Source organism: Pseudonocardia sp. N23 (assembly GCF_002583555.1).
Taxonomy (GTDB): Bacteria; Actinomycetota; Actinomycetes; order Mycobacteriales; family Pseudonocardiaceae; genus Pseudonocardia.
In genome coordinates this window covers 228,665-286,335 of sequence record NZ_BEGX01000004.1, presented here as the reverse complement: position 1 = coordinate 286,335, position 57,671 = coordinate 228,665, and the positions used below count along the sequence as shown (strand labels likewise).

Below are 57,671 nucleotides of genomic sequence, written 5' to 3'. Positions count from 1 at the left end.
GGCGACGCGGCGCGCGTCATCAAGCTGGCGCTCAACCTCATGGTCGCCGGTACGGCCGAGCTCCTCGCGGAGTGCATCGCCCTGGCCGAGTCCCACGACGTACGCCGTGACACGCTCCTCGAGATCGTCGGTGCCTCGGCGGTGGCGTCGCCTTTGGTGAAGTACAAGATCGGACCGCTGTTGGCCGACGACTACGAGTCGACGTTCAGCTCGCGGCTGATGCGTAAGGACCTGGACCTGGTGCTCGAGTCGGCCGCCGCCGGCGGCGTCCCGCTGCCGATCACCGCTGTCGTCCACCAGCTGCTGCAGGCCTGCATCTCGACCGGCTTGGGGGAGCTGGACTTCATGTCCCTGCTCATCCGCCTGCAGCGTGAGGCCGGCCAGGCCACCACCTGAGGGCTACCGGCCCCGGGCACTCGCGCACGGAGAGCCGATCAGGACACCATCGAGGCCGGCCGGGCAGTCGCGCGGCCGGCCTCTCCTGGATCGTGGGATCAGAGCAGAGCTGCGACGGGCTCGGGCGCTCCCGGCATGTCCAGGTCGAACAGCATGACGCGGTGGAAGCGGGACAACGCGTTCCAGACGCTGATGGACATGACCAGCTCGACCAGCTCGGCCGGCTCGAACAGGCGGTGCGCCTCGTCGCGGAGGCCGGGGGTGACCCCGGTGAGGCTGCTGTCGGTGGAGAGCAGGGGGACCGACAGCGTGATCTCCTCGGCGAGCACGAGGGCGATCCGCTCGCGCTCGGTGAAGCCGTCGAGCTCACCGCCGGCCACGGCCGCCAGCTCGGCGAGGCTGACGCCCTTGGCCAGCGCCGACGTGCAGCGGTGGCTCGCCGTGTAGCGGCAGTGGTTGAGCACCGCGACGCGGACGGCTGCCAGCTCCTTCACCCGGACCTCGAGCGCGCCCGGGCCGTTGACCTGCTTGAGGAACGGCAGGTAGGCCGCGAACAGACCGGGACTGTTCCCGATGGCGGCCCAGGTGTTCAGGACCTGGCCGTACGCGTCGACCCCGGCGGTCAGCGTGGGTCGGTCGACCGTGGAGAACTCGTCTGCTGTCAGCAACGGCACCAGTGGCATGGGATCACCTTTCGATCGGTTCGGGTGCGTTCGGCGCGAAACCGGATGTCCCGCGGCCATAGCTCAGGTCACGATCCGCAGGGGGCTTTCGAGGAGGGCGACGAACTCCTGCATCCACTGCGCCGCGACCGCACCGTCGATGGGCCGGTGGTCCACCGAGAGCGTGACGCGCATCGTGCGGGCCACGACGCACTGGCTCTCCTCGACCACGACGGACTCGCGGGCCGCTCCGACGGCCAGGATCGAGGACTGCGGCGGGTTGATGATCGCCGCGAAGTCCTCGGTCCCGTACATCCCGAGGTTCGTCACGGTGATGCTGCCGCCCTCGAGCTCATCGGGCCGCAACTTGCTGTCGCGGGCCCGTGCGGCGAAGTCGCGGGTAGCTGTGGCCAGCGCGGAGACGTTCATGGTCTCGACTGAGCGCACCACCGGGGTGACGAGGCCGTCGGCGGTCGCCACGGCGACGGCGATGTCGACCGAGTCGAACTGCCGGACCGAATCCGGCGTCCAGATCACGTTCATCCGCGGCATCGCCTGGTGTGCCTTGGCCACGGCCATCACGACCAGGTCGTTGACCGAGATCCGCGACGTCGCGTGCTCGTTGATCTGCTCACGCAGCGCGAGCAGCGCGTCGACGCGCGCGGAGGCACGGACGTAGAAGTGCGGCGCCGTCTGCTTGCTCTCGGTCAGCCGGCTCGCGATCGCGCGACGCAGGCGCGTGTGCGGGATGTCGTGGCCGGTCGCGGTCGGCTCTGTGCTCGCCGGAGCGGTCGGTCGCACCGGAGGCGCGGCGGGGGCGGCCGCGGCCCGCTTCGCCACGGCGGCGGTGACGTCCCGGCGCACGATCCGTCCGCCCGGTCCGGTCCCCCGGAGCTCGGACAGGTCCAGCCCTTCGTCGCGAACGAGCTTGCGGGCGAGCGGACTCGCGAAGATGCGCCCGCCGATCTGCCGGCCGGGCGCGTTCGTCGGTTCCGGTCGAGCAGGGATGCCAGGGACGTCAGGGGCCGGCCCGGGCGCCTGGAGGGACGGTGCGGCGCCCGTGGCGGGCCCGTCGGGGCCGTCGGCGCCGAGGTCGAGGCCGGCGAGGCTCTCGCCCTCGGCGCCGATGACGGCGAGAGGTGCGCCGACCGCGACGTCGCTGCCCGGTGTGGCGACGAGCCGCAGGATGTGACCGCCGATCTCGGCCTCGATGTCCACAGTGGCCTTGGCCGTCTCGGCCGAGGCGATCGCGTCACCCGCGGCGACGCTCGCGCCCTCGGCGACGAGCCATTCGACGAGCGTGGCCTCCGGAGTGTTCGCGGCCAGCTCGGGCATCCGCATCACGGCGGCCATCAGAAGGCCACCTCCGTGAGCCGCGCGGCGACCTCCTCGGTGCGCGCGATCGCCGCGCGCTCGAGGACCTTGGAGATGCTGGGGGAGGCGACGCCGCCGGTCACGCGCTGCACCGGCTGGTCGAGCCAGTCGAAGAAACGGCGCTGGATCTCGTCGGCGAGCCATCCGCCGTACGACGTCCCGAGGGCCCCTTGTTCGGCGATGAGGACGTTGTTCGTCTTGCGGATGCTCTCGCCGATGGTGTCCCAGTCGATGCTCGCCCGGTCCAGCCAGCGCAGGTCGATCACCTCCGCGTCGGGGGCGCCGTCGGCCGACACGGCTTCCAGGACGTACCGGGTCATGGCGAGGTAGGTGAGCACGGTGATCTCGCTGCCCTCCCTGCGTACGGCGGCCGCGCCCACCGGCAGGTGGTAGTCGAGGTCGTCGACCGGCACGTCACCGGTCGTCTCGTAGAGGTCGACGTGCTCCAGGACCACGACGGGGTCCTTGCACCGCAAGGCCGAGTTCATCAGCCCGATGTAGTCGAACGGGGTGGAGGGCGCGACGATCCGCCACCCCGCGGAGGTGGCGAAGATGCCCGCCGGGTCCATGGAGTGCTGCGAGCCGTACCCGGTTCCCATCGCCACCTTGGACCGCAGCACGAACGGCACCGCGCTCTCCCCACCGAACATGTGACGTGCCTTGCCGATCTGGTTGAACAGCTGGTCGGCCGCTACCCACATGAAGTCGGCGTACATGAACTCGACGACCGGCTTGTACCGGCCGTCCAGGGCCATCCCGCCGCCGAGGCCCGCGAACGCGTTCTCGCTGATGGGGGTGCCGAGGACGCGGTCGGGGTACTTCTCCTTCAGGCCGCGGGTGGCGCCGTTGGTACCGCCGTTGAGCCGGTGGACGTCCTCGCCGAGGACCACCACGCCGGGATCGGTCGCCATCCGGCGGTCCATCACGTCGGCCACGACCTCGATGAGGCGGGCCTCGCGGAACTCACCGCGGACGTCGGCCCGATCGGCCACCCGGACCTCGTCGAACTCGCTCAGGTCGCCCCGCACCCCCACGTCGACGAACGTCGGGTCGGGCCATTCACCGCGCTTGATGCGACGGACGCCGGCCTTGGCGGTGGGGTCGTCCTCCAGCAGCTCCGCGCCGACCTCGTCCATCAGCGCCTGGGCGCGCTTGACCACGTCGTCGACCTCCTGCTGGGAGAGGATCGAGCGGCGGGTCAGCCAGGATGCCGTCAATGCGACGGGGTCGCGACGGCGCCACTCCGCCTCCTCCTCCTTGCTCCGGTAGCGGAAGGCGCTCCCGGGGTAGGGCCCGTTCTGGTGGAAGTACCGGTAGACCTCGGCCTCGATCATGGTTGGGCCGCGACCTGCTCGCATGTGCTCGGTCGCCTCACGCATCGCCAGGTGGACGGCGAGTGGATCCATTCCGTCGACCTTCCAGCTCGGGATCCCGAAGCCCGGGCCGCGGGCGGACAGCCTCGGCTCGCCGGTGACCTCGGCGATGTGGGTGGACACGGCGTAGAGGTTGTTCTCGACGAAGAAGCACAGCGGCAGCGACCACGCCGCGGCCAGGTTGAACGTCTCCAGAGTCGAGCCGATGTTGGTGGCTCCGTCGCCGAAGTAGGTGACCGAGACCGCGTCGGACCCCGACATCCGGTGCGCCATCGCCGATCCGGCGGCGAGCGGGACGCCCCCGCCCACGATGGCGTTGGTGCCGATGGCGCCCGCCTCCTTCCACAGCAGGTGCATCGACCCGCCGCGCCCGTGCGAGAAGCCCCGGTCGAGCCCGCAGATCTCGCCCAGGGTGCGGAGCGCGAGGGCACGCACGTCCGGTGAGAACTCGGCAGTGGCGTCGATGCCGTCGGGGTGGAGGTGCCGCAGCGCCTTGGCCAGGAACTGGTGGTGTCCCCGGTGCGAGCCGTTGACGGTGTCGCCGGAGCCGAGTGCCAGTGCCGACCCGACCGCGCCGCCTTCCTGGCCGATGCTCGAGTGGGCCGGCCCGTGGATCAGGCCCTTGCCGGCGAGTTCCAGGACGTACTCTTCGAACACCCGGATCAGCACGAGCTGGGCGTACATGTCCGTCAGAAGCCCGGGATCGGCGCTGAGCCAGTCGGGTTCGCCGGCGCGCAGTTCGATCCAAGGTGCGTCATAGGTCATCTTGTGGTGCCGAGTCATGGGAGCTCCTGAGTCCAGCTCTGGTCAATCCCGCCAGAATGGATCCATTTTTACTACGTTGCTAGGCCAAGGGCAAATGGCGGCGGCTGGATTCGATGCGCCGGACCGGTGCCTACACTTCGTCGGGGACGCCCGGCGTGGAGCTGCCGGGCGTCGACGAACAGGGAGGTGCTCCTCGTGGGCGACACCGCGCCTCGCGGCGAGGCGGCCAGCGAGCGCGTGGCGGCGCATCTGCGGCAGGCCATCCTCAGTGGGGAGATACGGCCCGGCAGTCGGATCCGGCAGGAGGAGATCGCCGAGCAGCTCGGCGCGAGCCGGCTGCCGGTCCGTGAGGCCCTCCGGATGCTCGAGGCCGAGGGGCTCACTCAGCTCGAGGTCAACAAGGGTGCCCGGGTACCCGCATTCGACCGGGCTCAGCTCGACGTCATCTACGAGATGCGCGAGCGCATCGAGACGCTCGCGCTGCGGCTGAGCCTGCCTCACCTGACCTCGGCGCACGAGGCCGAGCTGTACCGCCTGCAGGACCGGATCGAGGCGACCACCGACGTCGCCACCTTCCTCGACCTGGATCGGCAGTTCCATCTCCTGAGCTATGTCGGCTGCCCCAGCGGCGAGCTCCTCGCCTCCGTGACGCGACTGTGGAACTCCACCCAGCACTACCGTCGGGCCTTCATGCTGCACAAGGCGGAGGAGCGGTGGATGATCGTCAACGCCGAGCACCGCCTCCTGCTCGACGCGATCGCCCGGCGCGACGAGGTCGACTGCGAGCGCTTCCTGTCCGGTCACATCCGCCGGACCCGCATCCAGCTCGTCGATCACCCGGAGATCTTCGACGACTAGCTCGGGCTCGCTGCCACGTGAGATGGATCCAAAAATGAACCGCTGACGGTTGACTTTGTCAGGGGGCCGCTCCACGATGGCCAAATGGATCCATTACTGGGCATGACGACTGTCGACACCGCACCTCGGGGGGAGCTGTTCGTCGGGGGGAACCGGGTGGACACCGCCGACCGGTTGCCGGTGGTGGACCCCGCAACCGGGAAGGAGTTCGCCTCGGTCTCGGTGGCCGGGGCGGCGGAATGCGGGGCCGCGGTCGACGCGGCTGCTGAGAGCCTCCCGGGTTGGGCGCGGACCAGCCCGCGAGACCGTGCCGAGGTCCTCCGGCGCGCGTTCGAGATCATGACCGCGCACGGTGAGCAGCTCGCGCGCATCATCACTCTCGAGAACGGCAAGGTGCTCGCCGACTCGCGGGCCGAGGTCGCCTACGCGGCCGAGTTCTTCCGGTGGTTCTCCGAGGAGGCCGTGCGTGTCCCGGGCGACTTCCGGACGGCGCCGGCGGGCGACAAGCGCATCGTCGTGACACATCAGCCGGTCGGGGTGTCCCTGCTCGTCACGCCCTGGAACTTCCCGGCTGCGATGGCGACCAGGAAGCTGGCGCCTGCGCTCGCCGCCGGCTGCAGCGTCGTGCTCAAGCCCGCGTCGGAGACGCCGCTGACCGCACTCGCGATCGCCGAGGTCCTCGAGCTCGCCGGCGTCCCTGCCGGCGTCGTCAACGTCGTGGTCGCTGCTCCGACCCCGGTCCGGGTCCGGGAGATGCTGCACGACCCACGGGTCCGGAACCTGTCCTTCACCGGATCCACCGAGGTGGGGGTGAAGCTACTGCACGAATCCGCCGACCAGGTCGTCCGGACCTCGATGGAGCTCGGCGGCAACGCCCCGTTCCTCGTGCTCGAGGACGCCGACGTCGAGGCCGCGGTCGCCGGTGCACTCATCGCCAAGCTCCGCAACGGCGGCGCGGCGTGTACCGCGGCGAACCGCTTCTACGTGCACGCCGCCGTGGCCCGGGAGTTCACGGCGCAGCTGAGCCATGCGATGCAGCGACTCCGCGTGGGCCCAGGGATCGACGCCGCCAGCGACATCGGATCGCTCGTGTCCGTCGTGGAGCGGGCCAAGGTCGAGCAGATCGTCGACGCCGCGACGTCGGCGGGCGCCCGCGCCGTCGTGGGCGGCACGAGCGTCGCCGGCGCCGGCGCGTTCTACCCGCCGACGATCCTGACGGGAGTCGACCCCGACGCCGACATCCTCGGCGTCGAGATCTTCGGCCCGGTGGCGCCGGTCGTCACGTTCGAGTCCGAGGACGACGCGGTCCGGATGGCCAACGCCACCCCCTACGGGCTGATCAGCTACGTGTACTCGCGCGACGTCCAGCGGGCCTTCGCGGTCGCCGATCGGCTCGATGCCGGAATGGTCGCGCTCAACCGCGGAGCGCTGTCCGATCCCGCCGCCCCGTTCGGGGGCATGAAGGAGAGTGGCATCGGCCGGGAGGGTGGCTTCGCCGGCATCCACGAGTTCCTGGAGACGAAGTACATCGCCGCCGGGCTCTAGGTGCGCCGCCCGCACTCCGTTCCGACCACCGCACACCCGACACTCACGATGGGAACACCAGCATGTCTCACCACGACGTCGACCTCGTGGTCCTCGGCGGAGGGAGCGGTGGCTACGCCGCCGCACTGCGCGCGGCGGAGCTCGGGCGCTCGGTCGTCCTGATCGAGAAGGACCGGCTGGGCGGAACCTGCCTGCACCGCGGGTGCATCCCCACCAAGGCGTTGCTGCACGCGGGCGACGTCGCCGACGTCACGCGCGAGGGGCACCGCTTCGGTGTGGACAGCCGCCTCGCCGGAATCGACATGTCCGGTGTGCACGAGTACATGCGTGAGGTCATCGACAAGAACTGGAACGGCCTCGCCGGTCTGATCCGCAGCCGCGGGATCACGGTCGTCGAGGAGCACGGCACGCTCGTCGCGGCCCGCACGGTGCGGGCGGGGGAGGACACCTACACCGGATCGGCGCTCGTCCTCGCCACCGGCTCCCGCTCCCGGTCCCTGCCGGGCATCGTCCCCGACGGCGGGACCGTCCTGTTCAGCGAGGACGCCCTCGCCCGAGCGTCGGTGCCCGAGTCGGCGATAGTCCTGGGCGGCGGGGTCATCGGCTGCGAGTTCGCCTCGGCCTGGACCTCGTTGGGCGCCGAGGTCACCATCGTCGAGGCGCGGGACCACCTGGTCCCGCTGGAGGACGAGTCCAGCTCGAAGCTGCTGGAGCGGGCGTTCCGCCGGCGCGGCATCGCCCACCATCTGGGTTCGGCGGTCGCCGGGACGGCCAAGGGTCCCGACGGCGTGCAGGTGCGTCTGGAGAACGGCACCTCGCTCGACGCGCAGGTCCTCCTGGTGGCCGTGGGCCGGAGCCCGGTCACGGAAGGGCTCGGATTCGCCGAGCACGGGATCGTGATGGACGGCAACGGTTTCGTCGTCGTCGACGAGTCCGGCCGGACCACCGCACCCGGTGTCTACGCGGTGGGAGACCTGGTCCCGACCCTGCAGCTCGCCCACGTCGGCTTCGCCGAGGGCATCCTGGCGGCCGAGCACCTCGCCGGCCTGAACCCCGACCCGATCTCTTACGACGGGGTGCCACGGGTGACGTACTCGTCGCCGGAGATCGCGTCCGTGGGGCTCACCGAAGCCCGGGCGCGGGAGCGGTACGGCGACGACGCGGTCCGGGTGGTCACCTACGACCTGTCCGGCAACGGTCGCAGCGCCATCCTGCGCACCGGCGGCGCGGTGAAGCTGGTCGCCCTGACCGCGGACGGGACCGTGGTCGGCGTCCACATGGTGGGTGACCGCGTCAGCGAGCTCGTCGCCGAGTCGCAGCTGATCGTCAACTGGGAGGCGACGGCGGCCGATGTCGCCGGTCTGATCCACCCCCACCCGACCCAGTCGGAGGCGCTGGGCGAGGCACACCTGCTGCTCGCGGGGAAACCGCTGCACGTCCACTGACCGGTGAGACGTCTTCGGCCCCGCGGTGGCGAGGCCGAAGAGGTGGAGCAGGTCTCGCGTCAGGGGCCCGCCGGAACGTCGCGGCAGCCGGCGCGGGAGCCCGCCTCGGTGTTCAGGTGCGACTGGGAGTCGCGCTCCGTGGGCAGGGGACCGGCCACGGTGAAGTACCGCTGCCCGGCGACGAGGAGGTCCTCGGCGGGGAACTTCGTGATCACCTCACAGCCGTCGGCGGTGACCACGAGCTCCTCCTCGATCCGGGCGGCGCCCCAGCCGTCCTTGGACGGCCAGTAGGTCTCCAGCGCGAACACCATGCCCTCCTCGATCACCTCGGGGTGTTCGAGGGAGACGAGGCGGGAGAACACCGGCTTCTCCCAGATGGAAAGGCCGACGCCGTGGCCGTACTGAAGGGCGAAGGCCGCTTCCTCGTCTGGGAACCCGAACTCCTGGGCCGTCGGCCATACGGAGACGATGTCGGCGGTCGTCGCACCGGGGCGGACGAGGCTGATGGCCTCGTCCATGTACTCACGGCACTGCGTGTAGGCGTCACGTTGGGCCGACGACGCACTCCCCACGGCGAAGGTGCGGTAGTAGCAGGTGCGGTAGCCGTTGTAGCTGTGCAGGATGTCGAAGAACGCCGGGTCGCCGGGCCGCACGATCCGGTCCGAGAAGACGTGGGGGTGCGGCGCGCAGCGTTCCCCGGAGATCGCGTTGACGCCCTCGACGAATTCGGAGCCGAGATCGTAGAGGGTCTTGGCCACCACGCCGACGCACTCGTTCTCGCGCACTCCCGGCCGGAGGAACTCGTAGAGGTTCTCGTAGGCGGCGTCGACCATCGAGCACGCATGGGTGAGCAGGTGGATCTCGTCGCGGGTCTTGATCCGCCTGGCCTCGAGGAACACCTGCTGTCCGTCGACGACGGTGACGCCGGCGTTCTGCAGCGCCGTCAGGACCGGGAGCTCGATGACGTCGACACCGAGGGGCTCGTCGAGGAGCCCGTAGAGCTCCAGCTCGCGCTTGATCTTCTGCGCGACGGAGTCGCCCATGCCGACGAGGGGGTTGATGGCGCCGCGCAACGTCGAGATCCCGGCGCGGGCGCCGCTCGGGTTGCGGCGGTCGGCACCGTGGTGGGCGCCGTGGGGGTCGCCGTCGGAGTGCGCGGCCGAGTAGTCCAGCCAGGGGTTGTAGAGCTGGTGGTGCTTCGCGGCCGACCCGAAGTCCCACACGATCGGCTCACCGCCCCGCACCAGCAGCGAGAACCGGATCATCTTGTCGACGGCCCAGGTACCGATGTGGGTCGAGGTCATGTACCGGATGTTGGCGAAATCGAAGGCCAGGATCGCTCCGAGATCGGACTTCTCCAGCGTGGCGCGGAGCCGGGCGAGCCGCTCGTCACGGAGCCGGCCCATGTCGACGCGGGTCTCCCAGTCCACCGCGTTCGGCCCGAACGTCGGGATTGCCATCACAGCTCCTTTGCTCAGTGGACACCGCAGGTGGTGAGACGCACGCGCGCCGCCGACTCGGGTGTGGCGCGCGTGCGTTAAGTATTACTTAACACCGGATCGGTGTGATGCGTCAACACCCGCCGGCCGGAGCCGGGCCTTGGAGTGGTCTAGGAGGACTGCTGGAGCGGAGCACCCACGGGCCGCCACTCGGCGGCGGGGTCGGCCGCCGCCGGCGCGCTGGTCACAACGTGCCACAGCCCCCTCGCGGGCTCGTCGCCCTCGTTCAGGTACAGGTGCGGCACCGTGGAGTCGAAGCTGATCGACGAGCCCGGCTCCAGGTGGAGGGTGTCGAAGCCGAGACGCACGGTCAGGCGCCCGGACAACAGGAAGGCGTACTCATGGCCCTGGTGTCGCATCAGACCGCCGTTGACCGAGGAGCTGCTGTCCGGCGGGTAGGTCACGAGCAGGGCGGCGACCATCGGGTCGGAGTCGTGGGTCAGCCGCTCCCATGTGACCCCACTCTCCATCACGAGTACGGCGCGACGGTCGGGGGTGACCAGGGGGGACGGCGTCACGGGGGCCCGCGGGCCGCGCTCGGCGCCGGGACCGGCCAGGAGCTGGTCGAGCGAGATCTCGAGCTCGGAGACCAGTGAGTACAAGGTGGCGACCGACGGTTCGGAGTGCCCGTTCTCGATCTGGGACAGCATGCTGGGCGAGATGCCGACGCGACGACTCAGCTCACGGACGCTCAGCTGCGCGTCCGTGCGGGCGGTACGCAGGCGGGTTCGTGCTTCGGGTTCCACGGGCGGACGCCTTCCTCGAGTCGGCCTGCACGAGCATGGCAGAGTGATGATCAGTGCTACTGCAGAGCCTATCGCCCGGTGTACAGTAATACTAAACGTCAGGAGGCGAGTGTGAGTGACGGTGGCATGCCGGGTCTCCGCGGAGGCGACCATATCGGGATCACGGTGCCCGACCTCGAGGCCGCGACCCGGTTCTTCGTCGACGTACTGGGCGCCGAGCAGTTCTACGACCTCGGTCCCATCGAGTCCGAGGGTGACTGGATGCGAACCCACCTCGGCGTCGCGCGCGATGCCAGGGTCGATCGCCTTCGCTTCCTGCGGCTGGGCTTCGGCCTCAACATCGAGCTCTTCGAGTACACCGCTGCCGACCAGGTCCGGACCCAGCCCCGCAACAGCGACGTCGGCGGGTTCCACCTCGCCCTCTACGTCGACGACTTCGACGCGGCGCTCGCCCATCTCCGGGCCCGGCGCGTGCAGGTCATGGGCGAGCCGACCGTGCGCACGTCCGGCCCCAGTGCCGGCCAGAGCTGGGTCTACTTCCTCGCCCCGTGGGGTCTCCAACTGGAGCTGGTCAGCTATCCCGGCGGGAAGGCTTACGAGCGGTACACATCCGGCCGGCTGTGGGACCCGAGGAACCCTGCCTGCTGAGCGATGGACCCGCGAGCAGCGCGGCCTACGAGGCCTGCTCCACGAACGTCACCGTCACCCGGGTGCCGGTCCGGGGAGTCCCGGGGACCTCGACCCTCAGGTCTTCACGCACCCGAAGAATGCAGCGGTGGCAGTCGACGTGTCCGAGGTAGAGCCCGGGTGCGGGGCGGGCGAACTCAGCTGCCACGGACAGCCGGCCGTCCTCGTCCACGAGCGCCGGGAGGCTGAGCGGGGCGCCGAGCAGATCGGCTGCGGCCTCGACCCGCCCTTCGAGGACGAGCCGGCGGATGCGTGTCGACGAGATCGGCTCCCCGGCCGGGCCGCAGGTGACGGTCGGGACGACCCGGGTGCGCAGCGTCGGATAGCGACCGAACGTCGAGGTGGTGCCGGCGCCGTGCGCGCCGAACCGGAAGCCCTCGCCGACGCTGACGAACCCGGCGTCGAGCCCGTCGAGGATGACGTCCTCGACGAAGTCGTCGGCCGATACGCGCGACCAGGCCACGTCGAACGGGACGATGACCGCGCGCCGGATTCCCAATGCCGCGAGCTTCCGGAGTTTCAGCCGGCCATCACTCAGCAGGCTCGGTGCGTTTCCCGGCTTCAGCACATGGATCGGATGGGGATCGAACGTGAGCACGGTGTCGCACTCGCGAAGGACCTGCCGATGCCCCAGGTGCACCCCGTCGAAAGTGCCGATCGCGACCCTGGCGGATCGAATTCCGCCGGTTCGGTGCCGGCGGTCTCGCGGTCGCGGATCCGGGCCGGGTAGCGCCAGGCGCAGTACCTCGATCACGAATCCCTCCTTCACTCCTGGCCGGGGTCACCACGACCAGTCTGCACCGCGATCGTTAGCGCTCCGAAAACGTGTGAATGGGTGCACGGACTGTTCTGTGAAACCGCCGTTAGTCGCGGTTGCAACGACGTCGGTGCCCGGTCCAGTGTCCGGGGAGCATCTTATTCCCAACGGGAGGAGCAGACCGTGAGCGCAGGTTGGAATCTGGACGGCCGGACGGCATTCGTGACCGGCGGCAGCCGGGGGATCGGCTTCGCCATCGCGCAGGCGTTGCTGCAGCGGGGGGCGAAGGTCGTTATCGCGGCGCGCGACGACGCGGCGCTCAAGGACGCGGCCGAGCGACTCGGCGCCGAGTCCGGCGCGGACGCCGTGCTTCCCGTCGTCGCCGACGTCTCCGAGGCGGAGTCGGTCAACGGTGCCCTGGCCCGGGCGCACGCCTGGCAGGGTGGTCTCGACGTCGTCGTGAACAACGCCGGTCCGGGGCTCACGCCGAAGCCCCTCTCCGAGGTCGAGGAGCAGGTCCTGGCCTCGGTCTTCGACACGAAGCTGATCGGTTTCCTCCGCGTCACCCAGGCCGCGCTGCCGTTCCTGAGTCGGGACGGGAAGGGCGCCATCGTCAACGTCTGCGGCGTGACGGCCCACGCGCTGATCCCCAACGCGTCGGTGACGGGCATCGTGAACGCGGGTGTGGTGGCGCTCACGAGCTACCTGGCGACCGAGGCGGCCCCCAGCAACATCCGGGTCAACGCGATCTCTCCGGGGATGACGACGACCGAGGGCTGGCTCACGAAGAGCGCGGCCATCGGTGGGCAGCAGGGCAAGACCGCGGAGGAGGTGCGGGCCGGGATGGTGCAGTCGCTGGGTATCCGGCTGGGGCGCTGGGCCGAGCCGGCCGAGATCGGTGCCGCTGCGGCGTTCCTGGCGTCCGACGATGCGTCGTACGTGACCGGCCAGGTCCTCTGCGTCGACGGGGGGATGTCCAAGCCCGTCGCGTGATCGTGGTTGCGGGCGTCATCCGGGGCCGCGTCCGGCTCGAGTGCCACCCGTGCCGCGCCGTGGAGACGGCGGACGAGAGAGTAGGAGAGTGGCGATGCTGATCGGAACAGTGCGCGAGGCCCGCCCCGGCGAGACGCGGGTCGCGATGGCGATGGACGCCGTGCCGCGCATCTCACGGGCGCAGTCGTTGGACGTGCTGTCCTCGATCGCGAGCATCGCCGGCTACCCTGCCGTGGTGGAGGCGGCGCACGCGTTCGCCGGTTCTTCGCCGGTCAGGTGACGGCGGCGGGCAAGGTCCCGCCCGCGAAGGTGCTGGTGGTGGGGGCAGGTGTGGCGGGGCTGGCCGCGATCGGCGCGGCGGGGTCGCTGGGGGCGATCGTGCGGGCCACGGATCCGCGGTCCGAGGTGGGCGACCAGGTGCGTTGTCCAATACGGCCGCCTGCCTCCGAGGGGTCAGAATGGAGCGCGCCGTCAGGTCGACGACCGCTGCCGGCCGGAGCCTCGCGGCGGCGCCCGACCCCATTGCGCGCACGCTAGGGACGGCCCGTGTCGCGGGTCAACCGCGGTTTCGCCGGCATTAGCCGTTCTGTCGGACAACCTGCCTGGTCAGCAGGGCCGCGCGTGACCGCGGTCGCATCCGGGAATGGTGCGAACCGCCCAGATCGGGACCGTTCGTGGCGGGTTGAAATGTGGCGTTAGTCCGTCTTCCGCGCGGATTTCGGGACGGTCAGGATGTCTGTGATCGCCGCCATTTCGGGCGGCGGCGGCGTGGTCCCGCCGTCCGAGCACGCTCGAGTCCCCGTTCGGCGAGCCCGGGCGCCGATCGGCGTCATGGTCCAGGAGGGGGTTCCGTGAGTCGGACGCGCATGGATGTCGCCGAGTTGATCGATCGGGCACCGGTGTCGCTGGTGATCGCCTTCCTCGTCGCGATCGTCGGCGTCATCGGGATCACCGCGTCGACCACGCTGGTGCCGCTGTTGCTCGTCTCGGTCGTGCTTGCCGGCGTCGGAGTCGTCGGCGGTCAGACCGGGATCAGCGTGCTCGCGTCGGCGATGTACCCCACGAGGACCCGGGCCGCAGGTGTCGGCTGGGCGTACGGGGTCGGCCGGCTCGGTTCGATCGTCGGACCCGGGGTCAGCGGCCTCCTCCTCGCCGCGGGTCTGGGTCCGACGGCGATCGTGGCGCTGGCAGCGGCTCCGACGGCGCTCGCCACCTGCGGCATCGGCGTCCTGGCCCGATACGGGAACCGGCCGGATCCCGACTCCGACGGGCTCCCGGCCACCGGCGATCCCTCTGCGGTCGATCCCGCGGTGATCCGCGAGACCGGCTGACGCGCGCGCGTCACAGCGGCGCATCGGAAGCGCGTCCTGCCTGTGCAGCGTGACGCAGCACAGGCAGGACGCGGGACTCGGCGGGTGGCGTCGACGGCCATCGCTCCGGATCACGAGATCCTCGATCCTCCGGTGCACCCACCCGAGGGGCGGAGTCCTGCTCTAGGCCCAGGCCGTGTGCGCGATGTCGGACACGAGCTGCAGCTTCTGCCGCTGCTCCTCGGCGTTGATGTTGTTCCCCGGACCCGCGGACGAGAAGCCGCACTGGGTCGAGATGGCGAGCTGCTCCCGAGGGAAGTAGTTGCTCGCCTCCTCGATCCGGCTCAGGAGGAGGTCGGACGACTCACGAGCGGCGACCTTCGTCGACACCAGGCCCAGGACCGCGACCTTGTCGTCGGGAAGGTCCTTGAGCGGCTCGAACGACCCGGAGCGCGAGTCGTCGTACTCGAGCATGAAGACGTCGTAGTTCGAGGCCCGCTTGAACACCTGCTTCGAGATGCTCTCGTAGCCACCCGCGCTGATCCAGTTGCTCGCGTGGTTGCCCTTGCAGAGGTGGAGGCCGAATGTGACTCCGGGGACGGTGGCCAGGTTGTTGAGCATGTCGACGCCCTCGGTGAGGACCCGTTCCACGGAGATTCCGGCCGCCTCCCACATCTGGCGCTGTTCCTCGTCGACGAGCTGTGCGATGTCGGGCGCGTCGACCTGAACGTACTCACAGCCGAGTCGTGCCAGCTCGAGAACCTCGTCCTTGAGCAGTTCCATGCCGTCGGCGAACATGTCGAACGGATCGTTGTAAGCCGCCGTGGAGTGGGTGGGCGACCAGAGCAGCACCAGCAGCAGCGGGCTCGGGATCGTGACCTTGACCTGGCGACGTGCCCTCGCGCGGGAATAGGAGAACTCTTCGACTGTCACCATCCGCCGGCGCTTCAGCTTACCGGTGACCGACATCGGGATGTTGAAGTTGCTCGTCGTCGCCCCGGAATCATCGTGGAACGGCACCGGCATGTGATCGCTCTCGGCGTCGAGGGTGACACCTTCCACCGCGCCGACGATGTGATCGACGAACGACAGCCGCCTGACCTCGCCGTCGGTGACGACGTCCAGCCCCACGCCCTCCTGCATGGCGATGACCTCGTCCACGACGCGGTCTTCGATCCGCTTGAACTCGGCGGCGGAAATCGTGCCCTGCTCGAGGTTCTCGCGGGCCCGGAGTAGGTGTGCCGGACGCAACAGCGATCCGACCACGTCAGATCGATTGATCTCCATTGATCAAATTCCTCTCGTGAAAGGGGTCACGGCGAACCCTCAGCAGGCGTGGCCGTGGATCCGGTCGGTCGCGCCGGCTCCGGATCTTCTGGTTCCGTTCCGACTGCGGTCGACAGACCCTGCCCGCGGGAAGGACATGTCGCATCGCGTGAACGCGTGATATCGCGGGAGCCCGGCGGTCCGACTCGCGGACGCCGGGCGACCGGCTCTAGGCGACGTCACCGGTTCGGAACTGGTACAGCGGGACGTCCGTCACGAGCAGGGTCGGCAGCTTCCCGAGGACGTACATGTCGCCCTCGATGTGGAGGAGGCCGCGGCGGCGGAGAAGATGTTCGTCAAGGATGCCCTTGGCGAAGAGGACGAGGTCGGCCGCACCGATCGTGACCCGGCCGCTCGGGGTGCCGGGAGCGGGGCCGTCGACGATGCGGAGCTCACCCTGGTCGATGTCCAGATGGATGACGGACTCCTGCCCGTCGTCGTCGGTGAGGACGAACTCCATCGTGCCCGAGAAACCCTTCCAGGCCTCGGGGTCCTGGTCGAACCGACGCTTCGCCGCGGCGAAGCAGTCGTCGGGCGTGAGAAGAGTCGTGGTGCCGATCATTGGTGCTCCTGCCTCGGATGTTCCTGTCAGCTCTTGTTGACGGCGTCGAGGTGCGATCCCCAGGGACGCTCGATCTGGCCGAGCTCGACCTGGGCCTTCTGCGGGTCCACGCCCGCGAGCTTGAGGGCCAGCATCTTCTCCCGCTGACGGTCGTAGCGGTCGAACAGCTGGGTCCGTGTGACGAACCACGGGGCCGAGTTGAACCGCTCGTAGATGTGTGAGCGGGCGCTCGTCTCGGTCGCGGTCATGTCCCAGACGAGCCGGAAGATCCGGCTCCGCTCCTCGGCCGTGAACCCGACGCCCTCGTGGACGCGGTTCAGCCACGGGCTGATCTCCTCGTTGGCGTAGTCCGCCGGTGTCGGCTGCATCAGCAGACCGCTGCCGCACAGGTCCTGCAGCAGTTCGTGCATGTGCTGCCAGTTCTGTGCCGCATAGGTTCGGCCCGCGGTGATCTGCAGGCTGTTGGGCCGGTAGGTGCCCGTCCAGCTGCTCGGGACGGCGAGGGTCTCGGCCGCTGTCAGGAACGCCCGGATCGTCTCGAGGAACCGGATCAGCTCGGCGAGGTGGTCCTTGACCGCCGGGATCTGGCCGGTCCCGAGCGAGTCGACCACGTTGGACGCCGCGCCGAGGATGTACTCCGCCCGCACCCCCTGTCGGATCAGGACGTCCCAGTGCAGGAACTGCGAGAGGCGGTGGAAGAGCCGGACCGTCGCAGCCGGGGGAATCCCCTGGGCGATGACGTTCTCCCAGGGGATGAACGAGTCGTCGAACACGAGCATCGAGTCGAGCTCGTCACCCCGGCCGGCGAGCGGGTTGTTCTCCCGATCATGCTTCGAATGCGAAGGGCGGCACACGATCTTCATGCCGGGGTGGTTCGCCGGAACCGCGAAGTACATGATCTGGTCCGGGCTCAGGCCGGGCCGCGGGAACGTCCCGACCAGAATGGTATTGGCGTAGGCGCCCTGGGTGGCGATCGACTTGACGCCGCGGACGACGATCCCCTTGCCGTTCTTCTCGACCACCCGGATGAGATCCGTCTGCGCCGCGGGTTTGCGCCGGTCGTACTGGGGATCGATCCACCCCTGGACGAACGCGGTGTCCTCGGAGGAGCAACGTCGCCAGATCTCGTCGAAGGCGTCGAGCCGGTCCTGGTCGCCGTTGGCGAAGTCGTGACGGAGCTCGTGCATGCCGAGCAGCGAGATCGCGCCGTGTTCGGGGCTACGGGTGATCGTGGTGCCGGTCTCGCGGGCCAGGATCTCGGTGACCTGTCGCCGCTGGATCAGCTCGTCGAGCGACTTCGGGATCATCCACCCGCTGCCCTGGACCTCACCGTCGTCGGTCGTGATCGTGAGGATGTGCCTCAGGTCGGGCCGGTGCTGCAGATCGAACACCGAGGCCATCGTTTCGGCTATCGCCCGGGTCTCCGGATGGGCCGTGACGTCCTTGACCAGATCTCCGTCCAGGAACACCTTCCGATCGTCACGGATGCTGTCGAGGTATTCGACACCAGTTCTGACTGCCATTCTTCCTGCCGTTTCTTGAGTGGGCACCGTTTTCGGTCGCCGGCCCGCGTCGCGGCATGCGTGTACTGTGCGCCGGCGGCACGTGCGGCCTGGGATGTCAGCCGGTCCGGGTCTTTCCGCCCGGTATCGGATGGCGGTGAATGTGACTCAGGCAACCATCGGCCGGTGCACCGGTCAACGAAATCTAACCTCGTTCTAACAAGGTCCGTCCGGCGCGATCCACGCCCCTCCGAGAATGGACGCGGAGATCGAGTTCGTGCCCGATCGGCCCGTGCCTGCCGACGGCGATCTCCGGATTCGTACGTGCCGTTCGCTCAGCGGCGCAGGTTGGCGACGAGGCGCTGGACCTCCGCCTTCGGTGGCACACCGAGCTCGCGCATCGTGGCGGTGTACCGGCGGAAGATGGTGAGGACGTCGTCGTCGCTCCCGGCTGCGTGAGCCACCGAGATCGCCAGCTGCCACGCGCGCTCGCGGTAGGGGTGCTCCCGCAGCACCTCCTGGAGCAGGGAGCGGGCGAGCGCGTACCGGCTGGAGTGGTAGGCGATCCGGGCGGCGTCGATGCGCGCACTCGCGACGCGGTCGGCCAACCGCGCCCGGCGTGCGGTGACCCATTCGGTCGAGATCGTCGACAGGTAGGGTCCGCGCGCGGGGTGCTCGAGTGCGGACTCCAGGGTGTTGAGGCGTTCGAGGTCGGGTTGACGTGCCGCGAGTCCCAGCAGGTCCAGCATCGTTCGCGCCGTGCCGACGACGGCGTCGCCCACGGGGATGAAGAACAGCTCGCCGTCCTGGATCGGTGCAAGCTCCGCGGGGAGGGCGGCCCTCAGCTTGAACAGCGCCTGTCGCAGGTAGCTGCGGCTCGCGGCGTCGTTGCGCCCCTCGAACACCGCGTCGAGGATCTGACGACGGGTCGCGGAGTTCTGGGGTGAGCCGAGCAGGAAGCTCATCAGCTCGATGCTCTTGGTGAGACCGGGCTGGAGTACCACCCCGTCGACGCTCAGCGACGGCTCGCCGAACTCCTCGAGGATCACCCGAGGTCGCCGGGCCGGGACCCGCAACACCTCCGTTGTCGCCAGCGACGACACGATCTCCCACCAGGGCGACATGTGGGCGGGCGAGGCGTCGGCCGCCCGGGTCGCGACGTCCGGTACGTCCGTGAGTGCGGCGAGGAGCACGTGCTGTAGGCCGTGGGCGGTCGACACCTCCAGCGCGAGCCTGGCGGCCTCGTCGGACAGGGCTTCCTCCCCGACCCGCCAGTGCGCCTCGGCCAGGTAGACGGCCGCCGTCGCGAGTTCGAGCATCCGGTCGCCGGCCTGCATGCTCGCCACGCACCTCAGCAGGGTGTGCTGGGCCTCGACGTTGCGGTCGCGCATCAACAGGCACAGCCCCCGCCACACCTGCGCCGTCTCGCGGGCGAAGGCGTACGTCGCCGGCCCGGCCGTCTCGGCGGCGTCGAGTGCCCGCTCGGCCTTCTCGACGTCGTGGTGGAGCCGGAGCCAGAGCTTGGCCTCCATGATCGGACTCCACGTCCGGTACACACATGACCCCGATTCGGCGATCAGCTGCCGGCCCTTGCGCAGCGACTCCCACGCCTCGTCACCGCGGCCGAGATCGAGCATGAGGTCGACGGCGTCGAACGCGTGCAGCCGCAGCGGCTGGTCGGACGCCCTCCGCTGCTCGTACATCGACATCGCGGCGTCGATCATGCCGGTGGCACGCAGACCCGCCAGCACCCACGGCGCGCCGATCACGTCCCGCCACGGGTCGCCCGACTCGGGTTCGCCGAGACCTGACTGCCGTCCACGCAGGTGCCGGCACCGGACGAGGATGCCGTCGAGGGGGCCCGACGGCGTCGCGGTGAGCTCGGGGAGGTCCGGTGCCTCCTCCTTGGCCAGACCGATCACCGCCAGCGCGATGCTCCTGGCCCGGCCGGGCGGCAGGTGCGACGCCAGGTCCTCCGCGTCCTCGATGCGTCCGAGGTGGAAGAGGCACCACGAGGCGAGAACGAGAGACTCCTCGAAGTCGGGCGATGTCGGGTCGAGAAGCCACTGGTAGCCGAACCGGTCGAACATCTCGGCCGCTCGATGGAAACTCTCCAGCGCGAAGACGACCCGCAGCACCACTGCCCCGACCTGGGGTGTCGGACAACGCGACGACAACCGGAGCCGATCGAGCCAGCGAGCCGCCGTCACGAAGTCCCTCCGCGCGACTACCTCGGGAAGCAGCTTCGCCGCCCGGTCCCACGCGTTGTCGATGTCGCCGATCTCCAGGAGCGTGTCGACGGCCTCCTCGTGCTCCCCCTGGTCGAGCAGGAAGGTCGCGTGCCGGCGGCGCAGCATCGCGTGGAGGTCGGGGTCGTCCCGGCTCATGACGTCAAGCAGGAACTCGCGGAACACCCCGTGCGGTGTCATCCGGGTGCCGTCCGGGGACCAGGTCACCGGGAGGTGCACGGCCCGCAGCCGGCGCATCGTTCTCCAGGCGTTCTTCTCGCCCAGCGCGATGGCCCCCGACACCGTCACCTCGTCGAGGATGCTGGTGTGGAGCAGGAAGTTCCGCCTGGTCTGGTCCAGCACGTCGAGGACGCTGCTGGTCAGGAAGTCGTGGAGGCCGGTCGTCGGCGGGTCGTCGCCGCCGGTCCAGGGCCCGAGCAGCACCCCCGTGACCCAGCCGTTCGTCGCGGCGAGCGCCTCTCGCACGTCGACGGCCGTACGGCCCGCCAGGCACAGAGCCGCGGTGGCCTCGTCGACGTCGAAGGCCAGGTCCTCGTCGCCGAGGCGCGCGATCCGTGACCGGGGGACGGCCTGGGCCTTCAGGGCGACGTCGATTCCTGAGACGAGGACGAGGTCGACGCCGTCGGGCAGGTACCGGGCGAAGGCCGTGAGCACCGTCTCCGCGTCCGCGTCCCCGGACACCTGCTCGACGTTGTCGCACACGACCACCAGCCGGCTGCCCTCCAGGCTCTCGGCCAGCAGACCGGCGGCCTCGGCGATGTGCAGCCCGCGGCTGAGCGCATCCCGGGTGACACTGGTCGCGGCGGCGGCGTGCTGACCGACCGCGGCCTCGAGGTAGACCAGGAGCCGCGCCGCAGGCGTCTCGCTGCCGTCGAGCGAGAGCCAGGCGATCGGTCGGTCGAGCCCGTCGAGGGCATCGGCCACCGCGGTCGTCTTGCCGGATCCCGGGGACGCGCAGACCGTCACGATCCGTCGCCCGTCCAGGAGCACGCGCAGTGTCCGGTCGACCCGCGGGCGGCGCAGTCGTCGTGCGCAGCGCTCCGGTGCCAGGATCTTGCTCCGGATGATCACGTCGTTCGCGGGCGCTGTCGACGCACTCATGGCTGCACCGCCCCTCGGACACCCTTGCTGAGCAGCGCCGACACAGTTCCGTCGTACCCGCAGCGGTGGCGTCTGCTCGGTCGCCGATGCGCCTTCGCAGCGCGGCCGTCCCAGAGTTCATGACCGGGGTCGCTACGTCAACGGACACTCTCGGGTCACTAACGGCCCGGTGGTCACCCGGGTCGGTCGCCGTCGACGTCCCGGGCGTGCAGCAGGGTCATCCGGGTCAGCTCGACGCGCGTGTTGATGCCGAGCTTGGTGAAGACGTGGCGGATGTGAGTACCCACGGTATGCACCGAGACGTGGAGCTGCTCGGCGATGGCCCGGTTGGTGCGACCTTCGGCGACGAGCCCGGCGACGCGCAGTTCCGACACCGTCAGGCTGTCCCAGCCCGAGGTGGCGCGGTCCGCGCCCCTGGGCGGGTGTGGCACGGACGTCCGGCCCACCGACCGTGCCGCCGCCACGGCGGAGACGATGACGCGCTGGTCGTGTGCGACGCGTCCGGCCTCGTCGAGGAGATCCCGGACCCGTCGGCAGGTGCTGTCGGGAACGATCAGGCTCGGCCACACCCCGGGTGGCAAGGACATCACCCGGGCGAGATTGGCGTGGTGGTCGAGCCACCGGTGGGCTTCGTCGGCCTCGCCAGGTGCCAGTCGCACCAGCGCCGCAGCCGTCCAGATGTCGTACGCGCGGGGGCGGCGGGGGAGCGTCGCACCGCCGAGGAGGCGTCGTGCCTGCGCCGCCCGCCCGCGGTCGGTCTCGACGATCGCCAGGACCGAGCGGGTCAGCTGTACGGGCCGCACGAGGTCGAGACGGTCCGCGGCGTCCAGCGCGGTCTCCGCCTCGGCGGCTGCATCGTCGAGCTCGCCGGCCATCCACCGCTCGACCGCCCGGGTCGTGTGCCAGTAGGGCGCTGACCATCCCAGGCCGCGCCGCTCGTAGTCGCGCTGCCCGTGCAGGAGCAGCTCCGAGGCCTCCTCGACGCGGTCGGAGGACAGCAGCACCGTCGCGAGCCAGAGCTCCGGGATCCGGGGCGCGTGCAGTGGCCGGGTCGCCGAGACCTCGACGCCCGACGCGGCCTGCTCGGCCAACCGCAGCGCCGCCGTGACCTGCGCCTGGCTGAACGCCAGCTGCGAGGCGAACAGGTCCGCGCTGACCCGGGTGGCCGGGTCCGGGCTGCTGCGCGCGGCGCTCAGGATGGGACGTGACACCTCGATCGCGGCCTCGATCTCGCCCAGGTTGACGTGCCCGGCGGACCGGATCTTGAGGAGGGCGAGCTCGACGTGGGCGTCGATCGTCGGGAGGGCCAGCGCGCGCGTCACATGGTCCATCGCCTCGTTGTCGTCGCCGGCGGCCTGGTGCAGCTGAGCGGACACGAGACGCATCCGGGCCTCCTCACGGTTGCTCAGGCCACTGACGGCCAGGTTGTTGAGGATCGAGAGTGCCTCCCCGACCCGGCTCGTCCGGCCGAGGTGCGCCGCGGCGGTGATGACGAACTCGACGTGGTGGGAGTCCGGCGATGCGAACAGCTCGCTGACGCGGAGGGCGAGCTCGGCGGCGTCCTCCGGGGAGACGGTCGCCAACCGCCCGATCGCGCCGCGGACGACCCCGAGATCACCCTCGGTCAGGCGTCCGGTCGACCGGGCCAGGTGCCAGACGGCCTCGGCCTCCCCGCCCGGCCACGCCATCCTCTGCCGGGCGACGTCGTGGTGGAGTGCACGCCGCACCGAGGGAGGAAGGGCGTCGTAGAGGGTGTCGCGGAACCGGGCGTCGGCGAACCGCAGGGTCGCTCCGCCGTCGAGGAGGACTCCCGCCGCGAGAGCTCCGTCGATCTCGCCGAGAAGGCTGCCCACCGGGCGTCCGAGCACTCCGGCCGCGACGCCCACATCGAACTCGAGGCCGATCACGGCACCCACCTGCAACAACGGGACCGGGACCGTCGCCGTGTCCCGGTTGCCCGGCGCCGCCGCCGGGATCGACGCTACGCCGAGGGCCCGCAGCGCGGCCACGACGCGGTCCGCGCGCGAGGGCCCCGGAACCACCCCCACCGTCCACAGGATCGGAAGGTGACCGAGCAGGCCCGGCAACGTCTTGAGCGCGATCAGCGTCGCAGGGTCGCTCCAGCCCGCGTCCTCGACGACGACGACGACCGGCGCGTCCTGGGCCATCGCGTCGAGCACCTCGGCGATGCGGCTGACGATCGCGCCACCGTCGCCGACGTCCCCGGACCCGGACCCGGACCCGGACCCGGACCCGGACCCGGCGAGCGTCTCCAGGAGGCGCGACCGCGACGACAGCTGGTCGCTCTCGGCGGCCGGGACCGTGACGACGACGTGCCCCGCCGCCCGTGCGGCCTCCCGTAGCTGCGCGAACACCTCCGAGGTACGGGTCCCCGGGTCCAGCTCGACCAGGAGCGCTGCCGACCCACCCCCGTGGAGGTCGCTCAGCAGCGCCGCGATCTGTGGGCCGGCTGGGGGCATGGAACCAGCATGCTGCTCCGGGCCCATCTGTGCACGCGACCGCCGTCGCCATTCACCCGGGTGAAACGGCGCCATCCGATCATCCCTCACCCCGGCCCCACCGACACTTCCGGCACCCACAGCCGACCGGCAAAGGAACTCCCATGCGAACTGGCAAGCAGTACCTGGAAGCGCTCGACGACGGCCGCCGCGTCTGGGTGGGCGACGAGCTCATCGACAACGTCGCGACGCACCCCAAGACCCGTGCCTTCGCCCAGCTGACCGCCGACTTCTACGACCTGCACCACCGCCCGGACCTCGAGGACGTGATGACCTTCGTCGACGAGGACGGAACCCGGCGCTCGATGATGTGGTTCAAGAACATCGACAAGGAGACGCTGCGGCGCAAGCGGCACTACCACGAGACCGTCATCCGCCTGCTCGGCGCGGGCTCGGCGCCGCGGTCACCCGACGTGAACAACTCGGTACTGCGCACCTACGTCGACGACCCGGCACCGTGGAGCGAGCAGTCGATCGGCACCGACGGACGCGACCTCACCGTCGGGATCATGGAGTTCTTCGAGGAGGCCAAGGCCGGCGACCTCAACGCGGCGATCGCCTTCGTCGATCCTCAGACCGACCGGTCCCGCGAGTCCGCGCAGGCCGAGTCGCCCGCCCTGCGCGTGGTGTCCCGCTCCGACGAGGGCATCGTCGTGACCGGGGTCAAGGCGATCGCGACCGGTGCGGTCTTCTGCGACGTCCTCAACGTCGGCGTCTTCTTCAGGCCCGGCATCACCGAGGAGCAGATCATCTTCGCCGCGGTGCCCGCGAACGCCCCGGGCGTCACGATGGTCTCGCGGGAGAGCAACGTGCGGGACGGCGAGACGATCGAGCACCCCATGTCGTCGCAGGGCGACGAGCTCGACACCACCGTCATCTTCGAGAACGTCTTCATCCCGTGGAACCGGGTCTTCCACCTCGGCAACCCGGCGCACGCGTCGTACTACCCGCAGCGCGTGTTCGACTGGGTCCACTACCAGGGTCTCGTCCGGGAGATGGTCCGCGCCGAGCTGATGCTGGGCCTGGCCCTGCTGATCACCGAGCACACCGGTGTGGGCCAGCTCCCGCCGGTCACCGCCCGGCTGGCCCAGTTCGCGGGGTTCCACCAGACACTCAAGGCCCACGTCATCGGCTGCGAGGACGAGGGCTTCCTCACCCCGGGCGGGACCTACAAGCCCAACGTGCTGATGTTCGACTTCGGTCGCGCGTACTACCTCGAGAACATCGCCAGGCTGAGCGCCGAGCTGGTGGACCTCGCCGGGCGGGCGGCGCTCGTGTTCCCGACCGAGGGCCAGTGGCAGGAGCCCGCGCTGCGGCCGTGGCTCGAGGCCCTCCACACCGGCCCGGTGGGCCGGCCCTACGACCGGCTCAGGATCAGCCGCGTCATCCGTGACCTGTTCCAGTCGGACTGGGGGGACCGCATGGCGACGTTCGAGAACTTCAACGGCACGCCCCTGCTGACGATCCGGACCTTCACCATGCGGCGGGCGGAGCTGTCGGCCGCCGGCCCGATCGCGGACCTCGCGCGGCAGATCTGCGGCATCGAGACGACCCGCGACGACGGCGGCACCGAGTACCTCACCCAGGCCGCCTACGCCCGCCGCCAGGACAGCGCCGCCGCGGTCTGACGTCAGCGCTCGACCATGCTCCACGATCGGGCCGCCGCGGCCGCGGCGGCCCGATCGTGCACACCGAGCTTGCGGAAGATCGACCTGACCTGGCTCTTGACCGTGTTGTGCGAGACGTAGAGCTCGTCGGCGATCTCCCTCAGGGTCAGGGGGCCGCACAGGGCGCGCAGGACGCGTCGTTCGCGCCCGGACAGGTCGCTCCCGCCCGGCCGGCGGGGCTCGGCGGGGGGCGCGATCGGCCGCAGTAGTTCCGCGGCGCGGGCGCGGGTCCGCTGTTCCAGTGGATGCGGGAAGTCGCTGAGCAGCTGCAATGCATCGTTCGCGGCGCCCGTCGCGGCGAGTGTCGTCCCGCCCGACCGGTGCACGGTGGCGAGCGCGAGATGGGCGTGGGCCACGACCCACCGGCACAGCGGCGAGAGCCGGTCGGCGGCGGCGATCGCCTCGTCGGCGCACGGCATCGCGTCGCCACCGCCGAGAGCGGCGGCGAGCGCGAGACCGGACAGTGCGTGGACCAGGGCGAGCTGGTCGCCGGCGATCCGGGACGCCACCTCCGCGCGCCGGAAATGCGCCGTCGCCGCGGTGTGGTCCCCCGCCCACAGCCGGGAGAGCCCGTCGGCGACCTCCGAGATCGCGGCCCACAGCCCCGTGAGGGGGTAGCCGACCGTGTCGTGGGGGGTTGTCCCGCTCGTCACCGCTGCGGCGAGCCGGCGCGAGACCGCGACCGCCACCCCGACCGGAAGACCCGGCTCCATCTCGACGTCCTCGTGCACCTCGGCGACATCGGCCCACCGCTGCCAGGCGCGGTGGTCGCCGGCGGCGAGGTTGACCATCGCCATGACGACGCACAGCTGCGGGTCCCTCGCGACGAGCTCCGGAGGCAGGTGCCCGAGCGCGTCGCGGACCACCTCCGGGTGGCCCGACAGCACCGGGTGCTGCCAGTGGGCGAGCAGGGTGTCGCATGCCGTTGCCACCTCGCCCAGCTCGACGTACAGCCGGGTCGACAGGTCCAGCTGTCCCTCCTCGACGAGCCAGTCCGCATACCGTCGGCGGACGTCGACGTAGGACTCCCATCGTTCGGTCGCGAACTCGTCGCGCAGGTGGCGGGCGAGCACCGGATGCAGCGCGAAGACCGGGCCCTCGGACACCGTCGCGAACTGGGTGACTTCTGCGAACTGCGCGAGCAGCTGCCCTGCGGCCGGGTTCCCGGTCAGCCGGATGGCCAGTGCCGGGCAGACCGCGCCGGCGACCGACACGGCGTGCAGCAGCTGCCGGACCTCGGTGGTGACCCGCCTGGTCACCTCGGCACGGAGGAAGTCCCGGATCGCCTCGTCGGCGCCCGCGGGCCCCAGTGCAGCCAGGAGGCCGACACCCATGGCCCAGCCGTCGAGCTCGGGGACGTCCGCGCCCAGCAGCGACGCCACGTCGGCCGGGCGGAGCCGCAGCTCCGGCGCCGTGATGGTCGTCGCGGCCCCGCACGCGCGGCTGCGGACGAGCCAGCTCGGGTTGCGGTGGCGGGTCGTGACGAGCAGCCGGAGCGGCGGCGGGCGGTGTTCGACCAGCTCACGCAACAGGAGCTCGGCGTCCGGATCGGTCACGGAGTCCACGCCGTCGAGGACCAGCCGGCACGGCCGGTCCGCGGTGAAGGGCCCGGCATCGACCGTGCGGCCGACCAGTACGGCCCCGGCGCTCGGTTCGGTGGCGTCGACCAGGTCCGCCGCCCCGCCGAGCACCGCCAGGATTCCCGACAGGAGCGATTCGGCCGTGTTGTGGTGTCGCGAGATCCTCAGGATCCGGACATCGCTCTCGGCGCGCGCCCACTCCTCGACGAGGGCCGTCTTCCCCGCCCCGGCGGGCCCGCTGACGACGACGGTGTCGGTGTCCGCCCGCAGCCGCTCGAGCAGGCGCTGCCGGGCCCGGCCGGCCACACGCCGCGGTGCCGGAACGGACCCCGGGCCAGGCGCCATGTCTCAGACGATCCGGCCGAACTCGCCGCGGAAGTGCACGAGTGGGCGTCCGGCGCTGTTGTGCTCGAAACGCCGGGCGGTGCCGACGAAGATCGTGTGGTCGCCACCGGGGAGCTCGGTGGCGACCTCGCAGACGACGGTCGCGATGGCCGCCCGCAGCATCGGGACGCCGTGCTCCTCGACGTAGTCGACCCCGGCGAAGCGGTCACCCTTCGACGCGAACTGGCGCGCGAGATCCTGCGAGCCCTCGCCCAGGATGTTGACCCCGAAGAGGCCGTGCCCGGCGATCGCCTTCCTGGTGAAGAGCTGGTTTCCGACGCAGACCAGCAGCTGGAGCGGGTCGAGGGAGAGCGCCGTGACCGAGCTTGCGGTCATGCCGACCGGCGTGTCCCCGGTACGGGTCGTGATCACCGAGACACCCGAGGGCAGGTGGGACATCGTGGCCCGGAAGGCCACGGCCTGGTCGACGACGGTGGGAGCGGTCACGGCAACCTCCGGCAGGTGGGCGGGACCGGCGGGCGGTCCTGCCACCCGGATCCGCTGGTTCTGGTACCGACAGCGGGAAACCTTGCCCGGGTTGACGTCCACGTCACATCGCGTGAACGCGCGATATCGGGAGGCCGACGGGCGTCCTACGGTGGAGGCACCTCTCGGAGCCCGGCAGCCGGGGTCGCCGGGCCCCTCGGGTATCGGCGCGCGGCACCCGGCACTCCCATCGCGGGCTCCGCCGCGGGTACGACGTCGACGCAGTTCAGCGAGGTGACGGTGGACCGGTCAGGGAAGGCCACGACGGGCCTCGCGCAGCGCCCGTCGATCATCCGGCGCAAGCTCGAGATCCCGCTGCCCGGTGCCGCGACCGTCCACCGGCCACGTGTCTCCGACCGCCTCCGGTGTCTCCTGGCGAGTCACCGGATCGTCACGGTGTGTGCCTCTGCGGGCGCCGGAAAGACGACCGCCGTCGCGGGCGTGGTCAGGTCCCTGGACCGCCCTGCGGCCTGGGTCTCGCTCGACGGGACCGAACAGCCCGCCCGCCTGCTCGTCTACCTCGAGGAGTCGGCGGCGCTGTCCGTGCCGGCCGCACGCCGTGCCGCGAGCGATGCGCTGTGCGCCGGCCTTCACCCCGGCGAGGCGGCCGGTCTGCTGGCGGAGAGCCTGGAGGGCAGCGGGCTCGTGATCGTCTGTGACGACGTCGAGCGGGGTCTCGCCGCGGACGAGGCCTCGGCGACGGTCCTCGACGCGTTCGCCCGGTACCTGCCGGACGGGACCACCCTCGTGCTCGTGTCCAGCACTGACGTCCGTTTGCCGTCGCAGTCGGCGGCCGCGCCGACGACCGGAACGCTCGGGGAGGCGGACCTCGCCTTCACCGTCGACGAGGCGGCGGAGGCGCTGCGCCGGATCGACCGCCCGGGCGTCGACGCACGCGAGGCCGTCGCTCGCACCGGAGGCTGGGTCACCGGCGTCCTGTTCGGATGGTGGGGCGGGGACGCGACGCCGCCCGCGTCCGGCCTGCACGAGTATCTCGCCACCAACGTGATCGGCCCACTCGATCCCGTCGAGCGGGCCTTCCTGCTGCACACGAGCCTGCTCGACGAAGTGACGGTCCCGGGCGCGCGGGCGTTGGGACATGCCGGCGCCCCGCGCATCATGGCGCGGCTGCGCTCCATCCACCTGCCGGTGTCCTGGTCGCGCGACGGCACCCGGATGACCCCGCACGGTCAGTTCCGTGACTTCCTCCAGGGCCGGCTGTGTACCGAGGAGCCGGAGACCCACGAGCTCCTGCAGCGGCGGCACGCGGACTTCCTCCTGGACCAGGGGGCCCACGAGGAGGCGGTCGACGCCCTGCTGCGGATCGGCGACATCGACAGAGCCTGGGACCGGGTGGCGACGATCCTCCCGGACCTGGTCGCCAGGATGGACTTCGCGCCGGCCGCGCGGTGGCTGGACCAGCTGGGGGCGTCGAGCCGATGTCCCAGCCCCCAGGTGGGTGCCGTTGTCCTGCGGGTCGCGTTCGCCCTGGAGCATTTCGACCCTGCCGCGGAGATGCTCGAGCGGTTCGGCGACCGCTGGCTGCCCGGCCCCGGGGTGGCCGGGCACGAGGAGGCGACGGTCCTCGCGGCGTGGTGTCTCTGGCATCTGGGGCGCGTCGCGGACGCGGTGGAGCTGGTGTCCCGTCTCCCCGACGGTCGTCCGCGGACGATCGCGATGGTGCTCATGGGCCTGGCGACCGGCGAGGACCCGGAGCTGCCCGCCGTGTCGGGCGCACCGCCGGGGCCGCTCGACGGAATCCTCGTCAGGTGCGCCTACCTGCGTGGACGGGTCGCTGGACTCGACGTGCCCGCGGCAGCCGACCCGTGGCACGCCGTGCTGGGCGCACCATGGGTGGTGGCCGGGCTTCGGGCGACCGGGCGGATCGACGAGGCCATGTCGATGTACGAGCTGCGGCGGGCGTCGGATCAGCCCCTGTGGCTGCACGCCTTCGATGCCGTGGAACTGATGCTTGACGTCGGACGTGGTTCCGACGCCTGGGAGTCGCTGCGGTCCGGGCGCACTCTCGCGGTCGCGTCGGGATCGCGGATATACCCGGTCCTGAGCCAGCTGATGGAGGCCAAGCTCTGGCTGCGGCTCCACCACGACCCCGGGCAGGCCGAGCGGGCGCTCGATGCGGCTGAGGCGGCGGGCATGCGCAACTACGCCTTCGCCCACGAGGTCGGCCAGATGTGGCGGGGGCTGTCGCTGTTGCTGCGCAACCGCAATGCCGAAGCGCAGCGAGTCCTCGAGAAGGCCACCGAGAGCATGCGGATCGGTGACAGGCGGCTCGAGCTCGCCACGGCGTCGGCCTATCTGGCGGAGGCGCACTGGCGGATGGGGGACGAGAGCGGCTCGGACGCCGCGGCCCACCGGGCTCTGGAGGTCTCGTCCGCGCAGGGGGTGCAGCACCTGCTGCTGGCAGCTCTCACCGACGTACCGGAGGTGGCGACCCGTTCGGCGGACGCCTCACCGACCAGGATGTCACGCTGGCACGAGATCACAGAGCTGTTGTCATCACAGGAGGCCATCCGGGTCCGGGCCCGGCCACCGCGGATGGTGCTGGAGGAGTTCGGTCCACCGAGCGTCACGGTGGACGGTGAGGTCGTGCCGTTGACCCTCACGAAGAGTCTCGAGCTCTTGTGCTTCCTCGTCGGTCGCCCCGAGCAGCGGGCTACCCGGCAGCAGATCCTCGACGCCGTGTTCGACGGGAGGAACGATGCCTCGAGCCGCAGCTACCTGCGCCAGGCGCTGTTCCGGCTCAGGGCGGTGCTTCCCGCGGATCTCGCGCCCCAACAGGACGGGGCGGTGTACTCACTTCCGGCATCCGGCGGAGTCGTGGGCACGGCGCGTTCGGCACTGGACCTCTTCGCACTCGCCGCCCGCCAGCCCGACGAGGAGCGGCTCTCCACGCTGCAGGACGGAATCGGCTGCACGACGCCGGGTCCGTACCTGATGACACTGACGAACGAGTGGGTCACGTCGCGGCGGGTGGACATCGGCGAACGGATCGCGAACGCCCGTGTCGACGCCGCCCGGATAGCGTTCCGTCTCAGCCGGCACGCCCTCGCCCGCCGCCTGCTCGACGAGGTCCTCCGCGACCACCCGCATCGGGAGCAGGCGTGGCAGCTGGCCATCTCCGTGGCGCATGCCACCGGCAGCGACGACGCCGTCCTCACGACGTTCCGCCGCTACGGCACGGCCATGCGCGAGTTCGGTGTCGGCCCTTCCGCCGAGGTCCGCCGCCTGGTGGCCAGGCTTCGACGGTAGGTGCCGGGGTACGGCGTCGCACCCCGGTAATGCATCTCCGGCCGCGGCGGGACCTTTTGCCGTAATGGCATCGGCACAGTCCTGATTCACTGATCGGCTGCATTGTCGAGCGGGCGGCGTTAAGGCGGTGTTAACCGCACTTGACCACGGCCTGGCGTAGGTGGTGTCGTCGCATCGTGCTCGGTCGTCCGCATTTCGGCGCGCCTAGGTTGACATGCCGGCGGACCGGACGATGCAGCTCGTGCATTTCGCAGTGAGAGGAATTCTAATGAGTAATGAGCACATGCAGGCCAGGCCGGATGAGCGGCACTCCGGTGCCCAGGTGGTCGTCTTCCTCTGCTTCACCGAGCCGGCGGAGGGGATCTCGTCCGAGGCGGACCTGAGGCCGCACCTCGACGCCCACAAGGCCTGGCTCGCCGAGATCGAGGAGTCGTCCGAACTTCTGTTCGCGGGGCCGATGCTCGACGACGAGTACCGGTTCTCGGGCTCCGGGCTGTTCGTCCTCAGGGCGACGTCCGTCGCCGAGGCGAAGGAGATCGCCGACCGCGACCCCTTCCACGCGAGGGGACTGCGGACGTACAAGATCGTTCCGTGGCAGCTCAACGAGGGTCGGCTCGAGGTCCGTCTATCGCTGTCGGGCGGGCGGTTCCGGATCGTGTGAGGCCGCGGAGAGCCGGTGCCGCCGGCCGGGGGCGGCGGCACCGGAGCGTCGGCCCAGCCGTCACCACGTCTGGGGCTAACGGTCGTGGGGCTGGTGGGAGTCCGCCGACTCGAACATCGCGGTGAAGGAGAGCAGGGCGTCGTCGAGCGCATCCTGGTAGGAGAGGTCGCAGTAGCGGTAGAACGACCTGCGGCCCGCGGCCAGTGCTGCGCCTGCCCCTGATGCGGCGACCGCCAGTTCACGTGCCTCTCGACCGAGCTCCGACGCGTCGACGATGCGGTTGATCGCCCCGAACCGCAGTGCCTCGTCCGCCGTGAACGGAACCCCGGTGATGATGTTCTGCAGCGCATGCCGAGGCAGGAGCCGCTGGAGGGGTGGTACCTGGGCGATCATCGGCCAGATACCGACGCTCGCCTCGAACGTTCCGAGCCGGGCCTGCGGGGTCGCCACCACGAGGTCGCACGCGCACACGATCGAGAAGCCCGAGGCGAGCGCGTCGCCGTTCACCGCCGCCACGGTGGCCGTACCGACCTCCGGGATCAGCTTCAGGAGCGTCACGAGTGCGGTCGCGAACTCGACCGGGTTGCCGTCGTTCTGCATCTGCGCGACGTCGAGGCCGCCGCAGAACACGTCGGCCGTCCCGGTCAGCACGACGGCACGGATGTCCGGGTCGTCGTCCGCCCGCGATATCGCATCATGCAGGTCGGCCATCACGGCCGGATCCAGGAGGTTCCGATCGGCGTTCGCCAGCGTGATCGTGGCGATCTGGCCCTCGCGGTCGGTACGCACGGCCTGTACGGCCGCCGGCTCCCACAGTGACATCGGTCCCTCACATCCTCATCATGCTGTTCGCGAACTCGAGCGTGCCCTCGTGGCTCCCGAGGCATCCGAAAGAGCTCTGGAAGAAGAGCAGCGGCCGGCGTGCGGCGTTCCGCCGGCACGACACCACGCGACCGATGAAGATGGAATGGTCGCCACCCGGGTATCGCTCCACGACGTCGCAGGCGAACCAGGCCATTGCGTCGGAGAGTATGGGGACGCCGTGTTCGGAGTGCGTCTCCAGATCGGCGAACTTGTCCGCGGACGGGCGGGCGAAATGCATCGCCAGGTTCTCCTGGTTCTCGTCCAGGACGTTGACCGCGAAGCGTCCGGAACCGGTCAGGGCTGCGTGCATCGGCAGGTGGCCGCTCACGCACACGAGCAGTTGCGGGGCGGGACTGAGGGAGAGCGAGGTGACCGCATTCGCCGTCATCCCGCAGCGTTTCCCGTCCTCGTCCACGGTGGTGATCACCGTGACGCCGGTGGCGAGATCGGAGATGACGCGGCGGTATGAGGATCCGTCCAGCTGATCCGGTGTCGGCATCGCCGATTCTCCCTTTGCCGCGAAGATGACCTGGATATGGGTTGAGCGTGGATTCTGGGACGGACCGGTGGGTCGGTGCGAAAAGCGCCCTATTTCACGGAACCACCACCTCGACCCGTCGTCAATGAGGGTTAACGCGGCTCTAACGAGATGCGCGACGTCACGGTCAGCGTTGTCCTCCGCCGCAGCCGGCCGGTCCGGAATCGATGTTCGGCACCTGGGATCCACCGGCACCGGGTGCCGGTGCGTGACCTCGACGCCGAACGTGGAGGTATTGCGATGAGCAGGGACGTCGGCGCCGATCCCGAGCGTCCTCTCACGCGCCCTGGAGACGGTCCGGCCCGAGCAGGGGCTCGCACGACGGCGAGCCCCTGCTCGGTTACATCCAGCGCGGTGACGTCGGTGTACACGCTGACCCGGTGCGCGGCGTCGATCATGCGACCACGACGGTGGCCATCATCCCGGCGTCCTCGTGGTCGAGGATGTGGCAGTGGTAGACGCTGCGCCCGGGCAGGGTGGTGAACGGGATCCGCAGCCGGACCCAACCGCGGGGTGGGATGAGTACGACGTCCTGCGGGGTGCCGGTGGTGGCGCGGCCGTCGCTGGCGGCGAGCACGGTGAACGGCCATACGTGCATGTGGAAGGGGTGGGCCAGGGGGCTGGTGTTGGTGACGGTCCATTCCTCGGTGCTGCCGAAGGCGACGGTCTGGTCGTCGCGGGCCGGGTCGAAGGTGCGTCCGTCGATCGACACCGTCATTCCTCCGCCGCCCATGCCGCCGCCCATGCCCATCCGGAAGTCGGTCTGTCGGGTCCGGGTGACGGGTGCGACGGTCGGGGCCTCGGACGGGAGGACGGCCGGTAGTGCCACAGCGGGGCGGGAAGCACCGGAGACGACCAGAGTGGCGAGCATCGTGGTTCCGGAGCTGCCGGAGCTGCCGGAGCTGCCGCCCATCATGGAACCGCGGTCGTACGGGCCGGCGACCAGTGCGAATCGTCCGGTGTCGGTGGGCTGCACAAGGATGTCCGCGCGGTTGCCCGGAGCCATGACGAGCGTGTCTCGGCGTGTCGGCCGGTTGAGGAAGGAACCGTCCTGAGCCACCTGGTCGATCTGCCGGCCTTCGAGGCGCAGCGCGAGGACTCGGGACGTGCAGGCGTTGACGATCCGCCAGCGCTCGGTGCTGCCCGGTGCGGCGGTGAGGGTGGGCTGGTGCTGTCCGTTGACCAGCAGCAGTCGGCCCTCCCGGCCCATCGTCCGGTCGGTGGCGCTCGCCGGGACGACGGCTCCGGCGTCGTCGAGGGTGATGTCGGTGATCAGCAGTATCCGGTCGGTGCTCGCCGGGACGTCGGGGCCGCGGTCGACGATCAGTGCGCCGACGAGACCGCCGTAGAGCTGGTCGGCGACCATGCCGTGATGGTGGGGGTGGTACCAGTGGGTGCCGGGCGGGTGGTCGGCGGGAATCCGGTAGAGGTAGTCGAACGATGCCCCGGGATCGATGCGCACGAAGGGGTTGTCGCTGTTGCCCTGAGGGGAGACCCGCAGGCCGTGGGTGTGCAGGTTGGTCGGCTGCTGGAGTCGGTTGGTGAGCCGTACGGCGAGTTCGTCACCGGGGTGTACGCGCAGGGTCGGGCCGGGGGAGCCGCCGTTGAAGCCCAGTGCGGAGGTGTGTCTGCCGGCCAGCCGGACACCGGCTGCCGCCGTGAGCTCGACCGAGAGCCGGTCGTCGCGGCTGTCGAGTACGGGGGGCTGGAGCAGCTCCGCGCCGCTTGCGCCAGGCTGGAAGGTCCCGGTCCCGGTGTTGGCGGTGGCGATCCACCCGGTGGTGCCGCCGACCAGCGCGACCGCGCCCAGGCCTCCCAGGGTCAGGGCACGACGGCGGCTGATCGGGGCCGGTGTCACAGGAGGTCGACTCGGCGGCGGTAGTCGTCGGCGTCGATCTCTCCGCGTGCGAGGCGCTCGTCGAGGATCCGGCGGGCCGATGGACGTCCGGGCTCCCGGCTCTGGGCCATCCGGTAGGCCACGTAGCCCAGCAGTGCGAGCCCGATGACGGCTAGGGTCGGCCAGATCCAGAACCAGCTCGCCGCGGTTGTGGCCATCATGGTGGTGCGCTCCTTGTCCGTCTGTCGGGGTCGAGGATCGTCCACTCCCGTGAGGAGGACGAGGGGCGGTGGCCCTCCTTCCGGGTCAGACGTCCGTGATCCTCAGCTGGTGGTCAGGGAGTCGAGTGCGGCGCGTAGCCGCGCGGAGGCGTCCTCGGCGACGGCGGCGAGCTGGGCCGGTTGCGGGCCACCGTCACCGGCCATGGCGAGCAGCTCGGCGGGGTCGACGGCCTGGACGAGGGTGTGGCCGCCGGTCTGGCGGACGGTGACGTTGCAGGGCAGGAGCAGGCCGATCTCGGGGTCGGTGGACAGGGCCTGGTGGGCGAGGGCGGGGTTGCAGGCGCCGAGGATGGTGTAGTCCTCGACGTCCTCGCCGAGCTTGGTCTTGAGCGTGGCGCGGACGTCGATGGTGGTGAGGACGCCGAAGCCCTGGGTGGCCAGCGCCGCGGTGACGGCGTCGACGGCCTCGGCCTGGGAGAGGTCGAGGGTGATGGTGTGTGCGGACATGGTGGTCTCCTCAATGCGGTGAGGGGGGGTCAGGCGAGGGAGAGGAACAGCTTCTCCATCTGGGCGCGGTCGAGCTCACCCTCCTCGCCCGCTGCGATGCACTGGACGAGGCCGGAGGCGATGACGGCGAACCCGGCCTTGTCGAGAGCTCGTGAGACGGCGGCGAGCTGGGTGACCACGTCCTTGCAGTCGCGGCCCTCCTGCAGCATGCGGATGACGCCGCCGAGCTGTCCCTCGGCCCGGCGGAGCCGGTTGACCACGCCGCCGACGACATCGTCCTCGATCTTCATTCCGACTCCTTCGGTGATACCCCTGGGCGTATGTAGGTCCACGGTACGCCGACCACTCACGTGTGTCCGAAGGTGCGTAACGGGCATCGTGCGGAGATCAGCGCGCAGCCCCCCGCCGCGATGGCGAGGGCTCCCACTGCGGCACCGGCAGGCAGGACCGCGGCCGCGGGCAGCTGCTGGAGCAGAACGAACGCGCCCATCGCGAGGACGAACCAGCCGAACCCCTGACGTAGTGCGGCGGCGGACACCCGTGCCGCGTAGTGCGCTCCGATCAGGGCGCCGAGTACGGCCGCAGCGGTCACGGCGAGGGTCAGGAGCCAGTCGAGGTCCGTTGCGCCCAGGTGCCCGGTGAACCCTGCTGCCGACTGCAGGGCGATGACCAGCAGGGAGGTTCCGACCGCGGCAGGCATGGTCAGCCCGCCCAGCAGCGCGAGCGCGGGCACGACCAGGAACCCGCCGCCCGCCCCGACCAGCCCGGCCACGGCACCCACGGCCACACCGGTGAGCAGCGTGCGGGCCGAAGGACGGGCGTGGACCGCTGCCGTGCCGGCTCGGCGGCCGCGGAGCATCGCGATGGCGGTGGCGATCATCATCACCGCGAAGCCGCCCAGCAGTACCGGACCCGGCAGGTGGCCGCCGATCAGGCCACCGGCGAAAGCACCGGCCATGGCTGCACCGCCGAACACCAGCCCGGTGCGCCACTGCACCGTGCCCCGCCGCAGATGAGGGAGCAGTGCGGCGAGGGAGGTGACGCCGACGACGAACAGCGATGTCGTGATCGCACTGCTGGTGGGGACGCCGGCGACGTAGACCAGCAGCGGGACCAGCAGGATCGAGCCGCCCCCGCCGAGCAGGCCGAGGGTGACCCCGACCAGCACGGCGAGCAGGGCGATCGCGGCGAGGGTCATGACGCTCACACCGTGGCCCGGTCGGTGGTCGCCGTGAGCCCGGAGGCGACAGCCTGTGCGACGTCGTCGTCGATGGCGACGACGTCGTGGCCGCGGGCGTGCAGCAGGGAGGCGGCGACGCCCGCACGGTAGCCGCCGGCGCAGTGCACCCACACGGGTCCTGCGGGGACCTCGTCGAGCCGGGCGAGGATCTCGTGGATCGGGATGTGCACCGATCCACTGATCGCGGTCGTGGCCCGTTCGGAGGTGCGGCGGACGTCGAGCACGGCCGGGCCGTCGCCGGAGGCGAGCACGGCGGCGAGATCGGCGAACGTGGCGCGGCGGAACGACACCGGCGTACCGGTCCAGTCCTCAGGGTTTCCGGTGGCCATGACGGCGGGCCGGTCGATGCCGATGCGGACCATCTCACGCTGGGCGTCGGCGACCTGGGTGGCCGTGGCACCGAGCAGTGTGACCGGAGTGCCCCAGGGGATCAGCCAGCCGAGGTAGGTGACGAACTGCCCGGTGAGACCGATGTTGATGCTGCCGGCGACGTGCCCGGCGGCGAACGCCGTACCGTCGCGCAGGTCCACGACCCACTCGCCGGCGTCGATGCGTCGGCGCAGGTCGCCCGCGTCGGCCACGGCCGGTGGGGTGAGGTCCGGGGCGTCGGGGCCGGCGCTGTTGGCGGGGGCCATGTGGGCGTAGTAGGCGGGGAAGGCGTCGAGCCCGGCGAGCAGGTCGCGAACGTAGTGTTCCTCGTCCAGGGTGAGTGCGGGATTGGTGCGGGTCTCGTCGGCGACGGTGCCTGTTGTGCCGCTCGCCGACGCGCTCGCGGAGCAGAAGCTGCCGAACCCGTGGGTCGGGTGCAGGGTGGCGGCGCCGGGCAGCGCGGTGGCGAGGCGGCGGGCAGAGTGCCACTGGGCGTGCACGAGGGCGTCGGTGTGGTCGGGTCCGAGGAGATCCGGGCGTCCGGTGGCACCGAACAGCAGGGAGCCCCCGCTGAACACGGCGACCGGATCGCCGGCCGCATCCAGCAACGCGTAGGACAGGTGGGTATGGGTGTGGCCGGGCGTGTGCAGCGCCCGCACGGCCATCTCCGCGCTGATCGTCACGACCTCCCCGTCGTGCAGGCCGGTGCGCTCGAACGCGACGTCGTCGTCGGCGTTGAGGAGGTAGACGGCACCGGTGGCGCGGGCGAGGGCGAGCCCGCCGGTGACGTAGTCGTTGTGGACATGGGTCTCGAACACGTGGGTGATCGTCACGCCGGCCTCGGCGGCGACGGCCAGCACACGGTCGATGTCACGCTGGGGGTCGACCACCATCGAGACCCGTCCGTCGTGGGCCAGGTAGCTGCGGTCGCCCAGTCCGATGGTCTCGATCGGCAGGATCTCGATCATCGTGCGCCGGGCACATGGCCACGGCGGTACTCGTCCGCCTCGCGCACGTCCACCACCATCACCTCGGCGGCCGCACGCACCTCCGCCAACTGCTGTTGATCGATCTCAGGCAACATCTCTGACCTTTCTGTGTCCGATTCACCCCCTGGGGTGTCTGCGCCAACGCAGACATTCCTTCTCTCATGCCCCAGGGGGTATCTGCGTGGCAGATCCCACAATACCCCGTGGGGTATAGTGCAGTCACCGAGCGATGGAGGTTCACATGTGTCAACGGGTGACGTGCCGGACGTGCAAGAAGGCCACCTACCGCGGATGCGGTCAGCACGTCGAGCAGGTCCTGGCCGGGGTGCCGGCGTCGCAACGGTGCAGCTGTGCACCGGCGCCGAGCCCGGGGGGTCTGTGGGGGCGGTTGTTTCGCCGGTCCTGAGGGGACTGCCCAGGGTCCGGTCGGCCCCACCTGACCCGGGCCATGCGGCCCTGCGGACAAGGTATGGCGCCACTACCGCCGTTGACCCCGCTCGGATGACGCTCGACGCACGTCACCTGGAGGTTGCATGAACGTGCAGGACGTCGGACGGTCGATCGTGGTCGGGGTCGACGGGTCCGAATCCTCACTCGGAGCGGTTCGTCGGGCCGCGGCGGAGGCTCGGAGACGTGGATCGGGGCCACGCCTCGTGGACGTCCTGGGTTGGGACCCCACCCCGCGTGTCGGCTCCATCGTGCCCGACCAGCACGCTTTCCACGAAAGCCTGGTCCGCCTGGCTGATCGCCACCTCGACGCAGCGGTCGAGGTCGCCCGGGTCGTCGCCCCTGACGTCGGGATCGACCGTGCAAACAGGGACGGTTGTCCTGGACCGGTCCTCGCCGACGAGTCGACCCGTGCGGAAATGCTCGTGCTGGGCAATCGTGGCCACGGTGGGTTCGTCGGTCTGCCGGCGGTCCCGTCGCGGTGACGTCGGCCGCAGTCGCGGCCTGCCCGGTCGTCGTGGTTCGTGGGGCGGTCGAACCGGCTCGCTCGGACGCCCCGGTGGTCGTCGGGATCGACGAGTCGCCGAGCAGCAACGCCGCACTTGCCTTCGCCTTCGACGAGGCGCACCTTCGTCGGTCTCCTCTCGTGGCGGTGCACGCATGGATCGACCAGGGGATCGACCGCTCCTCGAGCGCGTTCGTCGACAGGTCCGCCGCGAAGGAGGACCAGTGCCCCCACCTGGCGGACCGGATCCGTCCCTGGTCGGAGAAGTACCCCGATGTGGCCGTCACGCGGGTCGTCGCTCGCGACGGCCCGGCGGAGGTGCTGGTGGCGCAGTCGCGAGGAGCAGCTCTGGTCGTCGTCGGCTCGCGCGGCCGCGGTGGCGTCGTCGGACTGCTCCTCGGATCGGTCGGGCAGCCCATGATCCACCACGCCGACTGCACAGTCGCCGTCGTCCGCACTGGAGAGACAGCATGAGCACCACCATCACGATCGTCCTCGTCGCCGCCCTGGTGCTCGTCGCCCTCGGGCTGGCGGTGCGGATCGTCAAGCAGTACGAGCAAGGGGTGCTGTTCAGGTTCGGCCGGGTGGTCGGTGCCCGCGAGCCCGGGCTGCGGCTGATCGTCCCGATCGCCGACGTGATGCACCGGGTGTCCCTGCGGATCATCACGATGCCCATCCAGTCCCAGGGCATCATCACCCGCGACAATGTCAGCGTCGACGTCTCCGCGGTGGCCTATTTTCGCGTCGTCGACGCGGTGAAGTCCGTGGTCGCCATCGAGAATGTGCGGGTGGCGATCGACCAGATCGCCCAGACCACGCTGCGCAAGGTCGTCGGCCAGCACACTCTCGACGAGACTCTCTCGGAGACCGACCGGATCAACAAGGACATCCGCGAGATCCTCGACGTGGCCACCCTGGACTGGGGTGTCGAGGTCACCCTCGTGGAGCTCAAGGACATCCAGCTGCCGGACAGCATGAAGCGCGCCATGGCCCGGCAGGCCGAGGCCGAACGGGAGAAGCGAGCGAAGATCATCAATGCACAGGGCGAGTCACTTGCCGCCACCGCCCTCGGGGAGGCGTCGGACATCATGATGGAGCACCCGCTGGCGCTGCAGCTGCGCAACCTGCAGAGCCTGGTCGAGATCGGCGTGGACAAGAACACCACCGTCGTCTTCCCCGCCCCGTTGATGAGCACGATCGGTGAGCTCGGCTCCTTCCTCGCCCGGGAGAGCGCGGCCGCGACGCCGGCGCCTCCTGCGCCGCTGGCGGCCAACGGCGTCGTGCCGACAGACTCCTGACCGGAGCGAGCGGCGCTGGGGCGGGCCGGCAGAATGCCTCCCGCCTGATCGCCGCGCACTGCCCACCTCGGATCAGCGCCCCGGAAGCAGCCTCGGCGACCATCCCGAGGAGGTCGACGACCGGGAGCTCGCCGAGCTGCAGGTGCGCCTCGCCGCCCACAGCGATCGTCGCCGCGACGAGACCCCTCGCCGATCCCCCTGGACGCGACCTCGGTCCGGCTGGAAGCTCGTGTCGGCGCATCGACCGGGGCGGTTCGCGACCGCCTCCACACGTCGCCGACCGAAGGACGTGCCCCACGCCGGCACGGAGGAGATGCAGATCGGCCATTCTGCGGGCGCGGCTCTGATGCTCACGATGCCTGCTCGCCGCAGCCCGCGGGCCGAGCAGGGGGCACGCCGCGCCTCCGATCCGAGCCTGGGCGTGGGCGCCGGGTCAGTCGGCCATGACCCGCGCCGCCGAACGTTCCGAGAGAGCGAAGTAGAGCCTCGCGATCTCCTCGATCGGCAGTTGGCGGGCGGGTGCGGCGACCTCGACGACGTCGAGCAGGCCGTGGGCCGCGGCGAGCGCCGCCACCCGGTCGGCCAGCGCGAGGGGGACGCCCGGGCCCGAGAGGGCGGCGGCGCGGCTCGCCATCGCCGTGGACTCGCCACCCCGCAGCAGCGTTCCCAGGTCCGGCAGCAGGTGGTGCACCGCTCCTGCGAACCGCTCGATCTCGGTGGGGACGTCGAGCGGGCGCGGGCGGTACGCGAGCAGCCAGCGTGCGGCGACGTCGACGAGCCGCCGCGTCGCGACCGCGATCGCGTCGAGCGCGGCGGTCGGCACCGTCGGCGGGAGCGCGGCGACCTGCGCCCACAGCTCCCGCAGGTCGAACACGGTGACCGCGACGCGGAACGCGCGCACCGCGTCGCCGGCACCCCCGCCCGCGTCCCCGTCCAGCCGGTGGGCGAACGTGATCCCGGCCCGGTCGACCAGCTCGTTGACCAGCATCGTCGCGACGATCTCGCGCCGCAGTGGATGGGCCGCGACGGCGGCGGGGAAGCGTTCGCGCAGCGGGCGGGGGAAGTATCCGGGCAGCCGGTCGGCGAACTCCGGCCGATCGGGAAGGTCGGTCGCGAGGACGGCCGCCTTGATGTCGAGCTTCGTGTGGGCGAGCAGGACCGCGAGCTCGGGTGAGGTGAGCCCGTGACCGGCGGCGGTCCGCTCGTCGATCTCCGCGGGGTGGGGGAGTGCCTCGAGGTCGCGGTCGAGCCCGGTGCGGGCGGCGAGCCCGTCGATCATCCGGGCGTGCACCCCGACGGTGTCCGCGGCCCCGGTACGGGCGACGCCGAGAGCGGCGTTCTGGTCGGTGTTGTCGGCCAGGACCAGCTCGGCGACCTCGTCGGTCATCTCCGCCAGCAGGGCGTCGCGCCCGGGCCGGTCCAGCTCTCCGGCCGTCACCAACCGGTCCAGCAGGATCTTGATGTTGACCTCGTGGTCGGAGCAGTCCACCCCGGCCGAGTTGTCGATCGCGTCGGTGTTGATCCGCCCGCCCGCGCGGGCGAACTCGATCCGGCCCAGCTGGGTCAGCCCCAGGTTGCCGCCCTCCCCGACCACCCGCACCCGCAGCGCCCGACCGTCGACACGGACCGCGTCGTTGGCCTTGTCCCCGGCGTCGGCGTGCGATTCCGTCGAGGCCTTGACGTAGGTGCCGATCCCGCCGTTCCACAGGAGATCGACCGGCGCCAACAGGATCGCCCGCACGAGCTCGGGCGGGCTCAACCGCTCGATGTCCGGGGCCAGTCCGAGGGCCGCGCGCAGCTGCGGGCCGACGGGGACCGACTTGGTGGTGCGCGACCACACCCCGCCACCCGGGCTGAGCGCCGCCCGGTCGTAGTCGTCCCACGACGAGCGCGCCAGCGCGAACAGCCGGGCCCGCTCGGCCCACCCCACCGCCGGATCGGGATCCGGGTCGACGAACACGTGACGATGGTCGAAGGCGGCCACCAGGCGGATGTGCGGGGACAACAGCATCCCGTTGCCGAACACGTCCCCGGACATGTCGCCGATCCCGACCACGGTGACGTCCTGCGACTGCGTGTCGGTCCCCAGCTCGCGGAAGTGGCGTCGCACCGACTCCCACGCGCCGCGCGCGGTGATGCCCATCGCCTTGTGGTCGTATCCCACCGAGCCGCCCGAGGCGAACGCATCGCCGAGCCAGAACCCGTACCCGGCGGCCACCTCGTTGGCCACGTCGGAGAACCGGGCCGTGCCCTTGTCCGCGGCCACCACCAGGTAGGAGTCGTCCCCGTCGTGGCGCACCACCCCGGGCGGCGCCACCGTCGCCCCGTCGACCCGGTTGTCGGTCACGTCCAGCAGGCCTGAGATGAAGATCCGGTAGCAGGCCTCCACCTCGCCCGGGTCAGGCGCCGGCGCTGCCACCACGAACCCGCCCTTGGCCCCCACCGGCACGATCACCGCGTTCTTGACCATCTGTGCCTTGACCAGGCCCAGAATCTCGGTCCGGTAGTCCTGTGGACGGTCCGACCAGCGCAACCCGCCCCGGGCGACGGGCCCGAACCGCAGGTGCACCCCCTCCACCCGCGGCGAGTACACGAAGATCTCGAACCGTGGTCGCGGTGACGGCATGTCCGGAACCGCTCCCGGATCGATCTTGAACGAGAAGTACGGCCGATCCCGGAACCAGTTCGTCCGCAACGTCGCCATCAGCATCGACAGGTGTCCCCGCAGGATCCGGTCGGCGTCCAGGCCGGCGACGTCGTCGATCAGGGCCGTCGCGGTGGTGAGCGCCTCGGCGCACCGTTGCTCCCGGGTGGCCCCAGGCGGCGTCGGATCGAACCGGGCCCGGAACAGCGCGACCAGGGCGCGTGTCGCGTCCGGGTGTGCGATCAGGATGTCGGCCACGTACCGCCGCCCGAACGGCCCGCCCAGCAGGGACGCGTAGCGCGCGTAGGCGCGCAGCACCGCGACCTCGCGCCATCCGAGGCCGGCGTGCAGCACCAGTGCGTTGAAACGGTCGGTCTCCGCGGCCCCCGACCAGGCCGCACGGAACGCCGCACAGAACCGGTCGCGGGCGGCCTGCCCGCCGCGGCCCGACAGGGCCGGCCGGGTCGCGGCGTCGGCCGCGAGCCCGAAGTCGTAGAGCCGGCAGCCGACCCCGTCGGGGCGGACGATCTCGTAGGGGCGTTCGTCGAGGACGTCGACGCCGAGGCTCTGCAGGACCGGCAGCACCGCCGACAACGACACCGGGGCACCCGCGACGACGAGCCGGAAGTGCAGGTCGTCGGGCTCGCCGGCCAGCTCCAGGTGGGGCTCCTCGTCCAGGTCCCGCAGCCGGCGCAGATCGGCGACGGCGCGCACCGGGTCGACGTCGTCGCGGTAGCCCTGGGGCAGCCCCGGCAGGTACTCCGCGATCTCCTCGGCGTCCCCGCCCGCGGCGTCGACGACCCAGTCGTCCCAGGTCAGGATGGCTGCGGCGAGCTGGGCGCGCAGCCGTTCCCGGTCGGGTGGGGGTGCGGCGGCGTCGACGTGCACGGTGAAGTGGACCTGCACCGGACCGGTCTCCCCGACGGTGACGCTGTGGTCGACGCGCCACCCGTCGAGCTCGCGCAGCAGCACCCGCTGCATCGACGACCGTGCCTGCGGCGAGTAGCGGTCGTGGGGGAGGTGGACCAGGCAGGACAGGAAGCGGCCGTAGGGCTCCGGGTGTACCGACAGCAGCAGCCGCCGGTCGTGCGCCAGCGACAGCACCCCGACGGCGGTCTCGTGCAGGGCCTGCTCGCTGGCCCAGAACAGCTCCTCGCGCGGGTAGCGCGACAGCACGTCGAGGAGTTGCTGGCCGCTCCAGGACTCCACCGGCACCCCGGCCCGGTGGATGGCCGCGCGCGCCCGACGCTCGACGATCGGGGTGTCGAGGACGTGCTCGTGCAGTGCCGCGGTCGTGAACAGCCCGTGGAAGCGGTGCTCCCCGACGGTGCGGCCGTCGTCGTCGACGATCCCGATCACGACGTCGTAGGGATGCTCGGGCCGCAGCACCCGGCTGGGCGCGTCGGCGCGGGTGAGCACCACCAGCGGCCGGTCGCCGATCTCGTCGGGGATGCCGTCGTGGAGCCCGTTGTGGCGCAACAGCCCCAGCCCGGAGCCGGGTACGGACCGCAACGTCGTCCCGGTGGCCTCGTAGCGGCGGTAGCCGAGGAAGCTGAAGTGACCGTCGGCGAGCCAGCGCAGCAGCCGGGCGGCGTCGTCGCGCTCGGGCACGGCGCTCGCCCCGGAGAGCCGGGTGCCCCTGGAGAGCTCGGTGGCTCCGGAGAGCTCGGCGGCCACGGCAGAGACCGTGTCGGTGAGGCGGGTTGCGTCGGCGGCGACGTCGTGCACGGCCGCGAGCACCTCGTCGAGCTCGGTCCCGAGATCCTCGCCCTGCTCGGGTGCGGCCGGGTCGAGCTCGAGCCTCATCCACGCCTCGACGAGGGCGCCGGCGGGCGGTGCGGCCGGGTCGGCGGCGGCGTCGACGTCGCGCAGCCGCCCGTCGGGGTGACGGCGCACCACCACCATCGCGTGGACGACGTGGTGCACCTGCCGGCCGACCCGTCCGATCCCGGCGAGCACGGACGGCACCAGCGCAGGGGTCTCGTCGGTGACCAGGTCGACGACCGTCGAGAGGGTCGCAGCCTGCATGTCTCCGGTGACCTGTCCGGCGATGTCCCTGCTCCGGTCCCTGCGGCTGTCCCTCTCGAGGTCTCCATGGATGTCGACGACCGAGGTCCCGGGGGCGCGCCACCCGGCGAGCCGGAGGTGTGCGCGAGCGGCGGCGTCGAGCGCGTCGAGCGCGTCGGCGGGATCGTCGAAGCCGACGACGGCGGCCGCGGCGTGGCGAGCGTAGAGCCGGTGCAGGTCCTCGGACAGCGGATCCGCCGCCGGATCAGCGGGAGCGTCCTCGGCCGGTGCGTCTTCGGTTGCTCGGCTCATCAGCCACCCCCACCTGCGACGACGGGGCCGCTACGTTAGCGGGGATCGCGGCGGCGGGCGAGGGCTGCCACCCTCGACGCCCGGCACCCCTCGCCCGGGTCCCTGGAAGCACGCCGCGGCACCGTGGGAACGGTGTGGTGCGGCACCATCGCCCACGGGCAGGCGGGCGTGCCGTGCGGCGTGGCGGGATCGCTGTCGCGCGACGGCCGTCAGGTGAGTCGTCGGCCGCCGATGAAGGTCGTTCGGACGAGGTCCCGGTCGGGTTGCCGGAGTGCCTCGTCCAGAGGGACGTGCAGCAACACGAGGTCGGCGGCGTCGCCGGGTCGCAGCACCCTCGGTCGCGCACCGGGTGTCGGCGCCTGGAGCGCGTGCAGCGCGTCCCGGGGTGTGAGGACTTCTGCCGGGCCGAGCGTTGTGCCGTCGATGGTGCGGCGGGTACTCGCCGCGCGGAGGACTACCCAGGGATCGACCGGGCCGTACGGGGCGTCGGAGGAGAGGGCGACGGCAACGCCCGCGGCACGCAGGCTGCGACAGCGGTAGAGGTCGGAGTGCTCGTCGGCGGGGACCTCGCGCCGGAACAGGTCGCCGCGGTCGGCCAGGAAACCGGGTTGGGTGACCACGGCCAGACCGGCCAGCGGGGGGATGAGCTCGGTCGGTACGAGCGCGGCGTGCTCGACGCGGTCTCCGGGCATCCGGCCGGCGGTGTCGAACGCGACCAGCAGCAGGACCAGCGACTCCCGGGTGACGGAGTGCACGGCCACGGGCCGTCCGGCCGTGTGCGCCTCACGGATCCGCTCGGCGAGGGCGTCGGGGGTGGGCAGGTCGTGGTCCGCGAGGGCGATCTTGTACGGCCCGACCGTCGTTCCGGGCGGCGCCCCTGCGCCGAGCGGCACGCCGAGCAACGTCAGGCGTTGGGGGACGGTGGCGAGCGATGCGGCGGCGCGGGCGTCGAGGTCGGGTGTGGCGTCCGTGACCGCGGTGATGCCGTACCCGGCGAGCTCGCGGCCGAGGTCGTGCAGGTCGGGAGGCCCGGCGCGGGGCAGCCGGTCGCGGAGCCAGTCGTCGGCGCGGAGGAGCCGGCCGGTGGGGTCGCCGTGGGGGTCGCGGTCGACGCCGGGATGGTCGCACGGGCCGATGCGCGTCAGTGCGGCGGTGTTGAGGACCCACATCGCTCCGCTGCGGTGCTGCACACGGACCGGGACGTCGGCACGGAACCGGTCGAGGGTGGCGGCGTCGAGGACGTCGTCGTCGCTGCCGACGACGCGGATCCAGCCGGTCGGGTCCGGTGTGGCGTGACGCAGCGCGGCGGCGAGGTCCTCGCGGCTGCGGCCCGCGTGTACCGAGCGGCGCGCAGCCGCGAGGGCGTGCAGGTGCAGATGATGGTCGACGAACCCGGGCAGGAGCGCGCCGCCGCGGGCGTCGATCACGTCGGTCGCGGTGCCCTGCGCCACGATCCTGCCGTCGTCCACCCACAGGTCACGCCGCCGGCCGTCGATCTCGGCGTCGGTGATCAGGAGGGCCACGGGACACCCAGCTCGGCCATGACCGCCGCGGTGTCGGTGCCCGGCGCCGGGGCGGGTCCGGGGACGGGCCGGGCGCGGGGCGGGGCGACCGGCCCTGCGGCCGGCCCGCCGGGGGACCCGTCGAGCGTCGCGGCGACGACGCGACTCATCGCGACGTCGTGCAGCCGGCCGGGGGCGGTCAGGGCCAGGGCCGCGGCGGTGAGACCGGTGAGCGGGTCGGCGATCGCGTCGCCGACGAACACGGGCAGGCCGTCGGCGTCGAGGGCGACGAGCCCGGCCGACGCCGCGACGTCGTCCCCGAACCCCACCCTGTTCGAGGTGCGGCCCGCGGCCGTGATGGAGACCCAGGTCGCCCCGCGGGCCACCTCCGTGTCGGCGTCGAGACCCCACGCGCGCAGCGCCCGGGGTCGCGAGGCCTCGATGACCACGTCCGCGGCGCGGACCAGCGCGTGCAGGGCGTCGCGATCGGTGTCGGGGTCGAGGCGAACAGCGCGGTCACGTGCGTGCAGCAGGGCGTGGAACCGCGGTTCGCCCTGGCGGGCACCGTCGGGCCGCGCCGGGGTCTCGACGGTCACGATCCGTGCTCCCCGACCGGCGAGGAGCTGTGCACAGAGCGGGGCCGCCCACAGCGCACCGAAGGACACGACGAGCCGGCCGGTGACGTCGCGCGGGCGCCCCACGACGGCGGGTGCGGCGGCCGGAACCGGACGGATCGACCCGGCCGGGAGTCCGAGCAGGGCCGCCCGCTCGTCGAAGGTGTCCGGCTCCATGGCCGCGGCGGCCGCAGCGGCACGGGGCCACGGGTCGGTGACCGGCAGGGACTCCTCGACCAGGGCCCCGAGCAGGATGATGTCGTCGGCACGTGGGCAGGAGAGCGCCGCCCACCCGGACGCGAGAGGAAGAAGGCGACAGGCACCGCCGACCGAGACCCGACCTGCGCGGTGTCGTCCGGTCAGCGCGGCACGCTCGCCGAGCAGCGCGGCGCCGTCGACGTCGAACATCTCGCCGAGCTCGCGTGCCACGGACGCGGCCCGACCCGGCGGGACGAGTTCCGGTCCGCGGGGGTGCCCGGTCAGCGCCACCACCCCGGACGCGAGCCAGTCCGACGTGGCGTCACGTTCCTGCACGTCGCGGAGGATAGGTTACGGCGGCCATGACCCGTGTCCCGATCGTGCGCCCGGCAGATCTCGGCGCAGAGTCCGACCCCCGCGGTGCCGACGTGCTCGCCGTCGTCGACCCGTTGCTCGGGGTCGACCTGCGCGGCCCGGTGACGGCGGTCGGCCCGCGCAGCGACGATCGGATCCTCGTCGGCGTCGGACCCGTGGCGCCGGGGTGGGAAGGGCTCGTCGCCGAGCTCGATCTCACGCTCGTCCCACGCGCCGCCGGTACCGCGACGGTCGTGGTCCCCGACCCGGAGGCGGCGCTGGAGGCACTCGGCGAGGCCGTCGCGGCGGCGCCGCGGGCCGCCGGCGTGCTGGCCGGCCTGCTCCGTTGGTCCGGTGGCCTGCCGGTGCACGCGGCGCTCGACGCGGAGTCGTTCGCCTACTCGGCCCTGCTCGGCGGCGTGGAGTTCCGGGAATGGCTCGATCGCCGGGGCGGACGGACCGCTCCTCCGGACGTCGACGAGCCGGTCCGTGTGGAGCGTGTCGGCGGCGAGCTGCGGGTGACCTTGAACCGTCCCGAGCGGCGCAACGCGTACGGCCGGCTGCTGCGTGACGCCCTCGTCGACGCGCTCGATCTCGCCCTGCTGGACCCCTCGGTCGAGCGTGTCGTGCTCGCGGGGGCGGGACCGGCGTTCTGTGCCGGCGGCGACCTGGCCGAGTTCGGCACCACCCCGGACCTCGTCACCGCGCACCTGGTCCGGACCCGCGCAGGCGCCGCTCGCCCGTTGCACGCCCTGGCCGACCGGGTCGAGGCCCGGCTCCACGGTGCTTGTGTCGGTGCCGGGATCGAGCTCCCGGCGTTCGCGGGGCGGGTTGTCGCGGCGCCGGACACGATGCTGCGTCTGCCGGAGGTCGCGATGGGGCTGATCCCGGGTGCCGGTGGGACGGTGTCGATCCCGCGCCGGATCGGTCGTCACAGGACGTTGTACCTCGCTCTGTCCGGTGTGTCGTTGCCGGCAGCGGTGGCCCGCGACTGGGGTCTCGTCGATGCCGTCGACGAGAGGTGTGCCCCGGGACCGGTCTGACGGATCCCGGCTGGTGCCGGTCGTGGACGCCTTCGAACTATCCACCGTGAGTCGGATCCAATATTGACACAACGGTATCCTGACTTTACGCTCCTGGCCACCGTGCAGGGGCCGATGCACGCAGACGCTCGCGCGTCGACCGATGAGCACGACATCTCGACGGACGTGCGGCCCCGCATGCTGCCTGCTTCGACGCAGCCGTCCGTGCCCGAGTCAGGAGGAGGAGGCGGCGATGAAGTTCTTTTCCCGAAAGTGCAGGTCGGTCGCTCTGGCGGTCCTCACCGCCGGCGCGATGGTGTTCACCGCCGGGTGCGGCTCGGGTGGTGCCCCGGCGGATGCCGGCGGTTCTGTGGCCGACCCCGGTGAGGGTGGCGGGCCGGCCTGGCAGACCGTCGTGGACGCGGCGAACAAGGAGGGCCAGGTCGTCCTCTACAGCAACTCCGACGGCGTCAACGCCGCGTTCGAGGCCGCGTGGGCCAAGGCTTATCCGGGCATCAAACTGGTCGTGTCCAAGTACGCGTCGGGTGAGCTCACCACCAAGCTCGACGCCGAGAAGGGCGGCGGGGTGGTCGGTGCCGACGTCATCACCGTCTCCACCAAGCCCTGGCTCGACGCGAACCTGAACTCCCTGGTCGCGCCCACCGGCCCGGCCCTCGGGAAGTACTGGGGCGGCAGCCGGTACGTCTACGGCGACGGGAGGTACGTCCTGGTCGCAGCGACCCCGCTGGGGGCCGGTGTCAACACCGAGCAGCTGGCGAAGCTCGGCAACCCGCCCGTGACGACCTACAAGGACCTGCTGCAGCCGCAGTTCAAGGGCGCACTCGGGATCGTCCCCGGGACCGGGGCGCCCGCGGCCGAGCAATGGTGGTTCTACGCGGCGAAGGAGATGGGAGGCGATTCCGCGGTCGGCCGGCTCGCGGATCTCCAGCCCCGCCTCTACACGGTGCCCGCGACACTCGCCACGGACCTCGCGTCCGGCGAGGTCGCCGTCGGTGCGTACAACGTCAAGGGCACGATCGACGCGTTGGCCGCCAAGGGTGCACCGATCAAGTTCGTGACCCTCGAGCCGGTCATCTCGACGCCGGTGACCGCTGCGGTCGTGGGGTGGGCGAAGAACCCGAACGCCGCTCAGGTCTTCCAGAACTGGTTGCTGTCGCCGGGCGGCCAGATCGCCCTCAACGGCAGTGGTTCGCTCCTGACGCCGCTCGAACTCCCCGCACTGGGGAGCGTCCCCTCGACGATGCGGTCGATCCCGACGGGCGCCACCGTCGTCGACGGGGTCCTCACACCCGAGCAGAAGACCTGGGTGACCGACCTCTGGAAGTCGAAGCTGCGGCTGGGCTGACCGGTCCCGGCGTGCCGTCGACACACGGCACGCCGGCGGCCCGCGCCCACCCCGCGTGACCCAGTGAGGACCGAATCGTGACGAAGTTGCAGGAACGCACCGCCAAGCCCGGGCCGGCGGACAGGCCCACCCGGTCGTCGCCCAGGACCGCCGGCCGGCAGTGGGCCCTGCTCGCCCTGGCGATGGCGGCACTGATCCTGTGGCCCCTGGTCAAGCTGCAGGCGCGGGTGGTCGACGACCTGCCGGGCGCCCTGGGCAGGATGGTCGCCATCCCCGGCCTCGGCCGGATCTACCTCGACACCGTGATCATCGCGGCCGGGTCGACAGCGGTCGCCGTCGTGTCCGGCACGGGGCTCGCATGGTGCCTGACCCGCGTGCCCCGGCGGCTGTACAAGTGGATGTCACTGCTGCCGATCGTGCCGCTGCTGATGCCGTCGGTCGCGAGCGTCCAGGGATGGTCCTACCTGCTCTCGCCACGGACCGGGATCATCAACCGGTACCTGCGGGAGTGGGGGATCGGCTCGGGCGACAGCGGGCCGCTCGACGTCTACTCCATGGCCGGCATCATCCTGCTGACCGGCATCATCCTGACCTCCTTCGTCTTCATGTTCGTGAGCGCGAGCCTCCGTCAGCGCGGCGCGGAGCTGGAGGCGGCGGCCGCGGCGTGCGGCGCCTCGCCGGGACGCACGTTCCTCACGGTCACGCTGCCGATGATGCGCCCCGCGCTCGTGTACTCCACGGCCATCGTGCTGCTGCTGGCGTTGGGGCAGTTCACGGTTCCACTCCTGCTGGGCACACCGGACCGGATCGACGTCGTGAGCACAGCCGTCTACAAGGTCTCGGCGGACTACCCGGTCGACTACTCGGTGGGCGGCGCGCTCGCGGTGCCACTGCTGCTCGTCGGGCTCGTCGTGATCCTCGTCCAGCGCCGGGCGCTGCGCGACGAGCGCCGCTACGTCTCGGTGTCGGCGAGGTCCCGCCAGGTCGGGCTCACGACCTCGCGGTGGGCGCTCGTCCCCATCGTCGGCTACCTGGTCGTCGCCGTGATCCTGCCGCTGGGCGCGCTCGTCTCGGTCTCGTTGTCCCCCTTCTGGTCCGGACGGATCAGCCCGTCGACGTTCACCCTGGACAACTGGGTGTCGGTGTGGAGCGACCGCAACACCGTCGGGGCCATCACGACGACGCTGTACGCCCTGCTGATCACCCTCGTGATCGTCCTGCCGTTGAGCTACCTGGTGTCGGTCGCGCTCCTGCGCCGCACCCGCGTTCCCGGTTCGGTCCGGCTGATCGTCGACATCCTCAGCAGCATCGCCCTCTGCATGCCGGTGTCCCTGCTGGGGTTCGCCTTCCTGTTCACCTACTCCGAGGCGCCCTTCCGGCTCTACGGCACGACGGCCATGGTGGTCGTCGCCTACGTGACGCTGACGATCCCCTTCGCCATCCGGCCGCAGCTCTCCGCGCTCACGGCCATCGGCCCGGAGTACGCGGAGGCGTCCCGGATCTCCGGTGCCGGCTCGCTGGGGACGGCCCGGCGGATCAGCTTCCCGCTGATCCGCAGCGGCCTGGGGGTGTCCGCGGCCCTCGTCACGATCATCGTCGCCCACGAGTTCACCGTCTCGCTGATGGTGACCTCGCCGACCCGGCGCGTGATCGGCTCACTGCTCTACGACGAGACGATCAACGGCTCCGCGCCCGACGTCGCCGTCCTCTCCCTGCTGATGCTCGCGGTGACGCTCGTCGGCATCGCGATCTCGTGGGTCATTGCAGGTGGCAACACCGTCGACAAGATCTAGGAGTACGACGACATGAGCGAAGTACGGATCGACCGGCTCACCAAGTTGTTCGACTCGGGTGGTGTGCGGGCGGTGGACGACCTGAGCCTGAACGTCGCCGAGGGCCAGCTCGTCGTGCTGCTGGGCCCGAGCGGCTGCGGGAAGACAACGCTGCTGCGCTGCGTCGCCGGGCTCGAGACGCCCGACAGCGGGACGATCGAGATCGGTGGTACGCCGATGTTCGGCCGCGGCGGCCGTACCCAGGTTCCGACGCACAAGCGGGGCATCGGGATGGTCTTCCAGAACTACGCGCTGTGGCCGCACATGACGGTCGAGCAGAACGTCGCGTACCCGTTGCGGGTGCGCGGCACCGGCCGGCAGGAGCGGAGCATGCAGGCCCGCGAGGCACTGGCGCTGGTCGAGTGCGAGGCGCTGGCGGCCCGGATCCCCTCGGCCATCAGCGGCGGGCAGCAACAGCGGGTCGCGCTGGCCCGTGCGCTCGTCGCCCGCCCGGGACTGCTGCTCTTCGACGAGCCGCTGTCGAACCTGGACTACCGGCTGCGGGCCCAGCTGCGGGCCCAGCTGCGGGACCTGCACCGCAGCATCGGGTTCACCGGGCTCTACGTCACCCACGACCAGACCGAGGCGATGCAGCTCGGCACCGTCGTCGCCGTCCTGAAGGAGGGCAGGGTGGAGCAGCTGGCCGACCCGGCGAGCCTGTTCTCCCGGCCGGCCAGCGCCTACGTCGCCCGGTTCCTCGGGATCGGCAACCGGCTCGAGCTCGCCCGGGATCCGGACGGCAGCTGGGTGGTCGGCGGCGGCGACGTCCGGATCGGCCTGCCGGCCGCGGGCGAGCTGCCCGGTGACCGGTTCGACCTGTACCTGCGTTCGACCGACGTGTCCCTCGCGGTGCCCGGCTCGGGTCCGACGGATCCGGACGTCGGCCGGGTCCCGGGCGTGGTCACCGACGTCGTCTACAGCGGCGAGAGCAGCGACTGGGTGGTGCAGGTCGGTGACGCCCGGATCACCGCCTCCGCCCGGACCCGGACCTGGCCGTTCGGTGCAGGGGACCGGGTGGAGGCGGTCTTCCGGCACTCGACGGCGCTGCTCTACGAGCACGACGACGCGGGGCGGCTCGTCGAGTCGTACGGCGCCCGGCCCTCACTGGTGTCATGACCGCGACGGACGCGGCCGGCCCGCTCGCCGGCGTCCGGGTGCTGGACCTGTCGTGGATCGGCGTCGGGTGCATCACGACGTGGCTGCTGGCCGAGCTGGGCGCCGACGTCTGGAAGGTCGAGCCCGTCGACGGCAGCGACAACGCCCGCACCATGGAGCCGTGCGTGCGGGGGGTCGGTGTCAACCACCTCGTGTTCGACCGGGGCAAGAAGAGCCTTCCGGTGAACCTGCGCCGCCCGGAGGGCAGAGACGTCCTCCTCGCGGTGGCGGGGACGGCCGACGTGGTCGTCGAGGGGATGCGGTCCGGGGTGGCGGACCGGCTCGGGATCGGTGCCGGGGCGCTGCAGGAGGTCCACCCGGCGCTGACCTACGTCACCCTGCCCGGCTACGGATCGGGCGGGCCGCTGTCGGCGACCGCGGGCCACGACCTCAACTTCGCCGCCACGGCCGGCGTGCTCTCGATGTCGCGGCACGAGGTGCCGGCGCCCGCACCGGTCCAGGTCGCGGACTGGCTCGCCGCGAGCCTCGCCGCGCTCGCCGCGGTGAGCGGGGTGCTGCAGGCAGGCCGGACACGCAGCGGCCTGGTCGCCGAGTCGTCGCTGTTCGACGGAGCCATGTTCGCGCTGGTCGTCGCGCAGGCACAGGCGTTGATGCTCGACATCGACGTGAGCGCGCGGACGAGCATGCTCGGCGGCGAGCTCGCCTGCTACGCGGTCTACGCCTGCGCGGACGGCGAGCTGCTCGCGGTGGCCGCGCTCGAGGAACGCTTCTGGCGGCGCTTCTGCACGCTCACCGGGATCGACGACGGGGGTGCCCAGCACGACCGCGGCCGGCAGGACCGGTTGCGCGCCACCGTCGCCGAGGTGCTCGCGACCCGGACCCGCGACGAGTGGCTGGCGCATTTCGGGGACGAGGACGTCTGCGTGTCACCGGTGCTCACCGTCGCCGAGAGCCTGCGGCTGCCGCACGTGCGGGAACGCGGCGGGGTGGTGCCGTTGCGCCATCCCGACGGCTCGGTCGTCGAGGCCCCCGCGGCACCGCTGCGGCTCGTCGCGGCGGACGCGACCCGTGTGGCCCGTACGCCCGCGCTGGGGGAGGGCGCCCGTGAGCTGCTCGGATCGGCGGGGCTCACGACAGCGGAGATCGAGCGGCTCCACGCCGCGGGCGTCGTGCACGCGCCGTGAGCTACTCGGCCGCGACCGGCTCGGTGGAGGTCGACACGGCGCCGGTGTCCACGAGCGTGGCGATCTCCTCGGCGGTGTAGCCGTACTCGGCGAGCAGGGCTGCGGTGTCGGCGCCGGCGAGCGGCGCGACGGCACGCGGGGTGCCCTCCCGGATGGGCAGACCGGCCAGCGCCGGGATCGGCACGGGGGAGTCGATACCGGGCTGGGTCAGCTGCGCGAACAGACCGAGCTGCTCGACGTGCGGCTCTCGCATGAAGGTCAGCGAGTCGTTGATCGGGGCGCACATGATCCGGTGCGAGTTGAACGTCTCGACCCACGTGGCGGTCGTCCTGCCGAGCAGGAGCTCGGCAACGAGGGCACGCAGCTCGGCGGAGGCGCCGGTGTGTGGCTCGGGGGCGCGCAGTGCGCTGTACGGGCGGAACCGGTCGGCCACCAGGCGCTCGTCGTCGCCGAGGGCGGCGCGGAAGCGCGCCCACTCGGTGTCGTTGAGGGCCGCCACGAACATCGTGCCGTCGGCCGTGCGGTAGTTGCCGTAGATCGTGGGCTGGGGGGCGAGCCGCCCCCCGTGCAGCAGCCGCTCGTGCAGGGCGTGCAGGTCCAGCCATGCGGCGGCCTGCAGCAGGGTGAGGTCGAGGTAGGTGCCCCTGCCGGACGTCCGCTTGTCGTACAGGGCGACCGACAGGGCCGAGAAGGTGAACAGCGCCGCGGTGAGGTCGACGGGGATCGTGATCAGCCTGTGCGGTCCGTCGAGGAAGGTCCCGTGCTCGGTCATCAGCCCGGCGTACGCCTGCAGGACGGGGTCCATGGCCGGTCGCTGGGCGTGCGGCCCGTCCTGCCCGAAACCGGACACCGAGGCGTAGACGATCTCGGGGTTGAGCGCGGTCACGGCGTCGTAGGAGAAGCCGAGCCGCCCGATGACACCCGGACGGTACGACTCGACGAACACCTGCGCGCCCGCGACCAGCCGCCTCAGGACCTCCGCGCCCCGCTCCGACTTGAGGTCGACGCAGATGCTGCGCTTGCCCATGTTCCCCGAGACGGTGACCCCGGTGTTCCCGCCGGGCACCTGCGCGGGCGCACGCAGCCAGTCCCCGCCCGGCGGCTCCACCTTGATCACGGTGGCGCCGTACTGCGCGAGCATCATCGTGGCCATGGGGCCGGCGATGCCCTGGCTCAGGTCGACCACCACCACCCCGGTGAACGGCAGGTCCTGAGTCATGTGGTCTCCCGTGGCCGGCACCCCGCCACGCTATCGAAAGGATGCAGGATCGTCTAGATTGGATGCAATTCACCGTGCAACCGGAGACGAGGAGGTCCTCGCATGGACGCCGCGATCGTCGGCCTCGGGATCACCGACGTCGGCCGGGTCTACGGCCGCAGCGCACCCGACTTCGCCGCGGACGCCGTCCGTCGGGCGGTCGCCGACGCCGGGCTCACCCTCGGCGACGTCGACGGGCTGCTGGTCAGCTCCGGCACGACCCGTGATGTCGACGTCTCCCTGCAGCGTCGCCTGGGTCTGCGTGACCTCCGGCTGCTCAGCGAGATGCAGGCGTTCGGGGCCACCGCGGGGGCGATGCTCGCCCACGCCGCCACGGCCGTGACCCACGGCCTCGCCGACGTCGTCGCCTGCGTCTTCGCCGACGCCCCGCGCCGCGCGGGGGAGTCCTCCGGCGCCGCCTACGCCGGCCGTCGCCGGTACGCGCTCACCGGTGCGCCCGCCCTGCGCACCGTCGCGGGCGGCAACCCCACCGTCCAGTACGCCCTCGCCGCGCGCCGGCACATGCAGACCTACGGCACCACGAGCGAGCAGCTCGGAGCGGTCGCCGTCGCGCAGCGGCGGTGGGCCGCGCTCAACCCCCTCGCGGAGATGCGCCGACCGCTCACCCTGGACGAGCACCAGGCGTCACGGTGGATCGCGGAACCGCTGCACCTGCTCGACTGCTGCCTGGTGTCCAACGGCGGCGCCGCCGTCGTCGTCACCCGCGGGGACCGGGCAGCCGACCTCGCCCGGCCACCGGTGCACGTGCTCGGGCTCGGGCAGGGCCACCCCGGGTACCCGGCCCGGTGCGGATCGGACTTCGGTCTCACGACGGGCGCCGCGCGGTCCGGCGCGGACGCGCTGCGGATGGCCGGTGTCCGGACCGGGGACGTCGACGTCGTCGAGCTCTACGACTGCTACACCTACACCGTCGTCGTCACGCTCGAGGACTACGGCTTCTGCGCCAAGGGCGAGGGTGGCCCGTTCGTCGCCGCCGGCCACACCGCACCGGGCGGCTCGTTGCCGGTCAACACCGGGGGCGGCCAGCTGTCGGGCTACTACCTGTGGGGAATGACGCCGCTGACCGAGGCCGTGATGCAGGCCCGCGGGGACGCCGGTGAGCGGCAGGTCCCGAAGCGTGACGTGGTCATGGTCAGCGGCAACGGCGGCATCCTCGACCACCACTCGACCGTGATCCTCTCCCCGCACCGCCGGGAGGCCCGACGATGACCACCCCGGGACCGCCCATCGAGGCCGACGCCGCGACCGCGCCCTTCTTCACCGCCGCCGCCCGCGACGAGCTGCTCCTCCCGCGCTGCACCGGGTGCCGTGAGTGGCACGCACCGGACGTCACGACCTGCTGCGGTCCACTGGAGTGGGCAGCCTCGACAGCCCGCGCAACCCTCGTGACCTGGGCCGTCGTGCACACCGCGCCCCACCCGGACTTCGCCGACGCCGTGGCGTTCCGGACCGCGATCGTCGAGCTGGTCGAAGGGCCGTGGCTGCAGGTCCGGCTCACCGGCACGGACGAGCCCGTAGCCGGGTCGCCCGTCCGCATCGCCTTCGCGCACCCGGCCGAGGGCGCGTCGTACCCCATCGGTGTCCTGGAGGGACCGTGACCGCAGCCGTGACCGCAGCCGTGACCGCAGCCGTGACCGCAGATGTGACCGATCGGCGGCCGATGGCCGGGATGCGGGTCCTCGACCTGACGTCCAACGTGGCCGGACCGC

The 57,671-nt window shown here is 71.4% G+C and carries 47 protein-coding genes and 1 pseudogene (2 of these 48 running past the window's edge); 22 read left to right on the top strand and 26 right to left on the bottom strand.

The window, feature by feature from the left end; genetic code table 11:
• Nucleotides 1-396 carry the 3' portion of an NAD(P)-dependent oxidoreductase gene (locus tag TOK_RS03155; protein WP_098956236.1) on the top strand. It extends 492 nt beyond the left edge of the window, so only the last 396 of its 888 coding nucleotides appear in the window; its start codon lies off the left edge, out of view; it ends in the stop codon at nucleotides 394-396.
• 98 nt (nucleotides 397-494) lie between these two features.
• On the opposite strand, the gene TOK_RS03150 is transcribed toward TOK_RS03155, so the two are convergent.
• The 3 genes from TOK_RS03150 to TOK_RS03140 form a co-directional block, all read right to left on the bottom strand.
• Complete coding sequence (locus TOK_RS03150) at nucleotides 495-1,079, bottom strand: carboxymuconolactone decarboxylase family protein (protein ID WP_172457377.1); 585 nt, start codon at nucleotides 1,077-1,079, stop codon at nucleotides 495-497.
• A gap of 63 nt (nucleotides 1,080-1,142) precedes the next feature.
• Nucleotides 1,143-2,411 carry a dihydrolipoamide acetyltransferase family protein gene (locus TOK_RS03145; RefSeq protein ID WP_098956234.1) on the bottom strand — a complete coding sequence of 423 codons (1,269 nt, stop codon included), beginning with the start codon at nucleotides 2,409-2,411 and terminating at the stop codon, nucleotides 1,143-1,145.
• Complete coding sequence (locus TOK_RS03140; RefSeq protein ID WP_098956233.1) at nucleotides 2,411-4,588, bottom strand: thiamine pyrophosphate-dependent enzyme; 2,178 nt, start codon at nucleotides 4,586-4,588, stop codon at nucleotides 2,411-2,413. Before TOK_RS03140 ends, TOK_RS03145 begins: the two co-directional genes overlap by 1 nt.
• 177 nt (nucleotides 4,589-4,765) lie before the next feature.
• Here TOK_RS03140 and TOK_RS03135 point away from each other — a divergent pair, with 177 nt between their 5' ends.
• From TOK_RS03135 to lpdA, 3 genes are all read left to right on the top strand, one after another.
• Nucleotides 4,766-5,428 carry a GntR family transcriptional regulator gene (locus TOK_RS03135; RefSeq protein ID WP_172457376.1) on the top strand — a complete coding sequence of 221 codons (663 nt, stop codon included), beginning with the start codon at nucleotides 4,766-4,768 and terminating at the stop codon, nucleotides 5,426-5,428.
• A gap of 102 nt (nucleotides 5,429-5,530) precedes the next feature.
• Nucleotides 5,531-6,973 (top strand): NAD-dependent succinate-semialdehyde dehydrogenase, encoded by a 1,443-nt coding sequence (locus TOK_RS03130; protein ID WP_098956231.1) that lies wholly within the window; start codon nucleotides 5,531-5,533, stop codon nucleotides 6,971-6,973.
• A 62-nt stretch (nucleotides 6,974-7,035) separates the two neighbouring features.
• A complete protein-coding gene (gene lpdA / locus TOK_RS03125) occupies nucleotides 7,036-8,418 on the top strand; it encodes a dihydrolipoyl dehydrogenase (RefSeq protein ID WP_098956230.1) in 1,383 nt (460 codons plus the stop codon).
• Between the two features lie 59 nt (nucleotides 8,419-8,477).
• Here the strand turns inward: lpdA and TOK_RS03120 are convergent, their stop codons facing one another.
• Together TOK_RS03120 and TOK_RS03115 are read right to left on the bottom strand one after the other, a co-directional pair.
• Nucleotides 8,478-9,878, bottom strand: a complete 1,401-nt coding sequence (locus tag TOK_RS03120) for a Xaa-Pro peptidase family protein (RefSeq protein WP_098956229.1) — start codon at nucleotides 9,876-9,878, stop codon at nucleotides 8,478-8,480.
• A 149-nt stretch (nucleotides 9,879-10,027) separates the two neighbouring features.
• Complete coding sequence (locus TOK_RS03115) at nucleotides 10,028-10,663, bottom strand: cupin domain-containing protein (RefSeq protein ID WP_216361828.1); 636 nt, start codon at nucleotides 10,661-10,663, stop codon at nucleotides 10,028-10,030.
• Between the two features lie 126 nt (nucleotides 10,664-10,789).
• Between TOK_RS03115 and TOK_RS03110 the strand changes: the two genes are divergently transcribed.
• Nucleotides 10,790-11,311 (top strand): VOC family protein, encoded by a 522-nt coding sequence (locus TOK_RS03110; RefSeq protein WP_098956227.1) that lies wholly within the window; start codon nucleotides 10,790-10,792, stop codon nucleotides 11,309-11,311.
• Nucleotides 11,312-11,336: 25 nt separating this feature from the next.
• Here the strand turns inward: TOK_RS03110 and TOK_RS03105 are convergent, their stop codons facing one another.
• Nucleotides 11,337-12,104 (bottom strand): FAD synthetase family protein, encoded by a 768-nt coding sequence (locus TOK_RS03105; protein ID WP_256387950.1) that lies wholly within the window; start codon nucleotides 12,102-12,104, stop codon nucleotides 11,337-11,339.
• Between the two features lie 186 nt (nucleotides 12,105-12,290).
• On the opposite strand from TOK_RS03105, the gene TOK_RS03100 reads away from it, so the two are divergent.
• The 3 genes and pseudogenes from TOK_RS03100 to TOK_RS03090 all read left to right on the top strand — a co-directional run bounded on the left by TOK_RS03100 (nucleotide 12,291) and on the right by TOK_RS03090 (nucleotide 14,431).
• On the top strand, nucleotides 12,291-13,100 hold the full coding sequence (locus TOK_RS03100; RefSeq protein WP_098956225.1) for an SDR family NAD(P)-dependent oxidoreductase: 810 nt from the start codon (nucleotides 12,291-12,293) through the stop codon (nucleotides 13,098-13,100).
• A 142-nt stretch (nucleotides 13,101-13,242) separates the two neighbouring features.
• Nucleotides 13,243-13,520 (top strand): annotated as a pseudogene (locus TOK_RS03095) (NAD(P)(+) transhydrogenase (Re/Si-specific) subunit alpha); the annotation flags it as partial.
• Between the two features lie 431 nt (nucleotides 13,521-13,951).
• Complete coding sequence (locus tag TOK_RS03090; protein WP_141566245.1) at nucleotides 13,952-14,431, top strand: MFS transporter; 480 nt, start codon at nucleotides 13,952-13,954, stop codon at nucleotides 14,429-14,431.
• A gap of 162 nt (nucleotides 14,432-14,593) precedes the next feature.
• Here the strand turns inward: TOK_RS03090 and TOK_RS03085 are convergent, their stop codons facing one another.
• From TOK_RS03085 to TOK_RS03065, 5 genes are all read right to left on the bottom strand, one after another.
• Nucleotides 14,594-15,676 (bottom strand): cobalamin-independent methionine synthase II family protein, encoded by a 1,083-nt coding sequence (locus TOK_RS03085; protein ID WP_172457374.1) that lies wholly within the window; start codon nucleotides 15,674-15,676, stop codon nucleotides 14,594-14,596.
• A 229-nt stretch (nucleotides 15,677-15,905) separates the two neighbouring features.
• Nucleotides 15,906-16,298, bottom strand: coding sequence for an SCP2 sterol-binding domain-containing protein (locus TOK_RS03080; protein WP_098956222.1), 393 nt, complete (start codon nucleotides 16,296-16,298; stop codon nucleotides 15,906-15,908).
• A gap of 26 nt (nucleotides 16,299-16,324) precedes the next feature.
• Nucleotides 16,325-17,821, bottom strand: coding sequence for a 4-hydroxyphenylacetate 3-hydroxylase N-terminal domain-containing protein (locus TOK_RS03075; protein WP_098956221.1), 1,497 nt, complete (start codon nucleotides 17,819-17,821; stop codon nucleotides 16,325-16,327).
• Between the two features lie 314 nt (nucleotides 17,822-18,135).
• Nucleotides 18,136-21,150, bottom strand: coding sequence for a BTAD domain-containing putative transcriptional regulator (locus tag TOK_RS03070; RefSeq protein ID WP_098956220.1), 3,015 nt, complete (start codon nucleotides 21,148-21,150; stop codon nucleotides 18,136-18,138).
• 173 nt (nucleotides 21,151-21,323) lie between these two features.
• A complete protein-coding gene (locus TOK_RS03065; protein WP_098956219.1) occupies nucleotides 21,324-23,630 on the bottom strand; it encodes a helix-turn-helix transcriptional regulator in 2,307 nt (768 codons plus the stop codon).
• A gap of 143 nt (nucleotides 23,631-23,773) precedes the next feature.
• On the opposite strand from TOK_RS03065, the gene TOK_RS03060 reads away from it, so the two are divergent.
• A complete protein-coding gene (locus TOK_RS03060; RefSeq protein WP_098956218.1) occupies nucleotides 23,774-25,297 on the top strand; it encodes a 4-hydroxyphenylacetate 3-hydroxylase N-terminal domain-containing protein in 1,524 nt (507 codons plus the stop codon).
• 2 nt (nucleotides 25,298-25,299) lie between these two features.
• Here the strand turns inward: TOK_RS03060 and TOK_RS03055 are convergent, their stop codons facing one another.
• Together TOK_RS03055 and TOK_RS03050 are read right to left on the bottom strand one after the other, a co-directional pair.
• Nucleotides 25,300-27,261 carry a LuxR C-terminal-related transcriptional regulator gene (locus tag TOK_RS03055; RefSeq protein ID WP_098956217.1) on the bottom strand — a complete coding sequence of 654 codons (1,962 nt, stop codon included), beginning with the start codon at nucleotides 27,259-27,261 and terminating at the stop codon, nucleotides 25,300-25,302.
• 3 nt (nucleotides 27,262-27,264) lie between these two features.
• Complete coding sequence (locus TOK_RS03050; protein WP_253258144.1) at nucleotides 27,265-27,747, bottom strand: flavin reductase family protein; 483 nt, start codon at nucleotides 27,745-27,747, stop codon at nucleotides 27,265-27,267.
• 279 nt (nucleotides 27,748-28,026) lie between these two features.
• Here TOK_RS03050 and TOK_RS03045 point away from each other — a divergent pair, with 279 nt between their 5' ends.
• Entirely contained in the window at nucleotides 28,027-31,056 is a 3,030-nt protein-coding gene (locus TOK_RS03045) for a BTAD domain-containing putative transcriptional regulator (protein ID WP_098956275.1), read from the top strand.
• Nucleotides 31,057-31,324: 268 nt separating this feature from the next.
• On the top strand, nucleotides 31,325-31,717 hold the full coding sequence (locus TOK_RS03040; protein WP_098956274.1) for a YciI family protein: 393 nt from the start codon (nucleotides 31,325-31,327) through the stop codon (nucleotides 31,715-31,717).
• Between the two features lie 75 nt (nucleotides 31,718-31,792).
• Here the strand turns inward: TOK_RS03040 and TOK_RS03035 are convergent, their stop codons facing one another.
• The 9 genes from TOK_RS03035 to TOK_RS31470 form a co-directional block, all read right to left on the bottom strand.
• Nucleotides 31,793-32,539: an enoyl-CoA hydratase/isomerase family protein gene (locus tag TOK_RS03035; protein ID WP_098956216.1), complete on the bottom strand. Its 747-nt coding sequence runs from the start codon at nucleotides 32,537-32,539 to the stop codon at nucleotides 31,793-31,795.
• Between the two features lie 7 nt (nucleotides 32,540-32,546).
• A complete protein-coding gene (locus tag TOK_RS03030) occupies nucleotides 32,547-33,080 on the bottom strand; it encodes a flavin reductase family protein (protein ID WP_098956215.1) in 534 nt (177 codons plus the stop codon).
• Between the two features lie 433 nt (nucleotides 33,081-33,513).
• Nucleotides 33,514-34,977, bottom strand: coding sequence for a multicopper oxidase family protein (locus TOK_RS03025; protein ID WP_098956214.1), 1,464 nt, complete (start codon nucleotides 34,975-34,977; stop codon nucleotides 33,514-33,516).
• The gene (locus TOK_RS03020; RefSeq protein ID WP_098956213.1) at nucleotides 34,974-35,177 is read right to left on the bottom strand and encodes a hypothetical protein; all 204 of its coding nucleotides are present in this window, start codon (nucleotides 35,175-35,177) and stop codon (nucleotides 34,974-34,976) included. Before TOK_RS03020 ends, TOK_RS03025 begins: the two co-directional genes overlap by 4 nt.
• 102 nt (nucleotides 35,178-35,279) lie before the next feature.
• A complete protein-coding gene (locus TOK_RS03015; RefSeq protein WP_098956212.1) occupies nucleotides 35,280-35,684 on the bottom strand; it encodes a DUF302 domain-containing protein in 405 nt (134 codons plus the stop codon).
• A gap of 29 nt (nucleotides 35,685-35,713) precedes the next feature.
• Nucleotides 35,714-35,974: a metal-sensitive transcriptional regulator gene (locus tag TOK_RS03010; protein WP_098956211.1), complete on the bottom strand. Its 261-nt coding sequence runs from the start codon at nucleotides 35,972-35,974 to the stop codon at nucleotides 35,714-35,716.
• Between the two features lie 56 nt (nucleotides 35,975-36,030).
• On the bottom strand, nucleotides 36,031-36,882 hold the full coding sequence (locus tag TOK_RS03005; RefSeq protein WP_098956273.1) for a sulfite exporter TauE/SafE family protein: 852 nt from the start codon (nucleotides 36,880-36,882) through the stop codon (nucleotides 36,031-36,033).
• 5 nt (nucleotides 36,883-36,887) lie between these two features.
• On the bottom strand, nucleotides 36,888-38,261 hold the full coding sequence (locus TOK_RS03000; protein ID WP_098956210.1) for a rhodanese-like domain-containing protein: 1,374 nt from the start codon (nucleotides 38,259-38,261) through the stop codon (nucleotides 36,888-36,890).
• Nucleotides 38,258-38,377, bottom strand: coding sequence for a rhodanese-like domain-containing protein (locus tag TOK_RS31470; RefSeq protein ID WP_141566244.1), 120 nt, complete (start codon nucleotides 38,375-38,377; stop codon nucleotides 38,258-38,260). Before TOK_RS31470 ends, TOK_RS03000 begins: the two co-directional genes overlap by 4 nt.
• A 438-nt stretch (nucleotides 38,378-38,815) precedes the next feature.
• On the opposite strand from TOK_RS31470, the gene TOK_RS33730 reads away from it, so the two are divergent.
• The 3 genes from TOK_RS33730 to TOK_RS02990 are packed head-to-tail and all read left to right on the top strand — an operon-like array spanning nucleotide 38,816 to nucleotide 40,532.
• Nucleotides 38,816-39,214 carry a universal stress protein gene (locus tag TOK_RS33730; protein ID WP_253258143.1) on the top strand — a complete coding sequence of 133 codons (399 nt, stop codon included), beginning with the start codon at nucleotides 38,816-38,818 and terminating at the stop codon, nucleotides 39,212-39,214.
• Complete coding sequence (locus TOK_RS33725) at nucleotides 39,211-39,708, top strand: universal stress protein (RefSeq protein WP_253258142.1); 498 nt, start codon at nucleotides 39,211-39,213, stop codon at nucleotides 39,706-39,708. Before TOK_RS33730 ends, TOK_RS33725 begins: the two co-directional genes overlap by 4 nt.
• On the top strand, nucleotides 39,705-40,532 hold the full coding sequence (locus tag TOK_RS02990; protein WP_098956209.1) for a slipin family protein: 828 nt from the start codon (nucleotides 39,705-39,707) through the stop codon (nucleotides 40,530-40,532). The genes TOK_RS33725 and TOK_RS02990 overlap by 4 nt, the downstream gene beginning before the upstream one ends.
• A gap of 433 nt (nucleotides 40,533-40,965) precedes the next feature.
• On the opposite strand, the gene TOK_RS02985 is transcribed toward TOK_RS02990, so the two are convergent.
• From TOK_RS02985 to TOK_RS02975, 3 genes are all read right to left on the bottom strand, one after another.
• Nucleotides 40,966-45,495, bottom strand: coding sequence for an NAD-glutamate dehydrogenase (locus TOK_RS02985; protein ID WP_098956208.1), 4,530 nt, complete (start codon nucleotides 45,493-45,495; stop codon nucleotides 40,966-40,968).
• Nucleotides 45,496-45,704: 209 nt separating this feature from the next.
• On the bottom strand, nucleotides 45,705-47,018 hold the full coding sequence (locus tag TOK_RS02980) for an amidohydrolase family protein (RefSeq protein WP_098956207.1): 1,314 nt from the start codon (nucleotides 47,016-47,018) through the stop codon (nucleotides 45,705-45,707).
• Nucleotides 47,006-48,145 carry a CoA transferase gene (locus tag TOK_RS02975; RefSeq protein WP_098956206.1) on the bottom strand — a complete coding sequence of 380 codons (1,140 nt, stop codon included), beginning with the start codon at nucleotides 48,143-48,145 and terminating at the stop codon, nucleotides 47,006-47,008. Before TOK_RS02975 ends, TOK_RS02980 begins: the two co-directional genes overlap by 13 nt.
• 26 nt (nucleotides 48,146-48,171) lie before the next feature.
• Here TOK_RS02975 and TOK_RS02970 point away from each other — a divergent pair, with 26 nt between their 5' ends.
• From TOK_RS02970 to TOK_RS02950, 5 genes are all read left to right on the top strand, one after another.
• Entirely contained in the window at nucleotides 48,172-49,206 is a 1,035-nt protein-coding gene (locus TOK_RS02970) for an enoyl-CoA hydratase/isomerase family protein (protein WP_098956205.1), read from the top strand.
• Nucleotides 49,207-49,438: 232 nt separating this feature from the next.
• A complete protein-coding gene (locus TOK_RS02965; RefSeq protein WP_172457373.1) occupies nucleotides 49,439-50,551 on the top strand; it encodes an ABC transporter substrate-binding protein in 1,113 nt (370 codons plus the stop codon).
• A gap of 77 nt (nucleotides 50,552-50,628) precedes the next feature.
• On the top strand, nucleotides 50,629-52,344 hold the full coding sequence (locus TOK_RS02960; protein ID WP_098956203.1) for an iron ABC transporter permease: 1,716 nt from the start codon (nucleotides 50,629-50,631) through the stop codon (nucleotides 52,342-52,344).
• A gap of 12 nt (nucleotides 52,345-52,356) precedes the next feature.
• A complete protein-coding gene (locus TOK_RS02955) occupies nucleotides 52,357-53,499 on the top strand; it encodes an ABC transporter ATP-binding protein (RefSeq protein WP_098956202.1) in 1,143 nt (380 codons plus the stop codon).
• The gene (locus TOK_RS02950; RefSeq protein WP_098956201.1) at nucleotides 53,496-54,683 is read left to right on the top strand and encodes a CaiB/BaiF CoA-transferase family protein; all 1,188 of its coding nucleotides are present in this window, start codon (nucleotides 53,496-53,498) and stop codon (nucleotides 54,681-54,683) included. Before TOK_RS02955 ends, TOK_RS02950 begins: the two co-directional genes overlap by 4 nt.
• 1 nt (nucleotide 54,684) lies before the next feature.
• On the opposite strand, the gene TOK_RS02945 is transcribed toward TOK_RS02950, so the two are convergent.
• On the bottom strand, nucleotides 54,685-55,923 hold the full coding sequence (locus tag TOK_RS02945; protein WP_098956200.1) for a CaiB/BaiF CoA-transferase family protein: 1,239 nt from the start codon (nucleotides 55,921-55,923) through the stop codon (nucleotides 54,685-54,687).
• Between the two features lie 81 nt (nucleotides 55,924-56,004).
• On the opposite strand from TOK_RS02945, the gene TOK_RS02940 reads away from it, so the two are divergent.
• The 3 genes in view from TOK_RS02940 to TOK_RS02930 are tightly spaced (each overlapping or abutting the next) and all read left to right on the top strand, a layout consistent with a single transcriptional unit that may run on beyond the window.
• Nucleotides 56,005-57,171 (top strand): sterol carrier protein, encoded by a 1,167-nt coding sequence (locus tag TOK_RS02940; RefSeq protein ID WP_098956199.1) that lies wholly within the window; start codon nucleotides 56,005-56,007, stop codon nucleotides 57,169-57,171.
• Entirely contained in the window at nucleotides 57,168-57,560 is a 393-nt protein-coding gene (locus TOK_RS02935) for a Zn-ribbon domain-containing OB-fold protein (RefSeq protein WP_098956198.1), read from the top strand. The genes TOK_RS02940 and TOK_RS02935 overlap by 4 nt, the downstream gene beginning before the upstream one ends.
• A protein-coding gene (locus tag TOK_RS02930) for a CaiB/BaiF CoA-transferase family protein (RefSeq protein ID WP_253258141.1) crosses the window boundary here: on the top strand, nucleotides 57,557-57,671 show its 5' portion. It continues 1,094 nt past the right edge of the window; 115 of the gene's 1,209 nt are visible here — the first part of the coding sequence; the start codon lies at nucleotides 57,557-57,559; the stop codon falls past the right edge of the window. The genes TOK_RS02935 and TOK_RS02930 overlap by 4 nt, the downstream gene beginning before the upstream one ends.

Coding starts and splice junctions, on each gene's coding strand:
- TOK_RS03150 (WP_172457377.1), bottom strand. CDS start 1,079: ATGCCACTGGTGCCGTTGCTGACAGCAGACGAGTTCTCCACGGTCGAC.
- TOK_RS03145 (WP_098956234.1), bottom strand. CDS start 2,411: ATGGCCGCCGTGATGCGGATGCCCGAGCTGGCCGCGAACACTCCGGAG.
- TOK_RS03140 (WP_098956233.1), bottom strand. CDS start 4,588: ATGACTCGGCACCACAAGATGACCTATGACGCACCTTGGATCGAACTG.
- TOK_RS03130 (WP_098956231.1), top strand. CDS start 5,531: ATGACGACTGTCGACACCGCACCTCGGGGGGAGCTGTTCGTCGGGGGG.
- lpdA (WP_098956230.1), top strand. CDS start 7,036: ATGTCTCACCACGACGTCGACCTCGTGGTCCTCGGCGGAGGGAGCGGT.
- TOK_RS03120 (WP_098956229.1), bottom strand. CDS start 9,878: ATGGCAATCCCGACGTTCGGGCCGAACGCGGTGGACTGGGAGACCCGC.
- TOK_RS03110 (WP_098956227.1), top strand. CDS start 10,790: ATGCCGGGTCTCCGCGGAGGCGACCATATCGGGATCACGGTGCCCGAC.
- TOK_RS03080 (WP_098956222.1), bottom strand. CDS start 16,298: ATGATCGGCACCACGACTCTTCTCACGCCCGACGACTGCTTCGCCGCG.
- TOK_RS03075 (WP_098956221.1), bottom strand. CDS start 17,821: ATGGCAGTCAGAACTGGTGTCGAATACCTCGACAGCATCCGTGACGAT.
- TOK_RS03070 (WP_098956220.1), bottom strand. CDS start 21,150: ATGAGTGCGTCGACAGCGCCCGCGAACGACGTGATCATCCGGAGCAAG.
- TOK_RS03065 (WP_098956219.1), bottom strand. CDS start 23,630: ATGCCCCCAGCCGGCCCACAGATCGCGGCGCTGCTGAGCGACCTCCAC.
- TOK_RS03060 (WP_098956218.1), top strand. CDS start 23,774: ATGCGAACTGGCAAGCAGTACCTGGAAGCGCTCGACGACGGCCGCCGC.
- TOK_RS03055 (WP_098956217.1), bottom strand. CDS start 27,261: ATGGCGCCTGGCCCGGGGTCCGTTCCGGCACCGCGGCGTGTGGCCGGC.
- TOK_RS03040 (WP_098956274.1), top strand. CDS start 31,325: ATGAGTAATGAGCACATGCAGGCCAGGCCGGATGAGCGGCACTCCGGT.
- TOK_RS03035 (WP_098956216.1), bottom strand. CDS start 32,539: ATGTCACTGTGGGAGCCGGCGGCCGTACAGGCCGTGCGTACCGACCGC.
- TOK_RS03030 (WP_098956215.1), bottom strand. CDS start 33,080: ATGCCGACACCGGATCAGCTGGACGGATCCTCATACCGCCGCGTCATC.
- TOK_RS03020 (WP_098956213.1), bottom strand. CDS start 35,177: ATGATGGCCACAACCGCGGCGAGCTGGTTCTGGATCTGGCCGACCCTA.
- TOK_RS03015 (WP_098956212.1), bottom strand. CDS start 35,684: ATGTCCGCACACACCATCACCCTCGACCTCTCCCAGGCCGAGGCCGTC.
- TOK_RS03010 (WP_098956211.1), bottom strand. CDS start 35,974: ATGAAGATCGAGGACGATGTCGTCGGCGGCGTGGTCAACCGGCTCCGC.
- TOK_RS03005 (WP_098956273.1), bottom strand. CDS start 36,882: ATGACCCTCGCCGCGATCGCCCTGCTCGCCGTGCTGGTCGGGGTCACC.
- TOK_RS03000 (WP_098956210.1), bottom strand. CDS start 38,261: ATGATCGAGATCCTGCCGATCGAGACCATCGGACTGGGCGACCGCAGC.
- TOK_RS31470 (WP_141566244.1), bottom strand. CDS start 38,377: ATGTTGCCTGAGATCGATCAACAGCAGTTGGCGGAGGTGCGTGCGGCC.
- TOK_RS33730 (WP_253258143.1), top strand. CDS start 38,816: ATGAACGTGCAGGACGTCGGACGGTCGATCGTGGTCGGGGTCGACGGG.
- TOK_RS02990 (WP_098956209.1), top strand. CDS start 39,705: ATGAGCACCACCATCACGATCGTCCTCGTCGCCGCCCTGGTGCTCGTC.
- TOK_RS02985 (WP_098956208.1), bottom strand. CDS start 45,495: ATGAGCCGAGCAACCGAAGACGCACCGGCCGAGGACGCTCCCGCTGAT.
- TOK_RS02970 (WP_098956205.1), top strand. CDS start 48,172: ATGACCCGTGTCCCGATCGTGCGCCCGGCAGATCTCGGCGCAGAGTCC.
- TOK_RS02965 (WP_172457373.1), top strand. CDS start 49,439: ATGAAGTTCTTTTCCCGAAAGTGCAGGTCGGTCGCTCTGGCGGTCCTC.
- TOK_RS02955 (WP_098956202.1), top strand. CDS start 52,357: ATGAGCGAAGTACGGATCGACCGGCTCACCAAGTTGTTCGACTCGGGT.
- TOK_RS02950 (WP_098956201.1), top strand. CDS start 53,496: ATGACCGCGACGGACGCGGCCGGCCCGCTCGCCGGCGTCCGGGTGCTG.
- TOK_RS02940 (WP_098956199.1), top strand. CDS start 56,005: ATGGACGCCGCGATCGTCGGCCTCGGGATCACCGACGTCGGCCGGGTC.
- TOK_RS02935 (WP_098956198.1), top strand. CDS start 57,168: ATGACCACCCCGGGACCGCCCATCGAGGCCGACGCCGCGACCGCGCCC.